General features: G+C 67.3%; 50 protein-coding genes, 3 tRNA genes and 1 riboswitch (1 of these 54 running past the window's edge). Of the genes, 36 read left to right on the top strand and 17 right to left on the bottom strand.

The features are described from left to right. Positions 1–2,155, bottom strand: the 5' portion of a protein-coding gene (locus tag ABD260_RS31075) for an MDR family MFS transporter (protein WP_344239290.1). It extends 701 nt beyond the left edge of the window; the window shows 2,155 of its 2,856 coding nt (coding positions 1–2,155); it begins with the start codon at positions 2,153–2,155; the stop codon falls past the left edge of the window. Positions 2,156–2,449: 294 nt separating this feature from the next. After that, entirely contained in the window at positions 2,450–3,301 is an 852-nt protein-coding gene (locus ABD260_RS31070) for a LysR family transcriptional regulator (protein ID WP_344239288.1), read from the bottom strand. Positions 3,302–3,389: 88 nt separating this feature from the next. On the opposite strand from ABD260_RS31070, the gene ABD260_RS31065 reads away from it, so the two are divergent. Both ABD260_RS31065 and ABD260_RS31060 read left to right on the top strand, forming a co-directional pair. Further along, complete coding sequence (locus ABD260_RS31065) at positions 3,390–4,289, top strand: TIGR03564 family F420-dependent LLM class oxidoreductase (RefSeq protein ID WP_344239286.1); 900 nt, start codon at positions 3,390–3,392, stop codon at positions 4,287–4,289. Between the two features lie 87 nt (positions 4,290–4,376). Next, positions 4,377–5,441 carry a serine hydrolase domain-containing protein gene (locus ABD260_RS31060; RefSeq protein WP_344239284.1) on the top strand — a complete coding sequence of 355 codons (1,065 nt, stop codon included), beginning with the start codon at positions 4,377–4,379 and terminating at the stop codon, positions 5,439–5,441. 22 nt (positions 5,442–5,463) lie between these two features. On the opposite strand, the gene ABD260_RS31055 is transcribed toward ABD260_RS31060, so the two are convergent. Continuing rightward, positions 5,464–5,646 carry a hypothetical protein gene (locus ABD260_RS31055; protein ID WP_344239282.1) on the bottom strand — a complete coding sequence of 61 codons (183 nt, stop codon included), beginning with the start codon at positions 5,644–5,646 and terminating at the stop codon, positions 5,464–5,466. 137 nt (positions 5,647–5,783) lie between these two features. Between ABD260_RS31055 and ABD260_RS31050 the strand changes: the two genes are divergently transcribed. The 4 genes from ABD260_RS31050 (at position 5,784) to ABD260_RS31035 (ending at position 13,805) form a co-directional block, all read left to right on the top strand. Beyond that, on the top strand, positions 5,784–6,278 hold the full coding sequence (locus ABD260_RS31050; protein WP_344239280.1) for a DNA polymerase ligase N-terminal domain-containing protein: 495 nt from the start codon (positions 5,784–5,786) through the stop codon (positions 6,276–6,278). A gap of 126 nt (positions 6,279–6,404) precedes the next feature. Beyond that, a complete protein-coding gene (locus ABD260_RS31045) occupies positions 6,405–9,566 on the top strand; it encodes a discoidin domain-containing protein (protein ID WP_344239278.1) in 3,162 nt (1,053 codons plus the stop codon). 61 nt (positions 9,567–9,627) lie between these two features. Next, positions 9,628–10,656, top strand: coding sequence for a cellulase family glycosylhydrolase (locus ABD260_RS31040; protein ID WP_344239276.1), 1,029 nt, complete (start codon positions 9,628–9,630; stop codon positions 10,654–10,656). Positions 10,657–10,679: 23 nt separating this feature from the next. Continuing rightward, positions 10,680–13,805: a discoidin domain-containing protein gene (locus ABD260_RS31035; protein ID WP_344239274.1), complete on the top strand. Its 3,126-nt coding sequence runs from the start codon at positions 10,680–10,682 to the stop codon at positions 13,803–13,805. Between the two features lie 4 nt (positions 13,806–13,809). Here ABD260_RS31035 and ABD260_RS31030 read toward each other — a convergent pair whose 3' ends face one another. Then, on the bottom strand, positions 13,810–14,457 hold the full coding sequence (locus tag ABD260_RS31030; protein WP_344239272.1) for a nitroreductase family protein: 648 nt from the start codon (positions 14,455–14,457) through the stop codon (positions 13,810–13,812). A 35-nt stretch (positions 14,458–14,492) separates the two neighbouring features. Next, a complete protein-coding gene (locus tag ABD260_RS31025; RefSeq protein WP_184837622.1) occupies positions 14,493–15,110 on the bottom strand; it encodes an L-threonylcarbamoyladenylate synthase in 618 nt (205 codons plus the stop codon). A 353-nt stretch (positions 15,111–15,463) separates the two neighbouring features. On the opposite strand from ABD260_RS31025, the gene ABD260_RS31020 reads away from it, so the two are divergent. Together ABD260_RS31020 and ABD260_RS31015 are read left to right on the top strand one after the other, a co-directional pair. Then, a complete protein-coding gene (locus tag ABD260_RS31020) occupies positions 15,464–16,939 on the top strand; it encodes a DHA2 family efflux MFS transporter permease subunit (RefSeq protein ID WP_344239269.1) in 1,476 nt (491 codons plus the stop codon). A 38-nt stretch (positions 16,940–16,977) separates the two neighbouring features. Further along, positions 16,978–17,874, top strand: a complete 897-nt coding sequence (locus ABD260_RS31015) for a CPBP family glutamic-type intramembrane protease (protein ID WP_344239267.1) — start codon at positions 16,978–16,980, stop codon at positions 17,872–17,874. On the opposite strand, the gene ABD260_RS31010 is transcribed toward ABD260_RS31015, so the two are convergent. Together ABD260_RS31010 and ABD260_RS31005 are read right to left on the bottom strand one after the other, a co-directional pair. Then, positions 17,820–18,545 (bottom strand): DNA alkylation repair protein, encoded by a 726-nt coding sequence (locus tag ABD260_RS31010; protein WP_344239265.1) that lies wholly within the window; start codon positions 18,543–18,545, stop codon positions 17,820–17,822. The two genes, ABD260_RS31015 and ABD260_RS31010, sit on opposite strands and share 55 nt — an antisense overlap. Beyond that, positions 18,542–18,787, bottom strand: a complete 246-nt coding sequence (locus ABD260_RS31005; protein WP_344239263.1) for an SDR family oxidoreductase — start codon at positions 18,785–18,787, stop codon at positions 18,542–18,544. The genes ABD260_RS31010 and ABD260_RS31005 overlap by 4 nt, the downstream gene beginning before the upstream one ends. 158 nt (positions 18,788–18,945) lie before the next feature. Here ABD260_RS31005 and ABD260_RS31000 point away from each other — a divergent pair, with 158 nt between their 5' ends. From ABD260_RS31000 to ABD260_RS30945, 12 genes are all read left to right on the top strand, one after another. After that, on the top strand, positions 18,946–19,296 hold the full coding sequence (locus ABD260_RS31000; protein ID WP_202887506.1) for an STAS domain-containing protein: 351 nt from the start codon (positions 18,946–18,948) through the stop codon (positions 19,294–19,296). Positions 19,297–19,344: 48 nt separating this feature from the next. Then, the gene (locus ABD260_RS30995) at positions 19,345–21,075 is read left to right on the top strand and encodes an MBL fold metallo-hydrolase (protein WP_344239259.1); all 1,731 of its coding nucleotides are present in this window, start codon (positions 19,345–19,347) and stop codon (positions 21,073–21,075) included. Between the two features lie 10 nt (positions 21,076–21,085). After that, entirely contained in the window at positions 21,086–22,747 is a 1,662-nt protein-coding gene (locus ABD260_RS30990; protein WP_344239257.1) for an alpha-amylase family protein, read from the top strand. Between the two features lie 10 nt (positions 22,748–22,757). Further along, entirely contained in the window at positions 22,758–23,816 is a 1,059-nt protein-coding gene (locus ABD260_RS30985; protein WP_344239255.1) for a LacI family DNA-binding transcriptional regulator, read from the top strand. Between the two features lie 211 nt (positions 23,817–24,027). After that, a complete protein-coding gene (locus ABD260_RS30980; protein WP_344239253.1) occupies positions 24,028–25,389 on the top strand; it encodes an extracellular solute-binding protein in 1,362 nt (453 codons plus the stop codon). Positions 25,390–25,391: 2 nt separating this feature from the next. Then, a complete protein-coding gene (locus ABD260_RS30975) occupies positions 25,392–26,408 on the top strand; it encodes a carbohydrate ABC transporter permease (RefSeq protein WP_344239251.1) in 1,017 nt (338 codons plus the stop codon). Continuing rightward, the gene (locus tag ABD260_RS30970) at positions 26,408–27,238 is read left to right on the top strand and encodes a carbohydrate ABC transporter permease (RefSeq protein ID WP_344239249.1); all 831 of its coding nucleotides are present in this window, start codon (positions 26,408–26,410) and stop codon (positions 27,236–27,238) included. Before ABD260_RS30975 ends, ABD260_RS30970 begins: the two co-directional genes overlap by 1 nt. Positions 27,239–27,240: 2 nt before the next feature. Continuing rightward, the gene (locus ABD260_RS30965; protein ID WP_344239247.1) at positions 27,241–28,191 is read left to right on the top strand and encodes an ROK family protein; all 951 of its coding nucleotides are present in this window, start codon (positions 27,241–27,243) and stop codon (positions 28,189–28,191) included. After that, positions 28,188–28,781 carry a D-sedoheptulose-7-phosphate isomerase gene (locus ABD260_RS30960; RefSeq protein WP_344239245.1) on the top strand — a complete coding sequence of 198 codons (594 nt, stop codon included), beginning with the start codon at positions 28,188–28,190 and terminating at the stop codon, positions 28,779–28,781. Before ABD260_RS30965 ends, ABD260_RS30960 begins: the two co-directional genes overlap by 4 nt. Then, positions 28,778–31,234, top strand: coding sequence for an alpha-mannosidase (locus ABD260_RS30955; RefSeq protein WP_344239243.1), 2,457 nt, complete (start codon positions 28,778–28,780; stop codon positions 31,232–31,234). Before ABD260_RS30960 ends, ABD260_RS30955 begins: the two co-directional genes overlap by 4 nt. A 1-nt stretch (position 31,235) precedes the next feature. After that, the gene (locus ABD260_RS30950; RefSeq protein ID WP_344239241.1) at positions 31,236–33,104 is read left to right on the top strand and encodes a hypothetical protein; all 1,869 of its coding nucleotides are present in this window, start codon (positions 31,236–31,238) and stop codon (positions 33,102–33,104) included. A gap of 111 nt (positions 33,105–33,215) precedes the next feature. Next, positions 33,216–33,944: a polyprenol monophosphomannose synthase gene (locus ABD260_RS30945; RefSeq protein WP_344239239.1), complete on the top strand. Its 729-nt coding sequence runs from the start codon at positions 33,216–33,218 to the stop codon at positions 33,942–33,944. 1,067 nt (positions 33,945–35,011) lie between these two features. On the opposite strand, the gene ABD260_RS30940 is transcribed toward ABD260_RS30945, so the two are convergent. Continuing rightward, on the bottom strand, positions 35,012–35,362 hold the full coding sequence (locus ABD260_RS30940) for a metallopeptidase family protein (RefSeq protein WP_425553437.1): 351 nt from the start codon (positions 35,360–35,362) through the stop codon (positions 35,012–35,014). Between the two features lie 84 nt (positions 35,363–35,446). Between ABD260_RS30940 and ABD260_RS30935 the strand changes: the two genes are divergently transcribed. The 7 genes from ABD260_RS30935 (at position 35,447) to ABD260_RS30905 (ending at position 40,415) form a co-directional block, all read left to right on the top strand. Next, positions 35,447–35,519 (top strand) — tRNA-Glu (locus ABD260_RS30935). Positions 35,520–35,578: 59 nt separating this feature from the next. Next, positions 35,579–35,652 (top strand) — tRNA-Asp (locus ABD260_RS30930). Positions 35,653–35,701: 49 nt separating this feature from the next. Beyond that, positions 35,702–35,774, top strand: a tRNA-Phe gene (locus ABD260_RS30925). Between the two features lie 357 nt (positions 35,775–36,131). After that, entirely contained in the window at positions 36,132–36,407 is a 276-nt protein-coding gene (locus ABD260_RS30920) for a DUF7660 family protein (protein WP_344239237.1), read from the top strand. A 651-nt stretch (positions 36,408–37,058) separates the two neighbouring features. Continuing rightward, a complete protein-coding gene (locus ABD260_RS30915) occupies positions 37,059–37,769 on the top strand; it encodes a hypothetical protein (protein ID WP_344239235.1) in 711 nt (236 codons plus the stop codon). 349 nt (positions 37,770–38,118) lie between these two features. Next, the gene (locus tag ABD260_RS30910) at positions 38,119–39,216 is read left to right on the top strand and encodes a helix-turn-helix transcriptional regulator (protein WP_344239233.1); all 1,098 of its coding nucleotides are present in this window, start codon (positions 38,119–38,121) and stop codon (positions 39,214–39,216) included. Next, positions 39,213–40,415, top strand: a complete 1,203-nt coding sequence (locus ABD260_RS30905) for a hypothetical protein (RefSeq protein ID WP_344239231.1) — start codon at positions 39,213–39,215, stop codon at positions 40,413–40,415. The genes ABD260_RS30910 and ABD260_RS30905 overlap by 4 nt, the downstream gene beginning before the upstream one ends. Here ABD260_RS30905 and ABD260_RS30900 read toward each other — a convergent pair. The 3 genes from ABD260_RS30900 to ABD260_RS30890 form a co-directional block, all read right to left on the bottom strand. After that, the gene (locus tag ABD260_RS30900) at positions 40,356–40,865 is read right to left on the bottom strand and encodes a GNAT family N-acetyltransferase (protein WP_344239229.1); all 510 of its coding nucleotides are present in this window, start codon (positions 40,863–40,865) and stop codon (positions 40,356–40,358) included. The two genes, ABD260_RS30905 and ABD260_RS30900, sit on opposite strands and share 60 nt — an antisense overlap. 128 nt (positions 40,866–40,993) lie before the next feature. Further along, the gene (locus tag ABD260_RS30895) at positions 40,994–42,067 is read right to left on the bottom strand and encodes a serine hydrolase domain-containing protein (protein ID WP_344239227.1); all 1,074 of its coding nucleotides are present in this window, start codon (positions 42,065–42,067) and stop codon (positions 40,994–40,996) included. Positions 42,068–42,202: 135 nt separating this feature from the next. Next, positions 42,203–43,627, bottom strand: coding sequence for an MFS transporter (locus ABD260_RS30890; protein ID WP_344239225.1), 1,425 nt, complete (start codon positions 43,625–43,627; stop codon positions 42,203–42,205). Between the two features lie 93 nt (positions 43,628–43,720). On the opposite strand from ABD260_RS30890, the gene ABD260_RS30885 reads away from it, so the two are divergent. Beyond that, a complete protein-coding gene (locus tag ABD260_RS30885; protein WP_344239223.1) occupies positions 43,721–44,380 on the top strand; it encodes a TetR/AcrR family transcriptional regulator in 660 nt (219 codons plus the stop codon). Positions 44,381–44,550: 170 nt separating this feature from the next. After that, positions 44,551–44,736, top strand: a complete 186-nt coding sequence (locus ABD260_RS30880; RefSeq protein WP_184837657.1) for a YegP family protein — start codon at positions 44,551–44,553, stop codon at positions 44,734–44,736. A gap of 54 nt (positions 44,737–44,790) precedes the next feature. Here the strand turns inward: ABD260_RS30880 and ABD260_RS30875 are convergent, their stop codons facing one another. Further along, entirely contained in the window at positions 44,791–45,153 is a 363-nt protein-coding gene (locus ABD260_RS30875) for a YciI family protein (RefSeq protein ID WP_344239219.1), read from the bottom strand. Positions 45,154–45,255: 102 nt separating this feature from the next. Here ABD260_RS30875 and ABD260_RS30870 point away from each other — a divergent pair, with 102 nt between their 5' ends. Together ABD260_RS30870 and ABD260_RS30865 are read left to right on the top strand one after the other, a co-directional pair. Beyond that, positions 45,256–46,218: a pyridoxal-phosphate dependent enzyme gene (locus ABD260_RS30870; protein ID WP_344239217.1), complete on the top strand. Its 963-nt coding sequence runs from the start codon at positions 45,256–45,258 to the stop codon at positions 46,216–46,218. Positions 46,219–46,514: 296 nt separating this feature from the next. After that, a riboswitch (cyclic di-AMP (ydaO/yuaA leader) is annotated at positions 46,515–46,683 on the top strand. Continuing rightward, on the top strand, positions 46,683–47,543 hold the full coding sequence (locus ABD260_RS30865; protein ID WP_344239215.1) for a C40 family peptidase: 861 nt from the start codon (positions 46,683–46,685) through the stop codon (positions 47,541–47,543). It overlaps the preceding riboswitch by 1 nt. A gap of 179 nt (positions 47,544–47,722) precedes the next feature. On the opposite strand, the gene ABD260_RS30860 is transcribed toward ABD260_RS30865, so the two are convergent. Both ABD260_RS30860 and ABD260_RS30855 read right to left on the bottom strand, forming a co-directional pair. Continuing rightward, positions 47,723–48,379: a response regulator gene (locus ABD260_RS30860; protein WP_344239213.1), complete on the bottom strand. Its 657-nt coding sequence runs from the start codon at positions 48,377–48,379 to the stop codon at positions 47,723–47,725. After that, positions 48,376–49,689, bottom strand: a complete 1,314-nt coding sequence (locus ABD260_RS30855) for a sensor histidine kinase (protein ID WP_344239211.1) — start codon at positions 49,687–49,689, stop codon at positions 48,376–48,378. The genes ABD260_RS30860 and ABD260_RS30855 overlap by 4 nt, the downstream gene beginning before the upstream one ends. 142 nt (positions 49,690–49,831) lie before the next feature. On the opposite strand from ABD260_RS30855, the gene ABD260_RS30850 reads away from it, so the two are divergent. From ABD260_RS30850 to ABD260_RS30840, 3 genes are all read left to right on the top strand, one after another. Next, positions 49,832–50,722 (top strand): ABC transporter ATP-binding protein, encoded by an 891-nt coding sequence (locus ABD260_RS30850; RefSeq protein ID WP_344239209.1) that lies wholly within the window; start codon positions 49,832–49,834, stop codon positions 50,720–50,722. 28 nt (positions 50,723–50,750) lie between these two features. Then, entirely contained in the window at positions 50,751–51,566 is an 816-nt protein-coding gene (locus ABD260_RS30845) for an ABC transporter permease (protein ID WP_344239207.1), read from the top strand. A gap of 216 nt (positions 51,567–51,782) precedes the next feature. Then, positions 51,783–51,968, top strand: a complete 186-nt coding sequence (locus tag ABD260_RS30840) for a DUF3073 domain-containing protein (protein ID WP_131293116.1) — start codon at positions 51,783–51,785, stop codon at positions 51,966–51,968. A gap of 245 nt (positions 51,969–52,213) precedes the next feature. Here the strand turns inward: ABD260_RS30840 and purM are convergent, their stop codons facing one another. From purM to ABD260_RS30825, 3 genes are all read right to left on the bottom strand, one after another. Next, positions 52,214–53,287 (bottom strand): phosphoribosylformylglycinamidine cyclo-ligase, encoded by a 1,074-nt coding sequence (gene purM / locus ABD260_RS30835; RefSeq protein WP_344239205.1) that lies wholly within the window; start codon positions 53,285–53,287, stop codon positions 52,214–52,216. Positions 53,288–53,362: 75 nt separating this feature from the next. Next, positions 53,363–54,925: an amidophosphoribosyltransferase gene (gene purF, locus ABD260_RS30830; RefSeq protein ID WP_344239203.1), complete on the bottom strand. Its 1,563-nt coding sequence runs from the start codon at positions 54,923–54,925 to the stop codon at positions 53,363–53,365. 43 nt (positions 54,926–54,968) lie between these two features. After that, positions 54,969–55,091 carry a hypothetical protein gene (locus tag ABD260_RS30825; RefSeq protein WP_344239201.1) on the bottom strand — a complete coding sequence of 41 codons (123 nt, stop codon included), beginning with the start codon at positions 55,089–55,091 and terminating at the stop codon, positions 54,969–54,971. A gap of 101 nt (positions 55,092–55,192) precedes the next feature. On the opposite strand from ABD260_RS30825, the gene ABD260_RS30820 reads away from it, so the two are divergent. Then, positions 55,193–56,173 (top strand): helix-turn-helix transcriptional regulator, encoded by a 981-nt coding sequence (locus ABD260_RS30820; RefSeq protein ID WP_344239199.1) that lies wholly within the window; start codon positions 55,193–55,195, stop codon positions 56,171–56,173. Positions 56,174–56,472: 299 nt separating this feature from the next. Continuing rightward, the gene (locus ABD260_RS30815) at positions 56,473–57,177 is read left to right on the top strand and encodes a helix-turn-helix transcriptional regulator (RefSeq protein WP_344239197.1); all 705 of its coding nucleotides are present in this window, start codon (positions 56,473–56,475) and stop codon (positions 57,175–57,177) included. The last annotated feature ends 494 nt before the right edge of the window (positions 57,178–57,671 follow it).

Here is a 57,671-nt window from a genome sequence, read left to right as displayed (position 1 = left end):
TGCCTTCCAGGTCGGCGATCTGCTGGTCCACCCGGGTGAACAGATCGGCTACATCCGTACGCATCTGGCGGATGGTGTCGGCGGCAGCTTGTACGTGCTCGTTGGCCTGACGTTCGCGCTCGCGAGCAGTACGTTCCGCCGAGGTGATCACATCCAGAGCAACCACCGCAGCACGCGCCGCGGGATCATCCACCACCTCATCAGAAGAACCACCAGCACCGGGTACGGCGTACTCCGCGGATGCCCCGCCGACCCCGGTCGACGCTCCGGACTCGGCCGCACCAGCGGGCGCACCGAGGGCAGCGGAGGCACCAGCTGCCCCGACCGCTGCGGGTGCGGTGGTCGAGGCACCGCGGCCGTCGAAGGTGCCGCCGGGCCCACCGCTGACTGCGAAGTCGGCGGACGTGGCGGGGCCGGCGGATGCGCCGCTTGTTGCAGAGGTGGCGTTCGCGGAGGAGGCCGAGTCAGCGGATGTGTTTGTTGGGGTGGGGGTTTTGGCTACGGTTTGGCGGAGGGGGACTTCTTTGATGAAGAGGACTGCCAGCAGGCTTACTACCGCGGCGCCGGCGGCGATGATGAAGATTCGGCCGGTGGCGTCGCCGTAGGCGTGGCGGACGATCTCGGCGACAGGCGCGGGAAGAGCGTTGACGTCCAGAACACTCCCCGATCCACCCTTGGCAGCAGCCTCGGCACCAGGGCCCAGCGCTCGTAGATGCTCGGCGATCAGATCAGTCACCCGGGTCGCCAGGATCGCGCCCAGCACCGACACCCCGACCGCCCCGCCAAGACTCCGGAAGAACGTGACGGTAGCGCTGGCCGCCCCGACCTCGCTCACATCCACAGTGTTCTGCACAGCGAGGACGAGGTTCTGCATCGTCATCCCCATGCCGATGCCCATCCCGAGCATCCCCAGCCCGACGTACCAGTACGGCGACGTGTGGTCGATCGTCCCCAGCACCCCAAGCCCGGCGGTAAGGAACAACCCACCGATCACCAAGTACCGCTTCCACTTCCCGTACCGCGTGATCAGCTGCCCAGACCCGACCGACCCAAGGAACGAGCCGAACATCATCGGAATGGTCAGCAACCCGGCTTCGGTCGCGCTGTACCCGCGCGCCACCTGGAAGTACTGCCCGAGGAACACCGCGCTGCCGAACATCGCGATCCCCACCGAGAGGCTCGCGAGGATCGCAAGCGCGGTCGTCCGTTCCCGCACCACTCGCACCGGTACGAGTGGCTCGCGGGCGTGCGTTTCGACGACGACGGCCAGTACGCCGAGGAGTGCGGTACCGCCGAGGTACGCGCCGGTCTGCCAGGACCACCACGCGAAGTGCTGCCCCGCGAACGACACCCAGATCAACGGCAGGCTCGCCGCGCCGGCGATCAGGATTGCGCCGAGATAGTCCATCCGTACGCGACGCTTCACCACCGGCAGGTGCAGGAATTTCTGCAGCACGATCAGCGAAACCACAGCAAGCGGTACGCAGACGTAGAAGCACCAGCGCCAGCCGAGCCATGACGTATCCACGATGACGCCGCCGACGAGCGGACCGGACACGGTCGCGAGCGCCATCACGGCGCCCATGTACCCGGAGTACCGGCCGCGGTTCCGGGGTGGGATCGCGGCGCCGATGATCGCCTGCGCGAGCGCCATCAACCCGCCCATCGCGATGCCCTGCAGGACGCGGGCGCCGATCAGGAACGGTACGTTCTGGGACGCGCCGGCCAGCACCGAACCGACGACGAACGCGACGATCGCGACCTGGACCAGCAGCTTCTTGCTGAGCAGGTCGGACAGCTTGCCCCACACCGGCGTGGACACGGTCATCGCGAGCAGGCTGGCGGTGACCACCCAGGTGTACTGGGTCTGCGAACCCTCGAGGTCCGCGATGATCGTCGGCAGCGCGTTGCTGACGATCGTCGAGCTGAGCACCGCGGTGAACAACGCCGCGAGCAGCCCGGCGAGGATCTCCAGGATCTCCCGGTGCGACAGCTCCGGATCGCCGGGCGGCCCCGAAGCGCCCGGGGGCGGGCCGGCGGGGGCCGGTTCCGGGGTCAGGTCCGGGTTGCCGCCGTCCGCGTACCGGGACCGGTAGCGGGTCGGCTTGGTGGGGCCGGCGGGTGGTTTCGCCGGCGAGGTCTGGGTGGCAGACATCGGCTTCCGTTTCGTACAGCGGGGTCGCTACGACCGGGGCAGTGGCGGGCACTGTCCCGGGGCGGAAACGGCTGTCTTGTCCTCACGCAGCCCGATATTTGGTTGCAACTCCCAACAATAATCCCGCGCTGTCAGCGACCGCTCACCGGGCGCCACCAACCAGCCGGCGGGCCCACGCCGCGCGAATTATGAGACGGGCCCTTCTCGGAACGCGATTTCCCCCGTACGATCCGGTGCTTGTTGAGTAATCAACACCGACCCTCGGCGGTGCTGTCAGGGCCCGCCGAGGGTCCTTCACATGAACGCGCGAACCAGCAGTTCGACACATTCCGCGGTCGGGCTCGTACCAACGACCAACTGCCCTGGCGCGCTCAGCGGCGGCGCGAACGGACCCATCCACAGCGCCCCCTCGGCCGCCCCACACGCCGTCCCGTACACGACGGTCCAGGCCTCCGCACCGCTCGCCATCTCCACAATCGCGGCCTCGAGATCCTCCACCGCCCGCCCGATCACCGGCTCGAACCCAGCCGCCCGGCACTCGCCGACCAGGTGGTCATGCAGCCACGCATCGGCAGGCAGCCGCAGCGGAAGCCCCGCCAGGTCGATCAGCTTGACCCCGTCATCCGCCCGGTACGACGCGGGCACCAGCACCGAAAGCGGATCGCGCCAAAGCTCGACCACCCGCAGCCCCGCGACCGCGACCTCACCACGGACAAACGCGAAATCAAGTTCACCGGCCCGAAGCGCGGCCAGGTACTCACCGGTGGTGCCAGAGGTCAGTCGGACCTCAAGATCGGGCGTACTCGCGCGAAGCACGGCCAAACCACGCTCCAGCCGATCGCGAAGCCCCGGCGCGGTACCGATCCGCAGTACGCCGGAACGCCCCGACGCCAGCTCCGCGGCGACCTCAGCAGCATGATCCGCGGCCGTCAGCACCGCACGCGCCTCGGCCAGCATCCGTTCGCCGTCGCCGGTCAGTCGCACATGCCGCGACGAGCGATCGAGCAGCCGCAACCCGAGCTCGCGTTCGAGCCGCGCCACCTGCTGACTGACGGCGGGCTGGACGATGTTCAGCCGCTCGGCGGCCCGGCCGAAGTGCAGTTCCTCGGCAACTGTGACGAAGTACCGCAGCTGTCGCAGCTCCATCGAGCACCTCCGGCGATCACGATCCCTTATCGCTGCACAGCGTAACTGCGTCTGGGTCGGCGGCCGCCGGGCTCGTTGACTGGTGGACATGAGGATCGGACTGTGGATCGAAGAAGAGGGCAAGAGCATCGCCGAGCTCGGCGCCGTCGCGAAGGCCGCCGAGGACGCCGGGATCGACCGGATCTGGTTCAGTCAGCGGCTCGGCTGGGACGCGCTGACGTTGATCGCCGGCGTCGCGCCGTACACGTCGACGATCGGGTACGCGGTCGGCGTGGTGCCGGTCTATCCGCGGCACCCGATCGCCCTGGCGTCGCAGGCACTCAGCGTGCAGGCGCTGACCGGGAACCGGTTGACGCTCGGCGTCGGCTCGAGTCACCCGCACATGATGGAAGGGATGTTCGGTCTGTCGATGGAGCGTCCGGCCGCGTACGTTCGCGAGTACGTCGAGGCGCTTGGGCCGCTACTCACAGGTGAGCCCACCAGCTACGAGGGCGAGCGCGTCATCGCCCGCGGCCAGGTGCAGATCGCGGGCGCCGAGGCGCCGGAGCTGATCGTGGCGGCGCTCGGGCCGCGGATGCTGAAGATCGCCGGCGAGCTGACTGCCGGTACGACGACCAGCTGGGCCGGCCCCGAGGTGATCGAAAACTTCATCCGGCCGACCATCGACCGCGCCGCGACCGCGGCGGGCCGCCCCGAACCGCAGGTGATCGCGGGCGCCTGTGTCGCGATCACGGACGATCCGGATACGACACGGGCGTGGATCAAGTCGCGGTTCGGCATGGCAGGCGAGATGCCGGCGTACCGGGCGGTGCTGGACCGCGGTGGCAAGGCCGGGCCCGAGGACACTGCCGTACTGGGCGACGAGGAGACAGTCGCCAAGGAGCTCAAGCGGTACGCGGAGGCCGGCACCACCGAGTTCCTGTTCTGCCCGGTCGGAACGGACGCGGAGGTCGAGCGCACGACGCGGTTCGCCCTCGACTACGCCTGAAGCGCGTTCGAACCTGAAGCGCGTACAAACGCCCAGCCCAGCTCCGACGTCCCCACACAAGGACCGCTGCGGAGACAGGATGGGTTGATGGACCTTCAGGACGTGGTGCAACGCCGGATCGACGAGCTGGCCGAGACCGAACTCGGGCTGCAGGTCGCCGCGTACAAGAATGGTGAGCTGGTGGTGGACGCGGTCGCCGGCGTACGGCGGGACGCGCTGTACTTCGCCGCGTCCACCGGCAAAGGCGCGTCCGCGACGGTGGCGAACGTCCTCGTGGATCGTGGCGTACTCGACTACGACGCCCCGATCGCGACCATCTGGCCCGAATTCGCCGCGCACGGAAAGGACCAGGCGACGCTCCGGCACGTATTGACCCACTCGGTCGGCCTGCCCGCGCTGCCGCCGGACGGGACCCGGGCCTCGCTCGCGGACAAGGACGCCCTGGCCGAGTACTTCGCGAACGCCGAGCCGTGGTGGGAGCCGGGTACGAAGCTGACGTACCACGCGGAGACGTTCGGCGTACTGGTCGGCGAACTCGTCCGCCGCGCGACCGGCCGGACGATCTCCGCCGTACTGAAAGAAATCCTGACCCCACTCGGCATCGAGAACGACGTGTACTTCGCTCTTCCGGCCGACCAGGCCCACCGGCTGGTGCCCTTGGTCGAACCGGACGGCGCCGAAGCGACCTTCGCGATGCTGGCCGAGATGTTCAACCGCACCATCCCGCCCGCCGTCCAGCCGCGCGCCGCCGTAGTCAACCGCCCGGAAGTACTGGCCACCGAGGACCCGTCCTGCGGGATCCTCAACGCGTACGGGATCGCCACCCTCTACGCCGGACTGATCGGCCCGGTGAACGGCGTCCAGCTGGTCCGCCCCGAGTCCGTACCGGTGATCACCGGCCCCGCGCTGGTCGCGCCGGACGAGCTACTCGGCAACCCGGCGACGATGGCGCTGGGCTATCCGATCGGCCGGTTCGGCTCGAGTGCGGAGGAGAGCCCGGCGTCGTTCGGGATTCCGGGCATGGGTGGCAGCGCCGCCTGGGCGGACACGCGCTCGGGCGTCGCGTTCGCGTTGACGCGGACGCTGTTCGACCCGACCGGGTCGGGCTCGGCGATCGAGATCGGCAACCTGGTTGCGAAAGCTCTTTGCTGAAAGGCCTTTCAGGTAAGGGCTTTCAGCTGTTGAGCTCCCGCACAGCGTGCTGGTCGATCCAGACGAGATGGCCGTGGTGGCTGACGAGAACTTCGTCGGCACCGGCCGTCCCGGTCCGGCGACCCAGTTCTTGGCCTGCGATCCAGCGTCCCGCGATCAGGATCTGGACGGCGATCGGCCGAGCCGGGGAAGGGGCTACGGGCATGGCACCTGCTTCTGGACAGGGGCGGATGATGGAGAGGAGGTTTGGGGACTGGTTTCCCAGCCAGAGCAAAGCCTACAACCGCCGCGCGACGAACCGTTAGCCGTAACTCGAACTGACCGCCCGCCGAAGGGAACCCGATGCCGTCCCAGCCCATCTTCGTGGTCCAGTTGCACGACGCCCGGCGCCGGCACTACGACGTTCGGCTCGAGGTGGACGGGGTGCTCAAGTCCTGGGCGGTGCCGCGCGGCCCGTCGCTGGACCCGGTGGTCAAGCGGCTCGCGGTGTTCACCACCGACCACGATCTCGAGTACGCGTCGTACGAGGGCGTGCACCGGGACGCGCAGTACGGCAGCGGTGCCGTGATCGTCTGGGACGCCGGCGTCTACACGAACCTGACCCGCGACGACCGCCGGCAACTGGTCGACCCGGCCGAGGCGATCGAACGCGGACACTTGAAGGTGCAACTGCACGGCCTGAAACTCAACGGCGCCTGGGCTTTCACCCGGACCAGCGCCGACTGGCTGCTGGTCAAGGTGAAGGACGCGGACGCCGATCCGATGCTCGATCTGACCGTTGCCGAGCCCCGATCGGTGCTGAGTGGTCTAACCATCGACGAGCTGGCCGCCGGCTGAACCGGTTCGCCGGTGGACCTGCCCGGAACCGGCCACGCGTTCCGGGGCCGGCCTGTTGACCGGCTTCTGAGCCGGTGCCAACACTGGTGCGTATTCCTGCTCCTTCCAACCGCCCGGAGGACAATAATGCGCAAATCTGCGGCGCTGCTGTCCGGCGTACTCCTGGCAGCCCTGCTGCCGCTGCCGGCCGACGCCGAACCGCCCCCGATCTGGACCCGCGACTCGTCCGACCGCCTGTTCCCGTACGAGACCCGCCCGGCCGGAGCGTCGTCGACCCTCGACCTCTACGCGGCCCGGAACGAGACCGAGGCTGCCCAGATCGCGGTCCGCCCGGCCGCCGACGTGCAGAACGTCTCGGTCGCGACCACGCCGCTCACCGGTCCGGACGGCGCGACGCTGACCGACATCAGCGTCCGGCGCGAGTACCTGCATCCGAACGTCGTCGACGCGTACGGCGGCATCGAAACCGACGGCACCGGCTCGAAGTACTACGACGCACTGGTCGAGAACACCCCGCGGACGCTGGCCGCCAACGTGACGCAGCCGTACTTCTACAGCGTGCACGTACCGGCCGGCGCCAAGCCCGGCGTCTACACCGGATCGGCGACCGTGAAGAGCGACGCGGGCAACACGACCGTACCGGTCCGGGTCACCGTCTACCCGGCGACGCTGCCGCCGACCGACCAGTCGCACTTCAAGATGGACAACTGGACTACCTCGGCCGGGTGGGACTACGACGGCACGATCAAGGCGATCCCGTTGCAGTACGGCGTGCGGATGTACGACGCGAACTGGTGGCGCGTGATCGAGGCGATGGCGCGGAACCATGCCCGGCACCGGAACAACGTGGTCTTCGCGGACTTCCAGGCGCTGCTGATTCCGAATACCACGATCGATGCGGCCGGGAACTACACCTTCGGCTGGCAAACGTTCGACAAATTCCTGAAGATCTACCAGGACGCCGGTGCGCTGCAGTGGATTCACACGCCGCACCTGCTGAACGGCAGCACGGACTCGCGCGGTTCGGAGGTCGAGACGCTGCAGCGCGCCGCGGACGGTTCCACCCACATGGTCACGCTGCCGAGTGGTTCGGCGGAAGCGACCGCGTACCTGAACAAGGTCTTTCCCGCACTCAAGCAGCACCTGGACCAGCTCGGCCTGACCGACAGGTTCTACATGAGCGCGAACGACGAGACGATGAAGTCCGTCGACACGGACGCGGCCAACTGGCTGTACGCGATCTACCGCAAGTACTTCCCGAAGCCGCTGCTCAACGAGGCCACGTACAAGATCATGGACCCGCCGGCCACCGTCACCGCGGACACACCGATCGTCGATCTGTACGAGAACAACGTCGGGTACTTCCAGACCCGGAAGCAGAACGGCACCGAACTCTGGCTGTACAACTCGGGTCAGCCGGGTGGCACGTACCTGAACCGGCTGATCAAGATGTACCTCAACAAGACCAGGCTGATCCCGTTGCTGGCGTGGAAGGCCGGTGCGGCCGGCTACCTGCACTGGGGCTGGAACTACTGGTACAACGGCACCAACACCCCGATTGACACCTTCGACGACGCCCAGACCGGTGACTACTTCCTGATCCGGCCGAACAAGGCGGCGTACGACATCTACGACAGCCTCCGGAGCGAAGCCCAGACGGACGGCATCGAGGACTACGAACTGTTCACTCAGCTGGCCGCTACGAAGCCCGTACTCGCGAAGGCGCTGGCGAACTCGTTGCTGATGAACTCGTTCACCGTCGACAAGTCGGGTGTCGCGTCGGACACGGTGCACCGCCAGGTCCTGGACGCATTGGCCGCGGGCGGCGACGATCAGGCCTACCCGTACGCCGACGACTTCTCCGGCGGATCGCAGGCCTGGACGCCGAAGGGTGGCAGCTGGTCGGTCTCCGGCGGTGCGCTGACCCAGACCGACACGTCCCGCTGGGACATCGTCAGCGGCCTGAAGGGACGGGCATACGGCGATCTGGCTGCCTCCGTCGACCTGCAGATCCGCGGGGTCAACGCCTCCGGCGGCGACACCAACTGGGCCGGGATCGTGATCCGCAACCTGAACCCGACCGACTTCGACAGCGGCTATCTGATTGCCCAGCGCAACAATGGTGAGGTCTTCGTCTATCGCAACGGAACGACGCTCGGCAAGACGCAGAACCCGGGCTACACCGCCGGCCAGGTCACCCGGCTGCGGGTGGTCGCGCGTGGCACCAAGCTCACTGTGTACGCCGGAACGAAGCAGCTCCTCACCGTCAGCGACCCGAACTACACCGCCGGCGGCATCGGTCTGGCCAGCGGCGGGGTGAACGTTGCCTTTGACAACGTACGGATCAACCCGGAGGTCAACCCGGCCGAAGGCACCAACGTGACCACGTCGTCGTCGTACGACCAAGACGGCTGGAGTGCTCAGGCAGCCGTCGACGGGCAGCGTACGTCCGACGCGGCGTCGATGGGGTGGACCAGCGACGTCGGCACCACCGCCCAGTTCGACCTGGACCTCGGCAAAGTGCGGTCGATCGGCCGGGTCGATCTGTACCCACGGACCGACGGCAACAACACCGGCGCCGGCTTCCCGATCGACTACAAGGTCGAGGTGTCGACGAACGGCTCCGCCTGGACAACGGTCGCGTCCAGAACGGGTCAGCCACGGCCGAGCGGCGTCCAGACGGTGCCGTTCGCGACGCGGGACGTCCGGTACGTACGCGTGACCGGGACGAAGTTGAGTCCGGATCCGGCCGGCGCCACGCGGATGCAGTTCGCCGAGGTCGAGGTCGCGGGCGGCAACCTCGCGGCCGGACGTCCGGTCACGGCGTCGACCTCCTCGGAGTACCCGAATGAAGGCTGGCTGCGGTCCAATCTGACTGATGGCTCACGACAGTCGCGGCTGTGGAACTCCATGGGCTGGACCAGCGAGTCGGTCCCCGCCGGCTCGCCGCAGTCCGTACGAGTCGACCTTGGCGGTCCGAGCCTGGTGAACCGGATCGACCTGTACGGGCGGACCGATGGTGCAAGTACTGGCCAGGGCTTCCCGATCGACTACACCGTGGAGACGTCCACGGACGGTACGACCTGGACGCCGGTCACCTCTGTCACCGGTGCGCCGCAGCCGGGAGCCGGTCGGGTGACGTACACCTTCGCGGATCGCACCGCGCGGTACGTGCAGGTACGCGGGACCCAGCTCCGCCCTGACGGGGAAGGTGGCTACCGCATGCAACTCGCTGAAGTGGAGGTACGGCAACAGCCCGCCAATTGGCGCCGCCACCGACGGCACTGAAGTATGGCCCCGGCCGCAGCCCGCGGCCGGGACTTCCTCCTAACGCCCCTCCGGAGGGAACATGTCCACTATCCGATTTCGCGGCCGACGGGCGTTGCTCGTCGTTGCCGCACTACTTTCCAGCGCTTTACTCGCAGCACCTCAAGCATCCGCAGCTACCAACCAGTTCGCCGGTGTGAACTGGGCTGATCCCCGCGACAACTACGCCGACGACGCAGTCGTACCCAGTGGGCTGTCGACCTCGGACAGCTACAACACCACGTACGCCAAGGCGGATGCGATCATCCGCGGGTTCCACACCCAGCTGGCCGCCAACACGGTCCGGCTGCCGATCAACCCGTACACGGTCAACGGCTCGTACTGGAACTCGTACACCGGCGCGATCGACGCCGCTGTCGCCGACGGGTTCAAGGTGATCCTCAGCTACTGGGAGGGCGCCGCGCACAAGGACGGCCTGGTCGACGACGCCGACGCGTACTGGACGATGTGGAACACCGTCACCAGCAAGTACGCGAACAACAGCGCGGTGTACTTCGAGCCGATGAACGAACCGTTCGGCTACAGCCTCAGCGCCTGGTCGGATCTCGTCGCGAAGTGGATCAGCAACTACTCGACCGTGCCCAAGAACCGCATCTTCGTCAGCGGCACCGGGTACAACGACAACGTCACCGGTGTCTGCGCGGACAGCCGGTTCGACGGTACGTACCTGTCACTGCACCACTACGGGTTCTGGGCCTCCAGTCAGACCAGCTACTCGTGGTGGGTCAACGACTTGAAGAGCCGGATCGGGTCCTGCGCCTCTCGTACCGTGCTGGACGAGTGGGGCGCGCCGATGACAACAGGTGTGAACTACAACGGCGCGATCAACGGGGACGCCTACATCGCTTACATGCAAGCTGATTCCGACACCTTGCGATCGCTGGGCATGGGATCGGTGTACTGGCCCGGCCTACGCAACGGTGACAGCTACAGCATGACCACGCTCGGCGGCAGCGGTACCAACTTGTCGCTGACCCTCAACAACGTCACCGGCATGGGCAGGTTGCGGTGGTCATGGGGCATGGACAACCAGCAGTGGACCCGTAGCTAGACCCTAGTCCCGGAGGCCCTTCTATGCGTACCCCCGCAGCTCTACTGTCCGGCGTACTACTGGCCGCGCTGCTCCCCCTTCCGGCCAGCGCCGCACCACCCTCGGTCTGGACGCACAACTCGTCCGACCGGCTGTTCCCCTACGACACCCTCCCGGCACGGGCATCGTCCACGATCGACCTGTACGCGGCCCGCAACGAGACGGAGGCTGCCCAGATCGCGATCCGCCCCGCGGCCGACGTACAGAACGTGTCGATCACCACGACCCCGCTGACCGGACCGGGCGGCGCCACACTGACCGACATCACAGTCCGGCGCGAGTACCTGCATCCGAACGTGGTCCCGATCGGCGCAGGCGTCGAGATCGAAGGCACTGGCTCGAAGTACTACGACGCCCTGGTAGAGAACACCCCGCGTACGTTGGCCGCCAACGTCACGCAGCCGTACCACTACAGCGTCCACGTTCCGACCGGTGCGACACCTGGTGTGTACACCGGATCGGCAACGGTCAAGAGCAGCGCCGGCGATACGCCCGTACCGATCCGGATCACTGTCTATCCCTCCACACTGCCACCCACGAACCAGTCGACGTTCCGGATGAACAACTGGACCACCTCCGCCGGCTGGGACTACGACGGCACGATCAAGGCGATCCCCCTGCAGTACGGCGTGCAGATGTTCGACGCGAACTGGTGGCGCGTGATCGAAGCAATGGCCCGCAACCACGCCAAGCACCGGAACAACGTGGTGTTCGCCGACTTCCAGGCACTACTGATCCCGAACACCACGATCGACACGGCAGGCAACTACACGTTCGGCTGGCAGAGCTTCGACCGGTTCCTCAAGATCTACAAGGACGCCGGGGCGCTGCAGTGGATTCACACGCCACACCTGCTGAACGGCACTACCGATACCCACGGCCCACAGCTCGAGATGCTGCAGCGTGCTGCTGACGGTTCGACCCAGATGGTCCCCGTGCAGACAGGTACGCCGGAAGCGACCGCGTACTTGAACAAGGTGTTCGCCGCACTGAAGCAGCACCTGGACCAGCTTGGTCTCACCGACGTCTTCTACATGAGCGCGAACGACGAGACCTGGGCCGGCCCGGACCGCGACGCGGCGAACTGGATGTACGCGATCTACCGCAAGTACTTCCCGAAGCCGCTGCTCAACGAGGCCGAGACGAACCTCATGGACCCACCCGCGACCGTCACCGCCGACACACCACGGCTGGACGTGTACGAGGACAACGTCGGCTACTTCCAGACCCGCAAACAGAACGGCTACGAGCTCTGGCTGTACAACTGCACGGTACCGCGCGCCACGTACCTGAACCGGTTCCTGATGTCGTACCTGGCCAAGACCCGGCTGACTCCGCTGCTGGCCTGGAAGACCGGTGCGGTCGGCTACCTGCACTGGGGCTGGAACTACTGGTACGACGGCACCAATACCCCGATCGACACCTTCGACGGCGCCCAGACCGGTGACAGCTTCCTCGTCCGGCCGAACAAGGCTGCCTACGACCTCTACGACAGCATCCGGAGCGAGGCACAACTGGACGGCATCGAGGACTTCGAGCTGTTCACCCAACTGGCCGCGACCAAACCCCTACTGGCGAAGGCATTGGCCAACTCGCTGCTGACCAACTCCTTCACCGCAGACAAGTCCGGTGACGCGGTGGACGCCGTACATCGGCAGGTCCTGGACGCACTGGCCGCCGGCGGTGCGGACCAGGTCTACCCGTTCGCCGACGACTTCTCCGGCGGGTCACAGTCCTGGGAACCGAAGGGCGGAAGCTGGTCGGCGTCGGGCGGTGCCCTGACTCAGACCGACACGTCCCACTGGGACATTGTCAGCGGCCTGAAGGGTCGCGCGTACGGCGATCTGGTTGCCTCCGTCGACCTGCAGATCCGCGGGGTAAACGCGTCCGGCGGCGACACCAACTGGGCCGGGCTGGTGATCCGCAACCTCAACCAGACTGATTTCGCCAGCGGTTACCTGATCGCCCAGCGCAACAACGGGGAGGTCTTCGTCTACCGCAACGGCACCACCCTCGGCAAAGCCCAGAACCCGAGCTATGTAAAAGGTCAGTTCAATCGGCTGCGGGTGGTCGCGCGCGGTAGCAAGATCAGTGTGTACGCGGGCCCGGCGCCGGTGCTGACCGTGACCGACCCGACGTTCACCGCCGGTGGTATCGGTCTCGCCAGCGGTGGCGTCAACGTTGCCTTCGACAACCTCCGGATCAACCCGGATGTCAACCCCGCCGAAGGAACGGCGGTGACCCCCTCTTCGTCGTACAACGGCGACGGCTGGAGCGCACAGGCGGCGGTAGACGGGCAGCGTACGTCGAGCGCCGCGTCGATGGGGTGGACCAGTGACGTCGGCGCTACTGCCCAGTTCGATCTCGACCTCGGCAAGGTGCGGTCGATCGGCCGGGTCGACCTGTACCCACGGACCGACGGCAACAACACGGGCGCCGGCTTCCCGGTCGACTACAAGGTGGAGGTGTCGGCGGACGGTACGGCGTGGACGACGATCGCGTCCCGGGTGAACCAGCCAAAGCCGACTGGCGTACAGACAGTGCCCTTCGCGGCGCGGGACGTCCGCTACGTACGCGTGACCGGGACGAAGTTGAGTCCGGATCCGCTCGGTGCGTCGCGGATGCAGTTCGCTGAGGTGGAGGTGGCGGGCGGCAACCTCGCGGCGGGGCGGCCGGTCTCGGCGTCGACCTCCTCGGAGTACGCCAATGAAGGGTGGCTGCGGGCGAACCTGACCGACGGCTCGCGACAGTCGCGGCTGTGGAACTCGATGGGCTGGACCAGCGAGTCAGTGCCTGCCGGATCAGCACAGTCCGTACGGGTCGACCTCGGCGGGCCCAGTGTGGTGAGCAAGATCGACCTGTACGGCCGGACCGATGGTGCGAGCACCGGTCAGGGGTTCCCACTCGACTACACGGTCGAGACCTCTACGGACGGAGTGAACTGGACAGCCGTCGCCACAGTCACCGGTGCACCACAGCCGGGAGCCGGTCCGGTCTCGTACAGCTTCCCGGCGCGTACGGCGCAGTACGCGCAGGTACGCGGTACCCAGCTGCGTCCTGACGGGGAAGGTGGCTACCGGATGCAGCTGTCCGAGCTGGAGGTGCGGTGAGGTCTCACCAGCCGTTGACGTGCAGCACGTCGTCCAGCGGCTGACGCGGTGCAGGCTTGAAGCTGGTCCCGACCGTGTGCGCGGTCGGGATCAGCACTGACTGCCGCACTTCCTCCGGCAGACCCAGTAGGTCGCTGATCTCCTGCTCGTACGTCATGTGCAGTGTGGTCCACGCCGTACCGAGCCCACGGGCGCGGGCAGCGAGCATGTAGCTCCACGCTGCCGGGAGGATCGAGCCCCACAGACCGGACTGGTTCCCGGCAGGAAGTGTGCGTGCAACGAGGCATGGAATGACCAGCACGGGCACCTGGCCCATCCGCTCCCCCAGATAGGCCACGCTGTCTCCCACGCGCCGCTGCACCGGCCCACGCTCCGGGTCGTCCGCATGCAGCTTCCCAGCCGCACCCGGACCGGCCAGGTACTGCTCGACCGCACGCCGGTAGTACTCGCCGATGGCCGCCCGCTGCTCCGCGTCTGTGATCACCAGCCAGTGCCACGTCTGCCGGTTACTCCCCGACGGTGCCTGCAGAGCGATCTCCAGACACTCCCGGATCAGCTCCATCGGCACGGGGCGCTCGAGATCCAGGCGCTTCCGCACCGTACGCGTCGTGGTCAGCAGCTCGTCAGGATTCAGATCGAGGGTGTAGGTCACGCCACTCAGTCTGTCAGCTGACCGTGGCCTCGGGCTTATTCGAACGGTGCGGGGTCGCCTGAGCCGACGCGAACGACCTCGGGCACGTCGTCGGAGAAGTCGACGACGGTGGTCGGCTCGGTGCCGGCCTCGCCCTCGATCACCGCGTCGATCTGGTTGTCGAGCTCTTCCTTGATCTCCCAGCCCTGGGTCATCGGCTCCTCGTGACCGGGCAGCAGCAGGGTGCTGGAGACCAGCGGCTCGCCGAGCTCCGCGACCAGCGCCTGGGTGACCACATGGTCGGGAATACGCACGCCGACGGTTTTCTTCTTCGGGTGCAGCAACCGGCGCGGTACCTCTTTGGTGGCCGGCAGAATGAACGTATAACTGCCCGGAGTTGCAGCTTTTATCGATCGAAATACCGCATTACTGATATGCACGAACTGACCGAGCTGCGCGAAGTTCTCGCAGACCAGAGTGAAGTGGTGCCGGTCGTCCAGCTGCCGGATCGTCCGGATCCGGTCGATGCCGTCCCGGTTCCCGAGCTGGCAGCCGAGCGCGTAGCAGGAGTCCGTCGGGTACGCGATCAGGCCGTCGTCGCGGAGCAGATCCACCACCTGCCCGATCGCCCGCCGCTGCGGATTGTCGGGATGGACGTCGAAGTACCTGGCCATGACCGTCGAGCTTAGCCCTTCGGCCCGGCGCCGCGCGCACGCACCGGCGGCCGGCCGGCGCCCGGCAATTCGCGGAATCATTACCAGACCTCGGCCGGAATTGCGCCGGCACCGGGCGTTTCCTGAATTTCCTTCAGTACCGGAAAACCGCCGGAAGAATTGCTGTCGATTCGCGAATTCTGGCGTATTGTTATTGCCGTTCTCCCCGGCCGGAGAGACAACACCCGGGGTTCCTCCCTTTATCGGGGGTGGAGGAACCCAGGTGTGGCACGGCCACCCAGGTTTCCGCCCTGCCGGCAACCCGGGCGGCCGGGCGCTCGTGGTCCTGATTTTGATCTGCGACCCTGACCTTCATGAGCGATGAACGGATCGCCCTGGGCACCGCCCGGGGCCGGTGGGTGCTGGCGGCGACCGCGCTGGGCTCGGGGATGGCGTTCCTGGACGGCACGGTCGTGAATGTCGCACTGCCGGCGATGGGCTCCGATCTGAACGCGGACATGGCCGGCCTGCAGTGGATCGTGAACGGCTACATGCTGATGCTCGCCTCGCTGGTGCTGCTCAGCGGCTCGCTCGGCGACCGGCTCGGCCGGCGGCGTACGTTCGTGGCCGGGGTGATCTGGTTCGCGGCCGCCTCGGTGGTGTGCGCGATCGCGCCGAACCTGGAGGTGATGATCGCCGGCCGGGTCCTGCAGGGCATCGGCGGCGCGCTGCTGACGCCGGGCAGCTTAGCCATCCTGCAGACGACGTTCCAGCACTCTGATCGCGGCAAAGCGGTCGGCACTTGGTCCGGCCTCACTTCGGTCGCGGCGGCCGTCGGCCCGTTCGTCGGTGGCACCTTGGTCGACATCGGGTACTGGCAGCTGATCTTCTTGATCAACGTACCGCTGGCGCTGGCGACTGTTCTCGTGACGCTTCGGCACGTGCCCGAGACCCGCGACGAATCCGCCGCCGGCAAGCTCGACCTCACCGGCGCGGTCCTTGCCACCGTCGGGCTGGCCGGACTGACGTACGGACTGATCAGCGCCGGCGACCACGGCTTCGGCGACGCACCCGTACTGATCAGCCTGGCCGTCGGTGTGGTCGCGTTCGTCGCGTTCATCGAGGTCGAGCGGCGCAGTTCGCACCCGATGCTGCCACCGAGCATCTTCGCCAACACCCGCTTCACCGGCGCCAACCTGGTCACGGTCGTCGTCTACGGCGCGCTCGGTACGGCAACGTTCCTCGTCGTCGTGTACCTGCAAACCGTGCTGCACTACTCGGCTCTGTGGGCAGGTGCGTCGCTGCTGCCGATGACCATCCTGATGTTCACCCTCTCCGGGTACGCGGGTGGTCTTGCGGATCGCATCGGCGCCCGGATCCCGATGACCGTCGGGCCCTTGCTGATGGCCGGCGGCTTCCTGCTGATGCTGCGGATCAACAGCGGATCGAGCTACTACAGCACAGTGCTGCCCGCCGTCGTACTGCTCGGGCTCGGCCTGGTGTCAACGGTCGCGCCGCTGACCGCGACCGTACTGTCGTCGGTCGACGACCATCACGCGGGCATCGCCTCCGGCGTGAACAATGCGGTCGCCCGGTCGGCACAGCTGATGGCGGTCGCCGCGATCCCGATGGCGGCCGGGATCACCGGTGACACGTACCGCAACGCCCTTGCCTTCCACCAAGGGTTCGGTCGCGCGCTGTGGATCGCTGCCGTACTCGCGGCGGCCGGCGGCGTGATCGCGTGGGTGACCCTCGGCGAGCGCGGGGTGCCGCGGCGGCAGCTCGTACGCCACCACCGGCACTGTGCGCTGGAGGCGCCACCGCTGGCGGATCATCAGACCGCCAGGTGATTTGTCGACATTGACCCCCGGCTGGTTAAGATACGCTCGTGTTAAAACAAGTGACGCGAGCGTGGGGCAAGGCGGCGTACGGTGCCGCGGCGATGGGGATCGCGCTGGGGTGCGCCGGCGTGGTGTCGGAGCTGGTCGGCAACCGGTACGTCCCGGCGGCGGTGTGCACGCTGGTTGCGATCCTGCTGATCCGCCCGTTCCGCCGGTCGCGGGAGCTCGGCCTGACGTCGCCCTCCGAGGCCGGCTTGCGCGGCTCTGGGCTCCGGGTCGGCTTGCGCGGCTCTGGGCTTGGGAGCGGCTTGCGTGGTTTTGGGTTTGGGGTGTTGGTGACCGGTGGTTGCGCGGCCGCGGTGCTTGGCGCGGGGACGCTCGCGGGCTGGATCTCCTGGGGACGCTTCCACCCCGGTGACGTGCTCGTCTTCCTGATCACCAACGCCGTCGTCGCCATCCTGCTGGAAGCGTTCCCGGAGGAGATCGCGCTCCGCGGTCACACCTGGACCGCCCTACGATCACAGCACCGCGGCGTGATCGCGGCGCTCGGTACGACCTTCCTTTTCTTACTCGTACCAGGCTTCTCGACTGTCGTACAGCTCACGCTCAGCCGCATCATCGGCGTCGACAGTCCAGGCCTGCACCTCGCACCACCCGGCCAGGACCCGGTCTCCTACTTCATCCTGCTGATCGTCTTCGGCTTCACCCTGATCGCCGCCCGGCAAGCCACCGGATCACTGTGGACAAGCATCGGCACCCACCTGACGTTCCTCACCGTCAACCGCGTGACCATCGACGGCGCCAAGCGCAACACCGGCTGGTCCGCCGACCTCGTCAGCCCGGACGTCCTGCTGCTGATCCCGCTCTATTTGTTGCTCGCAGCAATCATCTACCGGCGCATGTACGCCGCGCGCACGTCCGGAGCGAGCCGTTCGATCGCGTAGCGCAGCATCGTCCGCGGCATCCGCGTCGCGTACTCGTCGAGAAACTTGAGCAGCTCGGGCTCCGACACCCGCTTGCCGGCCTCCCGCAGCATCCAGCCGGACGCCTTGTGGATCAGGTCCTCCCGATCGTCGAGGACCAGCGCGGACAGCTTGTACGTGTCGGTGGTCTGCCCTTGGCCGATCAGGAACTGCGTCGCCACCAGCGCGATCCGGCGTTCCCAGAGCGAGCTGGAGCGGACCAGCGTGTACAACTCGTCGCGCGACTTGTCGAGTAGATAGCCGCCGACGATCTGCGGTGCGCTGCAGTCCACCAGATCCCAGTTGTTGATGTACGCCGTACTGCGCAGGTACAGGTCGTGGATCGCGGTCAGCTCCTCCGGGTTCGCCGTTCGCGGCTTGAGGCTGCGGGTGGCGCGGTCGGCGAGCAGGCAGAGAATGGCGAGCCGATGCTCGTGCACCGGGCTGGTCAGAGCCTTCTCCAGCTCGGCCAGTGGAAGATCGGCGCGCAAGTACGGCTTGAGGAGGCCGCGGATCGTCGACAGTTTCACGCCGATCATCCGGTCACCATGCCCGTACCCGCCCGGCTGCAGCTGGAAGTAGCGCGCCAGCACCTCGGCCACCGCGGGATCCCCCGCCGCGTCGACCTCGGCCAGCAGCTCGTCGGTACTCACACCAGCATCCCTCCACTCGCCCGCAGGTTCTGTCCGGTCATCCACCGGCCATCCGGTCCGGCCAGGAACGCCACCACGTCGGCCACCTCAGCCGGCGTACCCATCCTGCCGAGCGCGGTGATGCCGCCCAGCAGCTGCTGGGCCTCCGGCGGATTGTGCCCAACCGCGCGACCCTCCGGTGACGAGTGCCGCCTTGCCGTCCAGAACGCCCATGGGAGCTTGTCTATCACCTCGGAGGTCACGCTCCGGTGGCCAACGCCGGAACACCCGTTGTGACGGCTGCTCGTTCGGGCATACGGTGAGACCAGGGCAGTTCCACTCCGCCAGGACTTCGCGTTCGTGGCGCTACCCGGGGGAGACAACACGCGTGACAGGCAACCCAGAGCCGCGGGACGGCGACATGATCAGAACCACCTTCGACGCTGTGACCGAGGAACTGGAACCGGGCGTACTGCTGGTCCGGTTGTCCGGTGAGATCGACATCGCCAGCACCGACTTCGCGGCCGAGGCGATCCGCGCCGCGGTGGCACCACCGGCCCGGCTGGTCCTGATCGACGTGTCCGCCGTGACCTTCTGCAGCTCGGCCGGCCTCGGCAATCTGGTCGAGGCCCGCAACCTGGCCGGCGAACACAACATCACCCTCGCCCTGGTTGGCGTCGGCCGCCCGGTGGACCGCCCGCTGACTGTCACCGGTCTCGGCAACCAGTTCCGCATCTACGCGAGCGCCGAACAGGCCCTGTCCGAGCTGTGAGCACCCAAGGGCCTGGGATCGATTCCAGGTCTGCCTTAGGGTGCTGCTGTGATCATCCACGCCATCGAGGACACCTGTGTGGTGTACCTACTCGTCGACCCGTCGACGCGGTCGGCAGTGGCGATCGACGCCGGGAGCGGACGCTGGCTGGAGCAGCTGGCGTCGTACGGCGTGGACGCGGTGACCGACGTACTGGTCACCCATCACCACCGTGACCAGGTCGAAGGACTGCCGTTGCTGGCGGCCACCGGTACGCGGATCTGGGTGCCGGAGCACGAGGCCGAGCTGATCGCGGACGTCGACCATCACTGGCAGCGACGAAACCTGGCCAACAACTACGATCTGCACACAGACCGGTTCTCCCTACTGGAGTCTGTGCCGGTGGCCGGCGTGATGAGGGACTACAGCACTGCACAGATCGGTCCGCTGTCCGTCCAGACTGTTCCGACCCCAGGGCATACGCCGGGCAGTGTCACGTACCTGATCGACGGCTACGCGTTCACCGGTGACCTCATCCACAGTCCCGGCAAGGTGTGGTCGGCAGCCGCGCTGCAGTGGTCGTACGTCGGGTTGGAAGGCGCTGCGATGACTATGGCTTCTCTGACTCAACTGCTTGACCACTCTCCCCGCGCGCTGCTTCCTAGTCATGGCTCCCGGATGGATGACCCTGCTAGTGCGGTCAGGGAGACCTGTACTGCTCTGGACGATCTCCTCCGGGTGCGGCTCGGTGCGTCGACCGGACTGCTCGACAAGCTCGCCGATCCGTTCGTTTCCTTGAGTCCACATCTGCTGATGAACCGGAGCAGCGAGTCGCGCAGCTACGCACTGCTGAGTGATTCCGGTACGGCGCTGCTGATCGACTACGGCTACGACCTGACAACCAACATCCCCACCGGCGGGCCACGGCACCTCGTACGCCCGTGGCTGCCCAGTGTGCGTGCACTGCAGCGTGACTACGGCATCGAACGGGTGGAGGTCGCGATCCCGACGCACTACCACGACGACCACGTTGCCGCGTTCAACCTGATGCGCGAGGTGCACGGTACGGAGGTGTGGGCGTCCAGTCCGGTAGCGCATGTACTGGAGAACCCGAAGCACTACGACCTGCCCTGCCTCTGGTACGAGCCCATCCCCTGCGCTCAGCACATCCCCAATGGCGGTGCGATCCGCTGGCGGGAGTACGAGCTGTCCATGTACGCGCTGCCTGGTCACACGCTCTACGCCTCGGCCATCGGCTTCGAGGTGGACGGTCGGCGCGTACTGGCGACTGGTGACCAACAGACCGGTTCGTGGTCCGCGGATGGAGCTGCGGAGATCCCGAACTTCCAGTACGCGAACGGGTTCGCGGCGGAGGACTACGTTGCATCCGCGGCGCTCTACCAGCAGTTGCAGCCGGAGTTGATGATCTCCGGTCACTGGGATCCGCGTTCGGTCACACCGGCGTACCTGGACGAGCTCACCCGGTTGGGCGATGAGGTGGCTCGTACGCATCGTGCACTGCTCCCGCCGACGGACCCAGTCTTCACGGGCGGCGTACGGATCTCGCCGTACCAGGTGGATGCGGTGAACGGGCAGCCGTTCACTGTACGGGTGAGTGTGCCTGCCGAGCTGGTAGTACCCGCGGGCTGGGAGTGCCAGCGGGTGGACGCTAGCGAGTTCGTGGTGATCCCCCGTGTCACCGCACCGGTACGGCGGGCGCGGATTGCCGCTGGGATCACCCGGGACGGGATCTACCTCGGCCAGCTCGCCGAGGCTCTTGTCGACGTACGCCTTTCCTGAGAGGACACCTGTGAACTGCTCCGTGGACGTGAATGCCGGCAAGGCGTACGCGACGGTCAGCCGGGACGGCCAGACCTTGTTCAGCCTGCGGCTGTTCGCGTCGCTCGACACCGTGAGCGGCTTCGACGAGAGCTCCTCGTTGGAGGTCGAGTCGCCGGAGGACGGCGTGTACACGGTGACGGCACGCAGTTCGGTCTGGGCGAGCCGGGTGACGACGACCCGGTTCCTGGCGGACCGGATCGAAGTACAGACCACGGTCACCGGGCAGGGGCGGCTGACGAACGTGCATCTACTGGGAGGTCGCCGGACACCGCTTGGGTTCCTGCCGAGTGGGTCTGGGCTGCGGCAGGTGTACTCGCCGAACCCGGATCACCCCACGCGAGTCCTGCGAGAGGCTGGTGAGGCTGCCACGATCAGCGTGTGCGGTGAAGGTGGTGAGCCCGGCATCGAGCGCTGGCTCTTCACTCCGGCGCCGTGGTGCTTCGCCGCTGCTACCTGGTCGGACTCTTGGGTCGGCTTCAGCCTGGTGGCTCCGATCGCCTCGCAGAACTTCACCAGCTATCACTATCTGCCGGTGACAGGTGGGTTCAGTCTGCAGGTGGACTACGAAGGGCAGACCGCTGTCGACGGTACCTTCACGACGCCGCTGCTCGTCGTACACCTTGGCGCTGACTCTCCGGAGCAGGTGCTGGTGCAGCATCGTGCACTGCTTGATTCTGCCGGTGTGGTGCCGGCGCGGACGGCCGAGCGACCGGACTGGTGGTCGGGCACGATCTTCTGCGGCTGGGGCGCGCAGTGTGCGCTGGGCGTCCGGGCCGATCAGCCACCGCAACCGCTAGCCACGCAGGCGAACTACGACGCCTTCTTGTCGACTCTGGCCGGTCAGGGCATCGTGCCGGACACAGTGGTGATCGACGACAAGTGGCAGGAGTCGTACGCAACCTGCCGTCCCCACCCGGAACGGTGGTCCGACCTGGCGGGCTGGATCGCCAAGCGGCACGCTGCTGGGCAGCGGGTCCTGCTGTGGTGGAAGGCCTGGGACTACGAGGGTGCTCCGGTCGACGCGTGCATCACCGATGCCGAGGGCAATCCCGTAGGGCTGGATCCGGAGTCATCCGCCTGCATCGACCTGATCACCGATGCGGTGCGCTACATGTTGTCGGTCGACGGTCTGGACGCGGACGGCTTCAAGATCGACTTCACCGCGCGTACGCCGTCCGGATCGTCGCTGCGGCACAGTGGGAGCCGGTGGGGTACGGCGCTCTTGCACGAGCAGCTGCGACTTGTCTATGACACTGCCAAGCAGGTCAAACGGGATGCACTGGTCGTCACGCACACGCCCAACCCGGCGTTCCTCGACGTCACGGACATGATCCGGCTGAACGACGTACTGCACGACCAGTCAGCAGCAGAGGGCTATGTCGCTCGCCACATGAGCTACCGGGCCGGAGTGGTGCGGTCGGTGCTGCCGGAGCTCGGCATCGACACCGACGGCTGGATGATGCCCAACCACGCCGAGTGGCGCGGTTACCTGCAGGTTCAGGACTCGCTGGGCGTACCTGCGCTGTACTACGTCGACGGCACCGATACGGACCGCTACGACTTCGGTAGCGCGGACTTCGACGCGGTCAAGGACACATGGGGTCGGTACAGGTCCCAGCGGAGCACTTAGACTGCACTGCATGAGTCCCCGGGGGCAGGCGGCACGTGCGGCGGCACAACCGGTACAACAGCCGGTGCGGCGTCCCACTGTGCAGGACGTGGCGCGGGAGGCCGGTGTCTCGCCTTCGACGGTGTCACGGGCGCTGCACACCCGCGGGTACGCGTCACCTGCGGTCCGGGCGCGGGTACAGGCGGCGGCCGAGCGGATCGGGTACGTGACCGACCACAACGCCCGGAACCTCCGTAGCCGTACGTCCACCTCGATCGGCGTGCTCATCTCGGACCTGCGCAACCCGTTCTACGCCGACCTCGCGGCGGGTATCGAGGAGGAGCTGCGCGCGGCGGAGTACCAGATGGTGCTGGTCAACGACAACGGCGATCCGGCCGAGGAGATGCAGGCCGCCGAAACACTGCTGGCGATGCGAGTGCCGGGCGTGATCGTCACTCCGGTGACGGCGAAGTGCCCACAGGTGCTGCAGGACAACGGCGTACACGTCGTCTGCGCGGACCGCGAGTTCGGCCGCGCCACCAGCGACCTGGTGCTCAGCGACAACAAGGCCGGTGCGCGGGAGCTCACCGAGCACCTGATCGCCTTGGGGCACACGCGGATCGGGATGCTGATCGACGAGACCAAGTGGTCGACCGGCGCCGGGCGGCTGGCCGGTTTCCGGGCCGCGCATGTGGACAACGCGCTCGAGATCGACGAGGACCTGATCGCGTACACCAGTTTCGACGCGGACGCGGCGCGGCAGACCACCCGCCGGTTGCTGAACGACCACGAGGTCACGGCGATCATCTCCGCGAACAACGTGCTCGCCCAGGGCGCGCTGGCCGAGCTGAAGGACCGCCGGCTGAAGATCCCACGGCAGATCAGTCTGGCCGCGTACGACGACGTGCCGTGGATGTCTCTGGTCCAGCCGGCGCTGACGACCGTCGATCAGAGCACGGTCGAGATGGGGCGGAGCTGCGCGCGGTTGCTGCTGGCCCGGATTCGCGGCGAGCTGCCGCCGCGGCGCCGGCTGGTCAAGGTCCCGGCCCGGCTGATCGTCCGCGGCTCGACCGGTCCCGCTCCGCGCTGACTCGTCCCGCGCCGGTCCGCTGGGGCCGGTCCGCCAGCGCTGGTCCGCTGGGGTTGGTTCGGGTCGAGCCGGTTCCGTCCGGTTGTCCACAAGGACACGCCCGACGTCTTGACGAGGGGTGAATCACACCCGTACGGTTCCTGCCATCCCGGAAATGTGGCATCGATGCCACATTTTGGCGCTCGTCCCCTGTCGATGTGAGGAGCAACCCATGAAGCACCTGCGCGTTCCCGTGGTGCTCGCGGCCGGTGCGCTGGCCCTGACCGCCTGCGCCGGCGTCGGCAAGAAGGACGCCGGCAGCACTCCGGCCAGTGCCGGGTCCACCCCGTCCGGAGCCCTGAACGTGATGGGTTTCAGCGGCGAGGACGAGGTCGCCCAATCCCGGATCACCGCGTTCAAGACCGCTTTCCCCGGCGTCACGGTGAAGAACAACAAGGGCGACTTCGACGCCCAGCAGTTCCTCACCGCGATCTCCAGCGGCAATCCACCCGATGTCGTCTACATGGACCGCAAGCTGGTCGGCACGTATGCGGCCAAGGGCGCGATCCAGCCGCTGGACGACTGCATCAAGAACAGTGGAATCGATACCACACAGTATCGCGACGCGGCGATGAACGAGGTCAAGCTGAAGGACAAGACCTACGGCATCCCGGAGTTCTACGGCGTCTCGACCAACCTGATCAGCGTCCCCGCGCTGAAGTCCGCCGGGGTTCAGGTCAGCGACATCCAGACCGCCGACTGGGACAAGCTCGAGCAGACGGTGAAGAAGCTCTACAAGGCGAGCAACGGCCGACCGGCCCGGATCGGTTTCGATCCGAAGATGCCCGAGTTCTTCCCGCTCTGGGCGATGGCCAACGGCGCCGAGCTGGTCAAGCCGGGCGGCGGGCCGAACCTGAACGACCCGAAGGCGGTCGAGGCCCTGCAGTACACGATCAAGCTGATCAACGACCAGGGCGGCTGGTCCAACTTCAAGACCTTCCGGGACACGTTCGACCTGTTCGGCGCGAAGAACCAGTTCACCAAGGACCAGCTGGCCGCGTTCCCGATCGAGAACTGGTACCTGAACGTTCTGCTGGATGCCCGGGCGAACGGGTTGCAGCTGCAGTCGACCCCGTTCACCGACCGGGAGGGCAAGCCGATCAGCATGCTCGGCGGCTCGGCCTGGGTGCTGCCGAAGGGCTCGAAGAACCCGGAAGCCGCGTGTGCGTGGGCGAAGACGATGACCTCGACCGAGACCTGGCACAAGGCCGCCGAGGCCCGGATGCAGACGGTCGCCAAGAACAAGAGCTTCTTCACCGGCCTGTTCACCGGCAACAAGTTGGCCGACGAGGAGATCAAAGCGCAGTACCTGAAGCCGACTGGTGACGCCGGGTTCGACGCCGCGATCAAGAACTACTACGACGTCCTGGACACGGCCAAGCCGCTGAACCCGTCACCGGCCGGCGCCGAGATCGACGCTGCCTGGCAGAGCGCGGTCGCCAAGGCCCTGGCCGGGTCCGCCACGCCGAAGGCGGCGCTCGACCAGGCGCAATCCGACGCCAAAGCGGCGTACGACAAGGTCAGCCAGGGCTGACGATGACCTCCACCAGTGCGTCGGGTTCGGCGCCGGCCACCGCACAGCAGCAGCGGGTGGACCCGGCGCCGGGCCGGTCGGCGGGCGGCACGTCCGGCGCGAAGCGCGGCCGTCCGAAGCGGAGCCCGCTGGCCCGGCGCGAGGGCCGCGCCGGGTGGCTGTTCATCTCGCCCTGGGTGATCGGATTCCTGATCTTCACCGCGGGCCCGATGATCGCCAGCCTGGTGCTGTCGTTCACCGACTACCAGATGATCCAGGCGCCACACTCGGTCGGGGTGGACAACTACCGTGAGCTGTTCGACGACCCGCGAGTGATGAAGTCCCTGAGCAACACCTTCGTGTACGCGGCGATGTTCGTCCCACTCGGCACGATCTTCGCGCTCGTGCTGGCGATGATGCTGCAACGGGTCGGCAAGGCCGGCGGGTTCTTCCGGACCGCGTTCTACCTGCCGGAGATGACGCCGGCGGTCGCGGCGGCGGCGATGTTCCTCCTGCTGCTCAACGGTCAGCAGGGTCTGCTCAACAAAGTGCTCGGCTGGTTCGGCATCAACGGGCCGAACTGGACAGCCGATCCGAACTGGCTGAAGCCGTCGCTCGCGATCGTCAGCCTGTGGACGGTCGGCGGCACCGTGATCATCTACCTCGCGGCGCTGAACGGCGTGCCCAAACAGCTATACGAAGCGGCCGAGCTGGACGGCGCCGGCCCGGTGACAAGGTTCTTCCGGATCACCGTGCCGATGATCTCCGGAGCGCTGTTCTTCACCGTGATCACGCACACGATCGCGGCCATGCAGATGTTCGACCAGGCCTACACGATGTTCTACGGCCCACAGCAGAAGGCGACCGCGTCCGACGAATCGCTGGTGTACATGGTGTATCTGTTCCAGAACGCGTTCCAGTTCTTCAAGATGGGCTTCGCGTCGGCAATGGCCTGGCTGCTGTTCGTGATCATCATGCTGATCACGTTCATCCAGGTCCGGGTCGGCAACCGCTACGTGTACTACCACGGGGAGCGCTGATGACCGTTCCCTGGCGGCGGCTGCCGTTCTTCGCCTTCCTCACGCTGGCCACATTCGCCTTCGTGTACCCACTGGTGTGGCTGGTGTCCGCATCGTTCAAACCCCGGTCGCAGGTGTTCGACAACCGGCTGATCCCGGAGATCTTCCAGCCGTCGAACTACGTACAGGTCTGGGACGCGGCGCCGGTGCTGCGCTGGCTGACGAACTCACTGACCGTCGGGTTCATGGCCGCCGCGACCGTGACCCTGTCCAGCGCGGTGGTCGCCTTCGGGTTCGCATACTTCCGGTTCCGCGGGCGGAACATCCTGTTCGGCGTGCTGCTCTCGACGATGATGCTGCCGGGCGCGGTGACGATGATCCCGGTCTACCTGATCTGGAACAAGCTGGGCATGATCGACACCCAGATCCCGCTCTGGGCGCAGAACCTGTTCGGTTCCGCGTTCTACGTCTTCCTGCTCCGCCAGTTCTTCCTCGGCATCCCGCGCGAGTTGTTCGAAGCGGCCCGGGTCGACGGCTGCAGCTACGTCGGCATGTTCCGCCGGATCGCACTGCCACTGTGCAAACCCGCGCTGGTGATCGTGTTCGTCTTCGAGTTCAAGGCGAGCTGGTCGGATCTGCTGAAACCACTGATCTACCTGCAAACCCCTGAGTACTTCACGATGCCGCGCGGCCTGAAACAGATCATCGACGCGTTCGCGCTCTCCGGCCACTACGAGTGGGAGATCGCGGTCGCCGCCAGCGTGATCGCCGTGGTGCCGATGATCATCCTGTTCGCCTTCGGCCAGCGGTACATCCTCGACGGCGTGGCCACGACCGCGCAGAAAGGCTGAGCGTGTTCCAGGACCAGCCTGTCCTCGCCCTCGACGTCGGCGGGACCAAGCTCGCCGCCGGCGTCGTCAGTCCGGACGGCACCGTGCTGTCGTTCTGCCAGATCGAGACCACGGTGAGCGAAGGACCGACCGCGGTCGTCAAGCGCCTGCTCGAGCTCGGCGAACAAGCCACCGCCGAAGCCCGCCTGGCCGAACCGTTGGCGGCGGTCGGCGTTGGATGTGGTGGCCCGCTCGACCCAGGGACCGGTGTGATTCTCGGACCACCAGGGCTGCCCGGCTGGGATTCGGTCCCGCTCGGGCGGCTGGTCGCCGAACGATTCGGCCTCCCGGCGTACGTGGAGAACGATGCGACCGCGGCCGCGCTCGGCGAGTACCGCTGGGGTGGGTGGAACGTCGACAACCTCGTCTATCTGACCGTGTCCACCGGTTTCGGCGGCGGGATAGTTGCTTCTGGCAAGTTGTTCCACGGTGCCGCTAACCAGGGCGGCGAGCTGGGCCACGTGGTAGTCGACTGGCAGGGCCGTCCGTGCGGCTGCGGCGCCCGCGGCTGCGCGGAAGCGTACGTCTCCGGCACCTCGATAGCGCGCCGGGCCACCGAGGCCGCGGCCGGTACCGACTCGCCCCTTGCGCGGCTGGGCGTGACCGCGAAGGACGTTGCCGAGTACGCGCGAGCCGGTGACCCGGTCGCGTCTGCCGTCTGGGACGAGACGACCGCGATGCTCGGCCGGATGGTCGCCGTGCTCATCAATGTCTGTGAACCGCAACTCGTCGTCCTCGGCGGCGGCGTCACCCGGGCCGGCGCACAGCTCCTCGACCCGGTCCGCGAAGCAGCTTTGCGGCAAGCGATGCCACCGGCGGCGCGGGCGTGCGACGTCGTGCTCAGCAAGCATGGCGCCGCGGTCGGCGTGCTCGGTGCGGCGGCCATCGCGTACGAGCGGTTGGAGGAATCGTGATCACGCACCTGGACGGCCTCCTTGACGAACAGCTCGACCGGCACTCGGAAGTTGCGACCGCGATGCGTGCGCAACTCCCCCAGATCCAGGCCGTCGCCGACGAGCTGATCCGTCGGCTCGCTGCGGGCGGCGTGCTGTACACCTTCGGCAACGGCGGATCGGCGGCCGACGCCCAACACCTCGCCGGTGAGCTGATCGGTCGCTACCTGCGCGAGCGCAGGCCGCTGCCCGCGGTCGCGCTGATCGGGGACGCGGCCGTCGTCAGCTGCATCGCGAACGACTACGGGTATGACGACGTGTTCGCGCGGCAGGTGACCGCACTGGTCAGACCGCAGGACCTCGTGGTCGGATTCAGCACCTCGGGCACCTCGCCGACGGTGGTGAAAGGTCTCGCGGCGGCTCGGGCGAACGGCGCCTGTTCGGTCGCGTTCACCTCACAGCGCGGCAAGGACCTCGCCGCGCAAGCCGACCTGGCAGTTGTCGTGCCGGCCGACGAGACCGCCCGGATTCAGGAGATGCACGTCCTCGCCCTGCACCTGGTCAGTGAGCTGGTCGACCACTGGGCCCTAGACACCCAGGAGAACGGATGACGAAGCGCGGTCCGCTGCACATGATCGGCAACGCGCACATCGACGCGGTCTGGCTGTGGCAATGGCAGGAGGGGTACCAGGAAGTGCGCGCCACGTTCCGGTCGGCGCTGGACCGGATGGAGGAGTATCCGGACTACGTCTTCACCGCCGACTCGGTCGCATACCTGAGCTGGATCGCCGAGCACGATCCTGGCCTGTTCGAGCGGATTCGCAAGCGCGTTGCCGAAGGGCGCTTCGAGATCGTCGGCGGCTGGTGGGTCGAGCCGGACTGCAATCTTCCGGGCGGTGAGGCCTTCGTCCGGCACGCGCTCTACTCGCAGCGCTGGCTGGCCGAGCAGCTCGGCGTGATCGCGACCGTCGGCTGCAACGTCGACCCGTTCGGCCACAACGCGATGCTTCCGCAGCTGCTCAGCAAAGCACGATTGGACTCGTACGCCTTCCTCCGTCCGCAGGCGCACGAGCGGGAGCTGCCGGGCCAGAAGTTCTGGTGGGAGTCCGCGGACGGTTCGCGCGTGCTCGCGTACCGGATTCCGCACGAGTACTGCTCACCCGGCGGCGAGATCTCCGGTCATGTCGCGAAGGCCCTGCAGCAGTTGCCGGCGACCACCGAGCCTTTGATGGTGTTTTACGGCGTCGGTAACCACGGCGGCGGTCCGACGATCGAGAACATCGAGTCGATCAAGCAGCTGGCCGGCCGCGATCTGTACCCGGAGATGTTCCCGTCGACGATGCGCCGCTTCTTCGACGAAGCGCGGACCTTCGACGGATTGCCGGTGCATCCGACCGAGCTGCAGCCGCACGCGATCGGCTGTTATGCGGCGCATTCCGGCATCAAGCGGCAGAATCGCCTCGCCGAGCAGAGCCTGCTCGCCGCCGAGAAGTGGTCGACGATCGCCGCCTCGGTCAGCGGCATGCCGTCCGCGACCGCCGAGCTCGGCCACGCCTGGAAGCAGGTGTTGTTCAACCAGTTCCACGACATCGCCGCCGGGACCGCGATCGAGCCGGCGTACGAGGACGCACGCGATCAGCTCGGTGAGGCGAAAGCGATCGCGGCCCGGCTGGCGAACCATTCGATCCAGTCGATCGCACGGCAGATCGACATCCCGGCGGAGTCGTCGATGGTCCCGGTCGTGGTGTTCAACCCGCATGCCTGGCCGACGACCGCGACGGTCGAGCTCGAGTTCGGCTATCCGGCGCCGTTGCGGGATGCGATCGAGCTCCGCGAGGGTCTCGACGGCCGGGTGATCAACGTGCAGGAGGTCCGTTCGGCCGCGACGGCGAACGGCCGGCGCCGGATCGCGTTCAAGGCCTCGCTGCCCCCGCTCGGATACCAGTTGTTCACGATGCGGCCGGGCGACACATCCTCGTATCACCTGGGTGAGCCGTCGCGGGACAGTTTCGTACTGGACAACGGCGTCGTACGCGCCGAAGTCGACCCGAAGACCGGCTGGCTGAAGTGCCTGGGCACTGCGGACGGGCGAAACCTGCTTGCGTCCGGGGTCGCCCACGCACAGGTCATCGACGATGACACCGACACCTGGAGCCACGGCGTGCGGTCGTTGTGGAAGACCGCCGACGCCTTCCGGGTCAAGCGGGTCCGGCGCCTCGCGGACGGGCCGGTGCGTCAGCTGATCCGGGTCGAGTCCGCGTACGGCGAATCGCGGCTGATCGAGGAGTTCGTGCTCGACGCCGAGTCGGATGCGGTGGAAGTACGCGTGACGGTGGACTGGCGAGAGCAATTGAAGGCGCTCAAGTTGTGCGTCCCGATCGCGGTGCCGGATTCGGTCGCGACGCACGAGATCCCGTACGGGCACCTGGTCCGCGAACAGAACCGTGAAGAGGTGCCATCGCACGCGTGGGTGGACATATCCGGTCCGTCGGGCGGAGTCGCATTGCTGAACGACGGCAAGTACTCGTTCGCCGTCGACGGCACGACGGACGGGTTGTCGGTGCTGGCGATGACAGCGGTTCGTTCACCCGCGTACGCGTGGCATGACCCGCGACAGCTCGATGACGATGGCGTGTACGAGTACTTGGACCAGGGCATTCAGCGCTTTACGTACCGCTTGCAACCGCATGACGCAGACTGGCGTACGAGCCACGTGGTACGGCGCGCGGCTGAGCTCAATCAGCCGGTTACTCCGCTCATCGAGTGCTTCCACGCCGGGCCGCTCGCGCCCTCGCAGTCGTATCTGGCTGTCGCCGGCGATGTCGTTGTCTCGGTGCTCAAACAGGCGGAGGACAACGACGGCGCCGTGATCCTGCGGGCCCACGAGATCGCGGGGCGCTCCGCCGACGTGACCATCGACGTACCGTTCCTCGATCGATCTTTCCAGGCCGGCTTCCGGCCGCAGGAGATCAAGACCTTCCGGCTCGCTGCCGACACGGACGCCACGGAGGTCGACCTGATCGAGTGGAACGCGGACCAACCACCCGTGATCGCGAGCGAATGACATGCGCCCGCCAGATCGAGCTCGCGACCTGGATCTTCGAGCACCGACTGTCTCATTCGAGGCCACCGACGGAAGTCCGCTGGACCCTGCCTCCTGGCAGATCGAGCTCGCGACCGACCAGTCACGCCCTGAGCTCCAGGTCCAGTACCTCGGCACTGCCCCGATCGACGCGCGCCTCCGGCTGGAAGTACTCTTGCCGGCCGCCGTTGGTGAACCGCATTGGCTGATCCCCGGTCTCTTTTACGGGGCCAACCGAGACCCCGGCTGCGTCCGCATCTACCCGCGGTACGCGCCGGGTCCGCCCGACAGCGCGAGCCTGACCTCCGACCATTGGGCGTTCCGCGCCGACCGCGCCGCAACGCCTGTCGTGTTCGGGTGGACCTCGAGCGGCGGCGTGGCATTGGAGGTCGACGCAACGACCTCACTCGGCTTGAGCGGTCTCGGCTTCGGCGCCGGTCGCGTGTGGGTCTCGTTGCCTTATCGCGAAGAACCGTTCAGTTATGTCGGCCGGCCGCACGGTGTGGAGCCGCTCGCCGAAGTACATCGCTGGCAACCGGGCGAGCGGCACGACGTACGCCTCGGGTTATGGCAGTTGGCCGCCGATCATTCCTACGATCACGTGCTCCGGGAGATCCGCGCACGGACCGCACCACCACCTGTCGAGCCATGGGTCGACTTGGAAGAAGCTGCCGAGCTCACGGCGTACGGGCTGTGGAAATGGCACTACCGGGCCGATCCTCCGGTGCTGATCGAGACAGCGCTCTTCGATCGGGAGCTGGTCGGTGATCTCGGGCAGCACGGCGATCGGCTCGCGATGCACGTCGCGTGGGTGAGCGGCATCCCGTACGCGTACGCGCTGCTGAGACACGGACGGCGGGTCGCGAACCAGGAGTACGTCGACGCCGGTACGGCGGTCATCGATCACATTACGGCGAACCTCGCCCCGATCGGTACATTCTGGGGCGTCTGGTACGCGGAGCATGGCTGGCGTCAGTCCTGGTCACCGGTGGACGGCGGGCTGCACGCGCGGACGCTTGCCGAAGCGACCCTTTTCACAGTCCGGGCGCTGGCCGCCGAGCCGGATCACCCAGCCTGGCGGAACGCGGTCGTCAGCAACCTCGAGTTCGTGCTTTCCGTACAAGATGCCGAGGGCAACTTCGGCAGCCTCTACCACCAGGATTCCGGCAAGGTCTTGTCCTGGTCGGGCGCGGCCGGTCTCACGTGGGTCGCCACGCTCGCCGAGGCGTACCAGCTGCTCGGCGACGATCGCTACCTCACCGCAGCCCGCCGCGGCGCGACGTACTACGCCGGCTTCGTCAACGACGGCACACTGTGCGGCGCGCCCGAGGACGTGGATCTTGCTCCTACTTCTGAAGACGGTTACGCCGCCGTCATCTCGTACATCGCCTTGCATCGCGTCGATCCGGATCCTCGCTGGCTGGCGCTCGCTCGTACGGCAGCTGATTGGATGCTCACTTTCCGATATACGTACGACATTCAGTTCGAGCCGCACACGCTGCTGGCCAAGTACGACTTCCGTACGCTGGGCGGTGACACGGCCAGCCCGTCCAATCAGCATCTCCACAATTACGGGCTGATCTGCACCACCGAGCTCACCGAGCTGGCGAAGCTCACCGGGGATGACACGTACGCCACGGCGGCGGTGCGGCATCTGCGCTTCGGCCGCCAGTTCGTCGCCCGGCACGACGGCGACTTCAACGCACGCCGCGGCATGGTCACCGAACGCTACTTCCACACCGAGTGTTTCGGCCCGCCCGGCAGCATCCTGACCCTCTCGCACTCCTGGTGCGTCGGCATGCTCCTGCTCGCCGCCGAGGACGCGCTCCAACTGCCGACCGTCGACTGGTGATTCGGGCCTACGGATACCATCGTTGTGCCGGCCTCGACACCGAGAGCTGTCGCTTGCACGACCCTCAACCGGAGATGCGATAGCGTCCGGGGTCTCCGACAAAGGAAAGTCATGGGTGAGCTGAGCAAGATCGTGGTCGTGGTGCCGACCTACAACGAGCGGGAGAACCTTCCCGTCCTGGCCGGACTGCTGGCCGACCTGAACCTGCCCGGGCTGGAGCTTCTCGTTGTCGACGACAACTCCCCCGACGGCACCGGTGACGTCGCCGACGAGCTGGCGAAGGAGTCGCCGGAGAAGGTCGGCGTCCTGCACCGAACCGTCAAGGACGGGCTGGGCCGCGCGTACATCGCCGGGATCACCCGCGCGCTGGACGAGGGTGCCGACATCGTGATCCAGATGGACGCGGACCTGTCGCACCCCGCCTCCGTCGTCCCGATCATGGTCGAGACACTGCGGACCACCGACGCCGGTGTAGTGATCGGCTCCCGGTACGTCCCGGGTGGCTCCGCCGCGGCCGAGTGGGGCTGGCACCGCCGGGCCCTGTCCGCCTGGGCGAACTTCTACGTGAACGCGATCCTGCGTCTGCACGTGAAGGACGCCACCGCCGGCTTCAAGGCCTGGAAGGCCGACACACTGCGCTGGATCGACGTCGCCTCCATCGAGAGCAACGGATACTCGTTCCAGGTCGAAATGAACTACCGGACGGTCAAGCGCGGCCTGAAGATCGCCGAGGTCCCAATCCGCTTCGAGGAACGCACCGAAGGCGTCTCCAAAATGAGCCTCAAGGTCCAACTAGAGTCGGCCCTAATGCCCTGGAAACTCCTCTTCAACCGCAAGTAACCACCCCCTGAACCCGCCGTACGCCCCCACCCGTACGGCGGCTTCAACCTGCCCCACCCACCCCGCCCCACCCAATCTGCCCCCACCCAGCACACTCCGAACCAGCACCCTCCGACCCAGCGCACTCCCACGCGGCGTTCTTCCCTGCACTCCCCCACCGGGCCTGCACCAGCCCCACCCAGTGTTCGCTGCCCCACCCAGCCCGCCCCTCGCGGCCTGTTCCAGCACCGCCCTACCCGGTGCGCGCGCCCAGCCTGCTCCCGCGCAGCGAACTCCTGCGCCGCGTTCTCGTGCACCGCCCCACCCAGCCCGCTCCCGCACCGCCCACTCGGTCCCACACCGCCCCGCCCGGCGCACCCCACCCGGCCTGCTCCCGCACTGCCCATCCGGCATCTACTGCCCGCACTGCCCCACTCGCCCCGCTCCCGCACCGCCCACTCGACATGCCCACCCTGTCTTCTCCCGCACGGCGTTCTCCTGCGTGGCGTTCTCCTCAGCCGCCCCACCCGGACCGCTTCTGCGCCGCCCATCCAACGCACACTGCCCAATCCATCCGGCGCCCGCGCAGCGCGCTCGGGCACCACGTTCTCCTGCGCCGCGGGCTCCTGCGTTCTCGTGCGCTGCCCCCACTCAGCCCCGTTCCCGCACCGCCCTACCCGGTGCGCGCGCCCAGTCTGCTCCTGCGCGGCGTTCTCGTGCACTGCCCCACCCACCCAGCCCGCTCCCGCACCGCCGCACCAGGCATGCGCACCCAGCCTGCTCCCGCGCAGCGAGCTCCTGCGTAGCGCTCTCCTGCACTGCCCCACCCGGTTCCACACTGGCCGATCGGCGCGCGTTGCCCCGTCCGGCCTGCTCCAGGACGGCCCACCCGGCATGCACTGCCCCAGTCGGCCAGCTCCCGCACCGCCCGGTGCGCACTGCCCACCCGGCGTGCACTGCCCGACCCGGCGCCTGTTCCCCCACCCGGTCTGCTCCCCGCAGTGCGCCGCCCGGCGTGCTGCCGCGCCGGCGCCGGTGGGCGGCCGACGGGCTCCGGCCAGTACCCATCTGATGTCCAGGCCGAAGGCTCACCCGTACCCGAGTTCGTGCAGCCGGGCGTCGTCGATCCCGAAGTGGTGCGCGATCTCGTGCACGACCGTGATGTTCACCTCATCCACGACATCCTCGACCGTCGTACAGATCGCCAGCGTCGGGTTCCGGTAGATCGTGATCCGGTCAGGCAGCACCCCGCCGTAGTAGTGCCCGCGTTCGGTCAGCGGAATCCCCTCGTAGATCCCGAGCAGCCCACGCTCACCAGCGGGCGGCTCGTCCTCCACGAACACCGCCACGTTGTCGATCAGCGCCGCCAGCTCCGCCGGTACCTCGTCCAGCGCCTGCGAAACCAGCACTTCGAAGTCCGCCCGGCTCATCTCGATCACCCGTCCAGTATCTCGTTTTGGAAGCTGGCCCGGTCTCCTCTATGCTTACGGCTGTCCCTGGAGCTTCGGCTCCCGCGGGTCCGAGTCCCCATCGTCTAGTGGCCTAGGACGCTGCCCTTTCAAGGCGGTAACGCGGGTTCGAATCCCGTTGGGGATACGGTCGAAAGACCGGTGCAAGAAGTAGCTCGAAGATGCTGTAAGATCATCGAGTCATCTGGCCCAGTGGCGCAGTTGGTTAGCGTGCCGCCCTGTCACGGCGGAGGTCGCGGGTTCGAGTCCCGTCTGGGTCGCAGGAGAAGAGGCGGCGGTGTGAAAACACCGCCGCCAACCTTTCTCCCCGGTCAGGTAGCTCAGCTGGTAGAGCGTCCGCCTGAAAAGCGGAAGGTCGGCGGTTCGAGACCGCCCCTGACCACGACCAAACCCCTCTCCAGGCAAGCCGGGGAGGGGTTTTTCTTTCCGACGTACGGTCCGCGGATGCTGCGTTCGTCGCTTCGCTCCTCATCCGTGTGCTCAGTGAGCTCCCCGCCATGTGTTCAGTTGCGTGCGAATGCCCGCCGCCTGCGGGTACCGCCCACCTCGTACACGAACGGCAGCTTGAGGCAGAGCGCAAGTCGCGCTCAGCGCGCGAGTGACCGCAGGGTCTGCCAAGGGCCCTTCGCCGGTGACTCCAATCACAGGTGGCCATCCGGCGCGTTGCGTCATCCAGCGCGGCGTCGTCATTGCTACGTATGCAGAACAAAGGCGTGGGGGATCAGGCAGGCTGGATGTCGTGACCGATCAATGGCAGAGCGGGCGGTCGGCGGATGTCGGCGAGCTGCTCGATCGGGTGGGCGATCACCGTGACCTGGCGCGTGTACTGGAAGTCATGCGAGCCGATCACCTGCACGAGTGGGAGAACCAGACGCTCGAGCGGTACCTCGGCGCGCTGGCCGCGATCGTCGGTAGTCTCGACGGTCTGCTCGCGAACCGTGGTGAGGATCTGCCTGAGCAGCCCTCGTGGGCATTGGTCGCTGAGCTCCTTGTCGCCGCCTCCGGATACGAATGACGAAAGTCGACCACGAAGAGCTCCAACCACCGGACACCCAGCCCTCGAACGCATCGGGCATCGGGCATCGGGCATCGGGCATCGGGCATCGGGCATCGGGCAAGCGTTAGCTGCGGGTGGGGTGCACTCCGAACTTTTCGGTCATGAATCGCCAGAAGAGTGGGATTGCGTCGGTCGTTGGTTTGTCGATGGTGTCGTTGTGGCCTGTTGTGGAGAGGTGTTCGATGCGTACGAGGCCCTTGGGTGGCTGGTGTATTGAGCCGGGGGCGCGTACTGCGACTACGTCGTAAGGCGGTTGGGGGATTGGCGTTGGGACGACGATCAGGTCGTGCATTGAGGTGCATCCTGCCAAGGCGTGCGGGTGGGCCGAGGCGAGGATGCTTTTGACGACGGCTGGCATGTGCCGGAACTCCGCGTGGCGATCTGCGATGTCTGTGAGGAAAGCGTCGATCTCGTCCCATGGTTGCCGGCGAAAGGGGTGCGGCCAGCCGTGGGTCCTCATGGGCTTGATGATGGCAGGGGTTAGGGGCGACTTCGTCGGTAGGGTGAAGCGTGACTGTTGAGGGGCGGGATTCTGGGCTGGTGTGGGAGCCGCGGTGGGTTGGGCGGCCTGTTGATACGCATTTCTCGGCTGGTGATACCAGTCCGTTGGTGCGGGCTGATGACACGAATCGGCTTGTGGCACATGCGGCTCTGGGTGATCGGGTCGAGGAGGACGATGACGACGATGTGCTCAAGGTGGCTGCGGGGATCGCGCTGGGAGTGTTGATGACTGTCGGCGCTTACAAGGCGGCGCCGCAGGTCAAGGCCTGGTGGAAGGAACGTCGGGCGAAGAAGGGCACTGCGCCAGATACCTCGGAAACGTCAGAAGCCTCAGAACCCACGGACCTCGCCCGGTCCGCGGAACTCGCCGGGCTCGCGGAACTTGCCGGGGTCGCGGGACTCTATGACGGGGCTGACACTCCGGAGAAGGCAGCGTTGGGCGTTGGTGCGTTCGCGGCTGGGGTGGAGGTGGCGCTTGAGGCGCAGCGGACGGAGATGAGTAGTGCGGAAGCGCAGCGGCGGCTTCTTGAGGTCATGGTTGCCGCGGCCGTCATCGCCGGCAATATGCGAGCACTGGGGACGGCCGAACTCGAGCACGGTGCCTCGCCGGAACTGCGGAGTGCGATGGACAAGCTCACGGTTCCTCAGGTCACGGACAGCCTCAACCGGATGCTCGCGGCGGATTCCAGCCTGCTTGGCGAGCAGGCGTCGGCTGACCTGATGCAGATCTTTGGCGGTGGTGGCGTGATCGACGGGCGGTACGTGCCCCTGCGCGACGACCTGATCCAGGAAGCGCTGCGCCTGCCCCGGACTGCCTGACAAGCGCGACCACCTCGAGTACTGGTACGTCGCGGGGATTGGCTGTTCAGGGGTTCAGGTGGATTCGGGTGGATTGGGTGTCGCGGTAGAGGGAGGTGTACTCCGGGGGTTTCGGGAGTATCGTTTGCGGGGCGACGTGTGGGCGTGGTTGCGGTTGGTGGTTGGGGTAATGCAAGGAGTTGATGGATTTAGGGGTCGGCGGGTGCTCCGAGAAGCAGGCCGGTGAGGGGTTCAGTGCGGTGGGGTAGAGTTCGGTAGATCAGGGTGTACGATCAGCGAATGCGTGATTACCGCATTTGGCTGAGCTCGTTGGGGAGTGACGGTGGCACCCTCGCCTGAGGCTGTTCGGTTGGCTCGGAGACTGCGCGAGCTTCGGGAGTCGCAGCGGCTGACTCAGAAGCAGTTGTCGCGTGCGCTCAGCGCTGATGTGCGGGTCGCGGTGGCGACGATCAGTTCGTGGGAGTCGCAGTCCAACCCGAAGCTGCCGCCGGAAGAGCGGCTGCGGTCGTATGCGTTGTTTTTCGCGAAACCGGCGGCGCCGGAGCGGTTGCCGCGGGAGCAGGATCTGTCCACGGCCGAGCGGGAGCGGTTCAACGCCCTGCACCGGGAGCTGGTGAACCTGCGGGACGAGGTCCGGCATCAGCAGGCCGACTCACCGTCCGGCGGCGGCTCGTACACGTTCGACTTCGAGTCGGGCCGGGTCACCATCATCTGCCCGGAGGCACCAGCGGAGGGGCGTTCGCCGCTCGCGGACGAGGACAACCCGAACCACACCCGTTTGTACAAGTACGCCGATCTCGACGCACTGATCGAGATGTGGGGTCACGTCCGCGCCTCCAACCCGGAGCTCCGCGTCCGTCACCGGCTGCCGTCGGAGGTGAGCGCGGATCACCTGTCCGGCCACCTGATCGTGCTCGGCGGCACCGCCTGGAACCAGCTCACCGGCCGGCTGCTGCGAGTTCTGAACGAACTCCCGATCAAGCAGCTGTCGGTGGCGGACTTCGCCGATGGCGAGATCTTCCGGTCGCGCGACACCCGTGAGTACCGCCCGGTCTGGGAAGAGCGCAAGGACGTCGAGGTCGACGAGGCTCCCACCAAGGCGGAGCTCGAGGTCGAGCAGGCGCAGGACGCCTGGAAGGGTACGACGCCCCGCGAGCTGGTCGAAGACGTTGCACTACTCGCCCGTTTGCGTAACCCGTTCAACCGCAGTCGCACCATCACCATCTGCAGCGGCGTCTACAGCCGCGGTGTACTGGGTGCTGTCCGGTCGCTGACCGATGACGCGGTGCGGGAGCGCAACGAGGCTTACCTGGCCAGCCGCTTCCCTCATGGCACCTTCGGGCTGTTGCTCCGGGTGCCGGTGGTGAACGGCGAGGCCATCACTCCTGACATGGAAATCTCGGAGAACCGGCTCTATGAGTGGTCGCCCGAGGAGGAGGACGAATGAGCCGGCCGATCAAGCACGGCACATCCCACGCAAGTCTGCTGCACGACGTCTCCGCGATCACCACCACTCCCAAGGCCCGCAGCCGCCTGGACGCGATCGTGGTCCCGGCCGCGCGGCCGGCGTCGGCGTTGCAGGACGTCATCACGTTGTCGATCGAGTTGTCCGTACCGCTCGTGATCCTGTGCAGCCGGCAGGCCCAGCTCGAGCAGGTCGTCGCGCGAGTCGAGAATGTCGAGAAGAACTTCGGCGCGAAAGCAGTTGTCGTCGAAGTACCCGAGAACTACCGGCCGCCGTGCGATCCGCCGCTGACTTCCGGGCCGGAGTTCCGCGAGGTCTCGGCCGGCCGGTCCAGTGATCTCAGTGCGAAGCGCAACATCGGCCTGCTGCTCGGCCGGATGCGCGGCTGGAACAAGATCCTCTTCGTCGACGACGACATCAGCCGGTTCAATCGCCGTGACGTCGATCGCCTGACCGGGTACCTGGATCGTCATCCGGTCGCGTCGATGGTCAGCCGCGAGTACCCGGACAACTCGGTGGTGTGTCACGCGCGCCGGCTGGCCGGATTCAAGCAGGACGTGTTCGTCAGCGGCGCCGCGCTCGGCGTGAACCTGAAGCACCCCGAGCTGTCGTTCTTCGCCGATGTCTACAACGAGGACTGGTTCTTCTTCGCCCGGCAGGCGGCGAACCGTTCACTGCCGAAGATCGGCGAGGTACGCCAACTCGCGTACGAACCGTTCGCGGATCAGGGCCGCGCGGATCGGGAGGAGTTCGGCGATCTACTCGCCGAGGGGCTGTACGGCCTGTTCGAAACCACGCCGCACTGGAGCTTCAAGGACCAGCTCGCCGCCGCGACCGTGAAGTCCCACTGGCGGAACTTCGCGACCGACCGCCTCGAGTTCATCCAGCAGACCCTCGACGCGCTCGACCGGGCCCAGATGTCGGCCAGCCCGGCCAACTACCTGGACATGCTGAACGCGCAGGCCTCGCTGCTGATCGCGGCGAAGCGCGCCTCCAGCATCACGCCGGACCTGTGCGTCGACTTCATCGAGAAGTGGCAGGAGGACGAGGTGCGCTGGCGGCAGATGCTGCGCCGCTTCCCGTCCTCGATGACCGAGCGGGACGCGCTGGCCGAGCTGCAGCTACCGACCTGGGCGCTGTGTGGGTACGGCCAGCTCGCCGGGGTCGCGGGGACTGCCTGACCGCAGCCGGATCTCCCGCCGGCCCGAGCCGTCCGGCAGCAGCTGGCGCTCACCGGTGGGGCAGAACCCGAGCCGGTCGTACACCTGCTGGGCGAGCGTGTTCGTGTCCAGCACCCAGACCCGCCATTCGGTGACGCCCGGATCGATCGCGGCCAGGTACGCCAGGATCTCCCGCAACACGCCGGTACGCCGGTGCCGCGGATCGACCCAGACCGACTCGATGTGGCGCTCGTACGGTGGCCGGTCCGCGACCCGGACCGAGCTCGCCAGCCCGACGATCCGCGCCTCGTGCCGCGCGACCACCCACCGCATCCGGGTGAACCGCTCCCGCCAGCCCTCCTCGCCGACGGCCACCTCGTCCTCGTACACGGAGAGGTACGCCGACGGCGAGTCCTTCAGCGCCCGGAGACGTACCTCCCGGGCGATCGGCCAGTCGTCGCTTCCGAGCATCGCGAATTCCAAAGTCCCGGACCCCTTCGGGAGATGGCAAGCATCCATCCCAGTGTCGCCGTTTCGCCCGATGGCCAAACAAGAGGACGAACAATCTCACACTCGCCACGCCCGGAGCGACCGGGGTGTCACCCGCAGATCGCGCGGTTCACGAACGCGTCGACGGAAGCGTCCGGGTTGGTCGTGAAGTTCGGGGTGACAGCGACCGTGACCTGCCGGCGGGTGTCCTCGGTCGCGAAGGAGTACGCCTGGTACGCGAGCGCGTCGCCGTCGTTGCCATAGACCCGTACTCCGCATGAGGTGTCGTGCCAGGACAGTCCGAGGCCGTACGAGCCGTCCTTCGTACCCGGCGTCTTCATCTCGGCCAGCAGTCGTGCCGGGAGCAGGTGTCCGCCGAGCAGTGCGGAGAAGAACCGGTTCAGGTCATGCGTGGTCGAGATCAACTCACCGCCCGCACCGAACAGGGACGGGTTCAGCTCGGTGAAGTCGATCAGGCCGCCGTCCTTGGGTACGTACCCGTGTGGGTGCGGTCCACGCAAGTACGGGGACGTACCGGGCATCGACGTACCGGACAGGTGGAGCGGGCGGATCAACCGGCGTTCCACCTGGTCGCCGTACGTGCGGCCGGTCGCCTTGTAGATGATCTCGCCTAGTACCAGGTAGTTGGTGTTCGAGTAGTTGTACTGCGTACCTGGTGTGTCGAACACCGGTGGATGCGCTACGGCGCGCTTGATCTGTTCGGCCGCGGTCCACGTCCGGTACCGGTTGGCGTAGAACTCTTCGTTGGGCGGCAGTGGGAGGGTCTTCTTGTAGTCGTACAGACCGCTGGTGTGGTTGAGCAGCTCCCGTACAGTGATGTTCTTCCCGTTCGGGACAACACCAGGCAGCCAGCGCTCCACAGTGTCATCGAGGCGCAGTACCTTCTCGTCGACCAGTTGCAGTACGACGGTGGCAACGAATGTCTTCGTAATGCTCCCCGCCCGGAACCGCCCCGCCACAGGTACCTTCCGCGTGCTGCCCAACTCCGAGACCCCGCTGCTCCCCCGCCACACGGCACCACCGCTCCGCACTTCAGCAAGCGCCCCGATCCCCTGCACTTCATTCAGTTGCCCCTGCAACCCACCGGTCGAAGCAACAGCCACCCCCGGCACCACACCAGCCGCCGCAACCGTCACCAACGCCACCAAGCTCCGACCCAACATCCCAAGCTCCTCACGAAGTCCGAGCTCCAACCCTGTCCTCCCCAGCGTCGGCAAACATCCGGGACACCCCGCCCCTGCCCCCGAACAGCGTTGGTGGCTTCCCCGGCAAACTCGCCGGCAGTTGCCAGGGGCAACTTATGCGGCAGCGGTGGCTTCGGTGAGCTGGGACTGCGTCGGCTGGAGCTGGGGACTGGCGAGAGTCAGGAGAACGTTGGCGGCGGCAAAGACCGCTGCGGCCAGGAGTCCGCGCTCATAGCCGGACTGGAGGGCCTGCAGCTGGGTTGCGCCATGGGTCAGCTCGTGGGTGGTGTGGGTGATCGACAGCGTGGTGACGATCGCCAGACCAAGCGCTCCCCCCACCTGATACATCGCGTTCACAACCCCCGATGCCGCGCCGGCCTCGTGCGGACGCACCTCCGAGACCGCGGTGATCTGGCCGGCGACGCCGACGCCCATGATGCCGAACCCGAAGATGAGCAGACCCGGCAGGAGTTGCGATGCGTAGCTGCCGGTCGCGTTGGCCTGGGAGAGCCACAAGAGACCGACGACGCTGAGGATCGCCCCCGAGGTCTGGACGGTACGCGTGCCGACTCGCTGAACCAGCTGAGACGCGAGCATGGCGCCGACGATCGCCGAACCACCCATCGGCAGGAAGTGAACGCCCGCCTGCAATGCATTGTCGCCGCGGACCTGCTGCAAATAGATCGCGGTCAGGAAGAACATCGACAGGAAGCCCGCGCCGTTCAGTGCCAACGAAGCACCGGAGACGCTGAGCGCACGCGACCGGAACAACCGCAGTGGGACAAGCGGTGCGGCGGAGCGCGATTCGACGACAACGAAGGCGGTCAGCAGAAGTACGCCGGCAGTCAGTACGCCGATGACCTCGAACGATCCCCATCCGGACGGCTCGGAGCGCACGACGCCGTACACGACCGCCATCAACCCGGCCGTACCGAGCACCGCGCCGAGCGTGTCGAACGTACGCCGGCCAGTCGTGTGCCGCAGGTCGCGTACGAATACGGGCACCAATGCGACCAGCGCGATCACGATCGGTACATTGACGAAGAACACCCACTGCCAGCTGAGCGAGTCGACGAGTACGCCGCCCGCGACCACGCCGAGCGTGCCACCGAGACCGGCCAGCCCGCCCCAGACGCCCATCGCGATGTTCCGCTCGCGACCATGCGCGAACGTCGTCGTCAGAATCGCCAGCGCCGCCGGCGACAGCAGCGCACCGCCGAGCCCTTGCACCGCCCGCGCCCCGATCAGGAACTCGGGGGAGTTGGACAGGCCCGCCACCAGCGAGGTCGCGCCGAACAGCAGCAGGCCCGCGGTGAACACCCGGCGCGGCCCGAGCAGGTCGGCCATCCGCCCGCCGAGCAGCAGGAAGCCGCCGAAGAGCAGCGTGTACGCGTTGATCACCCATTGCAGGGAATCGGCGGAGAAGTGCAGATCCGCCTGGATGTGGGGCAGCGCGACGTTCACGATCGTCACGTCGAGCACCACGATGAACTGCGCGAGAGCCAGCACCGCGAGGGTGGCCCAAGGACTGCGTCGCATCGCCGTACCTCATTCGGAAGTCATGTCTACGCCGTATATATACGGCGTAAGCTTACACAGTAGACGTTAGGTCTACGGTGTAAACTTGTCAACATGGCCACCCAGACTGCCCGCCGCCTCGACCCGGAGAAGGTCGTCGCCAGCGCGCTCGCGATCGCCGACGACGAAGGCCCGGCCGCGGTCTCGTTCCGGAAGCTGGCCGCGCAGCACGACGTCACCCCGATGGCGATGTACCGGCACTTCAAGGACAAGGACGACCTGCTCGCCGCGCTCGGCGACCGGATCCTGGCCGACGTCGTGCTCCCGGAGCCGACCGGCGAGCCGTGGGATGTGCAGCTGCACAACGTGCTGGCCGCGTTCGTGACCGCGCTCCGCGGCCACCCGCGGCTGGCCGATCTGACCCTGCCCCGGATCCTGGTGGCCGAGTCCGGCCTGGCGCTCGCCGAGCGGGCGCTGGAGCTGCTGGTCGAGGGCGGTTTCGAGATCGACGACGCGGCCGAGATCGGGCGGCAGTCGATCTGCTCACTGATCGCGCTGGTGACGACCGACCCGATCGCCCGCGAGGTGAACGATCCGGAGGCCCGGGAGGCTTCGCTGCGACGGAAGCGGGCCTCGCTCGGCGCACTGTCGCCGCAGCGGTACCCGATGGTCACCTCGGCCTCGAGCGCATTGGTCTGCCCGTCGTCGGCGGAGCGGTATTACGCCATCGGCCTGGAATTGGTCGTCGCGGGCATTCGCGGCGTACAAAACTGAGCGGTTCAGAACTGGCGGTTCAGAACTGGCCGTTCAGAACTGGCCGTTCAGAACTGGCCGTTCAGAACCAGGTCGAGAAACAACCGTTGGCGTGGAGATGCGGCGCGAATGCCCGGAGAGGACTACGCTCCGAAACGGAGCGATTCCATTCTCTCGACGGAGGTACACCAATGGCGGGGAAGTTCGAGCTGTACAAGGACAAGTCCGGGGAATTCCGGTTCCGCTTGAAGGCCGGCAACGGTGAAATCATCGCGACCAGCAGCGAGAGCTACGGCACGAAGGCCTCGGCGCTGAACGGGATCGACTCGATCAAGCGCAACGCGGCCGAGGCGAAGGTCGACGACCAGACCGACTGAAACCGCAAGTGAACAAGGGGGTTTCTCCGGTACGCCCGAAGAAACCCCCTCCGCTCAGATTCCTTCCGAGTACACCAGGCCCCGGACCTCGACGCCGAGGCCCTCGATGCCCGCGTCCGGGATCATCGCGGCCAGCTCGCAGGCGCGCTCCTTGGACGCCACGTCGACCAGGTAGAAGCCGCCGAGGAACTCCTTCGACTCGACGAACGGCCCGTCGGTGACGGCCGGCAGCCCGTCCCGGACCCGGACCAGCGCCGTCTGGTCCGGCTGCTCCAGGGCGACCGTGCTGCTGAACTCGCCGGACGCCTTGATGGTGTCCATGAACTTCTGGTGCCCGGCACCGATCGCCTGCTGCTGCGCCTCCGGCAGCGCGGCCAGTACGTCCGGGTTGATGTTCAGGACCAGTAGGTACTTCACGGTGTCTCCTTTTGCCCGCGGCGCCCGGTGGTGGGTGCCTCTCATCCATCAGTACGGAGCGGTCCGGCGCATCTTGACATCAGTCCCGCTACCGTTCCGCGCATGGCCGGTTTGAGTCTCACAGATGTCCAGTCCGCGGCGGAACGCCTCGCCGGGGTGGCCCGGCGGACGCCGGTGCTGACCTCGCGGACACTGGACGAGCGGGTCGGTGCCCAGGTCTTCCTGAAGGCAGAGAACTTCCAGCGGGTCGGGGCGTTCAAGTTCCGCGGCGCGTACAACGCGATCAGCCGGCTGTCCGCGGAGCAGTTGCGGGCGGGCGTCGCCGCGTACTCGTCCGGGAATCACGCGCAGGCGGTCGCCCTGGCGGCACGGATCGCGGGTACGAGCGCGGTGATCCTGATGCCCGCGGATGCTCCGCCGACGAAGCTGGCCGCCACCCGCGGGTACGGCGCGGAGGTCGTCACGTACGACCGGTACACGCAGGACCGGACCGCGCTTGCCCATGAGCTGGCGACCGAACGCGGCCGGACGCTGATCCCGCCGTACGACCATTACGACGTGATGGCCGGTCAGGGGACGGTGGCACTCGAACTGATCGAAGAGGCCGGCCACCTGGGCGCACTGCTGGTCCCGGTCGGCGGCGGTGGGCTGATGGCCGGATGTGCGACCGCGGCGTCGATGCTGTCGCCGGGAATCCGGATGATCGGCGTCGAACCGGCGGCGGGCGACGACCATGCGCGCTCGCTGGCGGCCGGCGAGCGGGTCGAGATCGACGTACCGCGGACGATCGCGGACGGGCAGGCGATCTCGACGCCCGGCGAGCTGACCTTCGCGCTGAACCGGCGGCTGGTCGAGTCGTTCGAGCTGGTCAGCGACGCTGAGATCGTGGCCGCAATGGCGTTCGCGTTCGAGCGGCTGAAGATCGTGCTGGAGCCGAGCGGCGCGAGCGCGCTGGCGGCGCTGCTCGCCGGGCGCGTGCACGGCCTGCCGGAGCGGGTCGGAGTGGTGCTGTCAGGCGGAAACGTGGGCCTGGAGCGGTTCCGCGAGCTGCTCGGAAATAGCTGAGCGCGCAAGGACTTTTAGTGTGCCCTGGCCACCCTCTGTGCTCGTCGTCACAGAAAGCCACTTGCGTGATGTGACCGAGGTCACATCGATGCCCTCATTTGCCCTCTCTGCCCCGCTCAGACGCGCTCAGGACACCTGATGTTCACCCCGCGGCGCCGATCCGTCAGAAGGCCACTGAAAGGCATTCAGGAGGGTCTGTTCCGATTTGAGGGTTTGCGCCGTGATCGTTCTGTTATACAGTCGTCGGCGGTTCGGTAAACAGCACGAACCGCACGCGGGTCAACGCCGAGCTCTGCCAGGCCCGAGTGCTCCCCTCGAACAACCATGGCAGAGGTGGGGGACCCAGGAAGTTGGGTTGAGGCTGTGAGTGGCCGAAACCCTGGGGTGAAGTCCGCGGGAGCGGACCGGGCTATGAATCCCAGCCCGAACCCGACAGCTAACTTCACAGGCGTCGGGAGACAACCATGCCCGTCACTGCCCGACGGACGACGCTTACGCGCGCCGTCAGCTCAACCGTCAGTACCGACCGGCCCACCGGCCGGACCCTGGCGAAGCACCGCAGGACCAGCAAGCCAGGCACCCCGCGTGCCGCCGCGGCCGTCCTTTCGGTCGGCCTCGCTGTCGGCGGTGGGGCCGCCCTCAGCCTGAGCACCACCCCGGCGACCGCCTCGGCGGCCACCATGACCGCTGCCCAGCAGCGCGGTCACACCAGCGTGCCGAGCCGGCCGCTGCTGCGGTTCCGTGACTCCGGGCCGACGGTGAAGTACGTCCAGCGCGCCCTGCACCTCGGACCGGACGGATACTTCGGCTCCAGCACCGTGCGGGTGCTGAAGAAGTTCCAGGCGTCCTGGGGCCTGAAGGCCACCGGTTACATGGACAAGAAGACCTGGGGCCGGCTGACCTGGGCCGCGAAGCACAAGGTGCTCTACGGCAAGTACGGCACGACCAGCAGCAGCGCCACCAAGGGCACCACCGCGTTCCGGACGAAGGTGCTCCGCGAGGCGGCGGCGCTCAAGGGCACCCCGTACCGCTACGGCGGCACCAGCAGGAGCGGTTTCGACTGCTCCGGCTACACCGGGTTCGTGTACAAGGTGGCCGGCCACAAGCTGCCGCGGACGGCCCGCCAGCAGTACGGCGCGACCAAGCACATCAGCCGCTCGGCCGCCAAGCCCGGTGACCTGGTGTTCTTCCGGAACAGTGGCGGCGGTGTGTACCACGTCGGCATCTACGCCGGTGGGAACACGCTGTGGCACGCCTCGAAGCCGGGCCGCCCGGTCGCCAAGGCGAAGATCTGGACCAGCAGCGTGGCCTTCGGCCGCGTCTGAGTCCTGACCGGTCGGCGCCCTTCCCCCCATTGGGCGCACCCGGTCGTCAGCGTCTGCTCCCCCCGGCACGCTGACCCCGGAACCGGCCCGAACCGTCGATCCCCCCACCCCTCCGACGGATCGGGCCGGTTTCCTATTTCCCGGTGCTTCGGTCAGTCGTCGAGCACGGATTGCTCCGATCAGTCGTCGAGCAGGCCGGCCTCGTACGCGGTGATCGCGACCTGGACGCGGTTCGTCGCGTTCAGCTTCACCAGCGAGCGGGAGACGTGCGCCTTCACGGTCGCCTCGCTCATGAACAGCTTCCGGCCGATGTCGGAGTTCTGCAGGCCGCGGCCGACTTCGATCAGTACCTCGCGCTCACGTTCGGTGAGTTTGCTGATCCGCTCCTGCGCGGCGCGCCGCCGGTCCGCGCGCGGGTCGGCGGCGAAGTGGCCGATCAGCCGCCGGGTGACCGCCGGCGACAGCATCGCCTCACCGGCCGCGACCACCTTGATCGCCTGCACCAGCTCGCGCGGCGGGGTGTCCTTGAGCAGGAACCCACTGGCGCCCGCCTGCAACGCCCGGAACACGTAGTCGTCCAGGTCGAACGTGGTCAGCACGACGATCTTCGGTGGATCGGGCAGGGCCTGCACCTCCCGAGTCGCGGCCAGACCGTCCAGCCGGGGCATCCGGATGTCCATCAGCACCACGTCCGGATGATGCTCGCGGACCATCGCCGCCGCGTCCGCGCCGTCCTCCGCCTCGGCCACCACCTCGAGGTCGTCGTCCGACTCGAGGATCATCTTCAGCCCGGCCCGGACCAGCGCCTCGTCGTCCACGATCAGCAGCCGTGTCATCGTTCCCCTTCGGTACGGTTCGCCGGGTCACCGTTCAACGCCGACTCATGACCCAGCGAAGTATCCCGGTTCACGCCGGCACCGCGGTTCGATGCAGTGCCGTGGTTGGGTGCGGTGTCGGGGCGCAGGGTGGTTTCGGCCAGTACTGCCTCGGTGTCCTGGCGGTGGGTGTCCCACGGCAGCCAGGCCTCGACCTGCCAGCCGCCGTCCGCGGTCGGCCCAGTGGCGATCCGGCCGCCGACCAGCTGCACCCGCTCACGCAGCCCGACCAGCCCGGCCCCGGCTCCAGGCAGCAGCGAGCCGGCCGCCACCGGCCGGACATTCGTCACCCGCACCGTCACCCCCTCACCACGGGCACCCGAGACGCGTACGTCGGTCGCCGCGCCGCGGGCGTGCTTGTGGACATTGGTCAGCGACTCCTGGATCACCCGGTACACAGTGCGTCCCACCGACACCGGCACATCATCGGGCAGCGCGAACTCGTACCCCACCATCACCCCGGCGGCCCGCGAAGCCTCGATCAGCCGCTCCAGATCGGACGCCCGCGGCACCGGCGCCAGGTCCGCGCCGTCGACGCTGACATCCGTCCGCAGCACGCCGAGCACCTCGCGGAGGTCCTCCATCGCCTGCCGCGCGGTCTCGCGGATCAGCCGGGCGGAGCCCTCCACCTTGTCCGGACCGACCGTCGGGTTCACCTCCAGGCCGCCGGCGTGCAGCGCGATCAGCGACACCTTGTGCGCCAGCACGTCGTGCATCTCCTGCGCGATCCGGGACCGCTCGCCGAGCCGCGCCTGCTCACTGCGCAGCTCTCGCTCGGCCTCGGCCCGCTCGGCCCGGTCCCGCAGCGACGCCATCAGATCGCGGCGGGCACCCACGTACGCCCCGACCGCGATCCAGGTGCCGACCAGGAACGGGCCGGTGAACACCGACACCCAGATCTGGCCGCGACCACCCCAGCTGTTCAGTACGTAGGCCGCATACGCCGCGAGGCCGAGGATCGCCAGCACGAGATCCCGGCGCCGGATCGACAGCGTCAGCAGGGCCAGGCCCATCGGCACGAAGATCGACGCGGTCAGCATCGCGACGATGGTGACCGCGGTGACCGTGACCGGGAAGCGCCGGCGCCAGATCAACGCGAGCGACGCGACTATGCCGGCGCCCAGCACATACCAGTCCTTGACCGTCCAGCCGCCGCCACCGGACGCCGCCTGCGCGACGATGGTCAGCAGGCTGAACCCGGCGTACAGGATGTCGCGCAGGCGCGCGGCATGCCTGAGCCACCAGGCGTACCACCGGCGCAACCGTCGCATTCCGTCACTGTAGTTCGCCGCGCGACGCGATCACGTCCCCCATCCGGGTGGGAATCGCGGCCGTTCGGACGACTTTCGTAGGGGGTCGGTCCAGCCGGTCGTCCGATGTGCGAGCAGGGGTCCGGACGGTTGACTCGATGCCATGATCACCGTCGAGAACCTGACCAAGCGCTACGGCAGCACCACCGCCGTCCAGGACGTGTCGTTCACCGTCCAGCCAGGCAGCATCACCGGCTTTCTCGGCCCGAACGGCGCCGGCAAGTCGACCACGCTGCGGATGCTGACCGGGCTGACGCCGCCGACCTCCGGCACCGCCACGATCACCGGCAAGCGGTACGCCGACCTGCCGAACCCGGGCCGCGTGGTCGGCGTGATGCTGGACGCCGCCGCGCAGCACCCGGGCCGGACCGGCCGCGAGACGCTGCTGCTGGGCGCCAGCCTGCTCGGCGTACCGAAGGGCCGCGCCGACGAGATGCTGGTAGCGGTCGGGCTCGAGCACGCCGCCAAGCGTCGCGTCGGTCAGTACTCGCTCGGCATGCGCCAGCGACTCGGTATCGCCGCCGCGCTGCTCGGTGATCCCGCCGTACTCATCCTCGACGAGCCGGCCAACGGGATGGACCCGGAGGGCATCCGGTGGATGCGGGGCCTGCTGCAGGACTTCGCGTACCGCGGCGGCACGGTGATCCTGTCCAGCCACCTGCTCGGTGAGGTCCAGGCGACCGTCGACCGGCTGGTCGTCATCGGCGGCGGCCGGATCGTCGCCAACGGCTCGCTGGACGAGCTGCTGGCCGGGTCCGGCACGCTGGTCCGCGGTCTCGACCCGATCGGGCTGAACCAGGCGCTGACCGCGGCCGGGCTGCGGCTCGAGCCACTGACTGACGGCGCGCTCCGCGTCGACGCCACCGCCGAGCAGGTCGGGCGGGCCGCCGCGGCCGCCGGCCAGATCCTGCTGGAGCTCCGCCAGAGCGACGGCGCCGGCCTGGAGGACCTGTTCTTCCAGCTCACCAGCGCGCCTGCCGCCGCGGCCGCCTGATCACCCCGACTTCTTCCTGGAGACCCTGATGACCACCGTGACCACTGAGGACACCCTCGCGCCTGTGGAGCCCGCCAAGCACCGGGCCGACGTGGCGACCAGCCTGCCGCCCGCGCGCGGCCAGTCGTTCCTGAAGCTCGTGACGATCGAGCTGCGCAAGTCCGTGAACACCCGCAGCGGCCGGGTACTGATCGCCGCCATCCTGCTGATCGCCGTCGCCGCACTGGCCTGGCAGATGACCCACCTGCCGGCCGGGAACGTCACGCTCGAGTACATGCTCAGCGCCGCGGTCACCGGCGTGATGCTGCTGATGCCGGTCATCGGCGTGATGACGATGACCTCGGAGTGGACCCAGCGGACCGCACTGACCACGTTCACGCTGTCGCCCCGCCGGGTGCGCGTCCAGCTGGCGAAGTTCACCTCGGCGATCGTGCTGAGTGTCCTCGTCCTGAGCGTGGTCGTGGTGCTGAGCCTGGTGAGTACCGTCCTGACCGGTGCGGTCACCGATCATGCGGCCTCGTACGCCGGGCTGGGCGGGCTGTTCGCCGGGGCGTACCTGACGGTTGCGCTGAATGTGGTGATGGGTGCCGCGTTCGGTGCGGTGATCCCGCAGACCGCGGTCGGCATCCTGGCGTACTTCATCGCGCCGACCGTCTGGTCGATGGCCGGGCCGGCGCTGTTCAAGGACAACGCGAAGTGGCTGGACGTGTTCGGCGCACTCGGCCGGATCGCGGAGCGCGACCTGCACGGGGCGGTGCCGGAGACGCTCACCGCGGTCGGCGTCTGGATCGTCCTGCCGACCATCGTCGGACTGTGGGCAAGCTCACGTCGCGAGGTCAAGTAACGGGGGAAAGACGCGGCGGGGTGGGCTGGTTTGAGGGGACCGGCCCGCTCCGCCGATGCTGTCCCCGGAGCTCCACGGGGGCTTCGGGACCTGGCCCAGGGGGCCGGTGCGTGTGTCGATCCGCCGCTCCGGGTATCCTTGAACCACGATTACTGACGACTGATCCGTGGGCGCCACGCAGCGTACCCGGTTGACTTGTGCGAGGGGGTCGACGCTATGGGGCGCGGCCGTGCAAAGGCCAAGCAGACGAAGGTCGCACGCGACCTGAAGTACCGCACCTGGGACACCGACTTGGACCAGCTCAAGCGAGAGCTGTCCGGTGACCAGGGTGGCGACCGTTCTGCGAACGGTGACAACGACGGCGACGGAGACGACGCCGACGACTACCACCCCCGTCGGTAAGCATTAGCCCGGCTGAGCTGCTCAGGCGCCCCACTCGGGGTGACTGAGCAGTTCACCGTGCGCCCGACGAGTACACCGCATCAGCACCACCTGCGGCGGTTCAGTGATTCCAGTCGCCCGAGGCGTCGGACGGCTCGATGACGAACCGTGCTCAGGTGGTGCTGTGCAGCCGCCAGTTGATCCTGTGCAGCCGCCAATTGGTGCTCCGCACCCGCCGACGATGACGGGTGCGGCAGCCGGATCGCCTACTTGGCGTACGCGCCTTCCAGCGTGACCGTTCCGCCCGGCGTCGCGGTCACTTCACCGCAGACCCAGGCGGGGATGTCGCGGGCGGCCAGTGCCTGGATCGCCGCATCCGCGGCGGACGGGTCCAGTACGGCGACCATGCCCGCGCCCATGTTCAGCGTCTTCTCGAGCTCGGGCAGCGCCACGTCGCCGAGCAACCCGACCAGCCCGAAGATCGGTGCCGGCGTCCAGGTCGAGCGGTCGATCCGTACCGACAGCTCGGCCGGGATCACCCGGGCCAGGTTCGCCGCGAAACCACCGCCGGTGATGTGCGACATCGCGTGCAACGGGCGCTCGTCCGCGTCGTTGAGCTCCTGGATCAGCTCGAGGCAGTGCTTGGCGTACACGCGGGTCGGCGTCAGCAGCACCTCGCCGAGCGTCGTCCCGAGCTCCGGCACCACCCGGTCGAGGGTCCACTTGGCGCGGTCGAAGAACACGTGCCGGACCAGGCTGTACCCGTTGGAGTGCAGTCCGGACGACGCCATCGCCAGTACGACGTCACCCGCCCGTACCCGCTCCGCACCGAGCACCTCGTCGGCCTCGACCACCCCGGTCGCCGCGCCCGCCACGTCGTACTCGTCCGCCTTCAGCAGGCCCGGGTGCTCCGCGGTCTCGCCGCCGACCAGCGCCGTACCCGCCTCCACGCACGCCTCGGCGATGCCCTTCACGATCTGCGCGATCGTCTCCGGCACCACCTTGCCGGTGCAGATGTAGTCGGTCATGAACAACGGCTCGGCACCGCAGACGACCAGGTCGTCGACGACCATCCCGACCAGGTCGAACCCGATCGTGTCGTGCTTGTCCAGCTTCTGCGCGATCGCGACCTTGGTCCCGATCCCGTCGGTCGAGGTCGCCAGCAACGGCCGGCGGTACGAGGTCAGGGCGGTCGCGTCGAAAAGCCCGGCGAACCCGCCGAGCCCGCCGACCACCTCGGGGCGGGTCGCCTTCGCCACCCACTCCTTCATCAGCTCGACGGCCCGGTCACCGGCCTCGATGTCGACCCCGGCGGCGGCGTAGCTCGCCCCTTCGCTCACGTTTCTCTCCCTGTCACGGCTGGGTAAGTCGATGCCCAGTCTGACCGACTGGCGCGCACGGCTGGGAAGGCGTGGCTACGGCCGGCTCAGCGCGTCGGCGGCGCCGGCGCCACCGGCCACCGTCGCCAGCCCGTCCGCGTCCGTGCGCAGCGGATCCTCCAGCAGGTGCTTCCCGAGCTGTTCCGGATCGGGCAGCGCCACCGGGTACACGCCGTCGAAGCAGGCCCGGCAGAGCCGGTCCATCGGCACCGTGGTTGCCTCGACCAGCCCGTCCAGGCTGATGTACCCGAGCGAGTCGGCGCCGAGCGAACGGCAGATCTCCTCGGTGTTCAGCCCGTTCGCGATCAGCTCGGCGCGGCTGGCGAAGTCGATGCCGTAGAAACAAGGCCATTTCACCGGCGGCGCGGTGATCCGTACATGGATCTCCTTGGCGCCGGCCTCGCGCAGCATCCGGATCACCGCACGCTGGGTGTTGCCGCGGACGATCGTGTCGTCGACGACGACCAGGCGCTTGCCCTCGATCACCTCACGCAGCGGGTTCAGCTTCAGGCGGATACCGAGCTGGCGGATGGTTTGGCTGGGCTGGATGAAAGTACGGCCGACGTACGCGTTCTTGACCAGGCCGGAACCGTACGGGATGCCGGATTCCTCGGCGTAGCCGATCGCGCCTGGCGTACCCGACTCCGGGGTCGCGATCACCAGGTCCGCCTCGGCCGGATGCTCCTTCGCCAGCTTGCGGCCGATCTCGACGCGGGTCGAGTAGATCCGCTGACCGGAGATCTGGGTGTCCGGGCGGGCCAGGTACACGAACTCGAACAGGCAGCCCTTCGGGTCCGCCTCGGCGAACCGGGTCGAGCGCAGGCCGTCGGCGTCGACCGCGACCATCTCACCCGGCTCGATCTCGCGGATGAAGGAGGCGCCGACGATGTCCAGGGCGGCGGTCTCGCTGGCGATCACCCAGCCGCGCTCCAGCCGGCCCAGTACGAGCGGGCGGATGCCCTGCGGGTCGCGCGCCGCGTACAGGGTGTTCTCGTCCATGAAGATCAGGCTGAAGGCACCCTGCACCTTCGGCAGCACCTTGGCGGCGGCCTGCTCGATGGTCAGATCCGGGTACCCGGCGAGCATCGAGGTGAGGATGTCGGTGTCCGACGAGGCACCGTGCTTCGCGTTCGCCTTGGCGTGGTCCACCTCGGTGTCCAGGCCGAGATCCAGGTCGCCCTCACCGTTCAGGCTGGCGGCGAGCTCGCTGGTGTTCGTCAGGTTCCCGTTGTGACCGAGCGCGATCGACCCGGTCGCCGTCGACCGGAAGGTCGGCTGCGCGTTCGCCCAGACACTGGACCCGGTCGTCGAGTACCGGCAGTGACCGATCGCGATGTGCCCCTTCAAGGACGCCAGCGTCGCCTCGTCGAAGGCCTGACTGACCAGCCCCATGTCCTTGTACACGAGAATCTGGTTCCCGTTGCCAACCGCGATCCCCGCCGACTCCTGCCCCCGATGCTGCAAGGCATAGAGCCCGAAATACGTCAGTTTGGCAACCTCTTCCCCCGGCGCCCAAACCCCAAAGACGCCACAAGCGTCCTGCGGTCCCAGATCCTGAGGGTCAAGTCCATCAGTGAGCCGACCATCGCCACGAGCCACACCAGCAGTCTACGTGACCCAACTGCCGCCTTGGACCGAGCGTCTACCAGCAGGCGTTCATCGCACCGCAGGCAGGCTCCTGGCCGGCGAAAGCCGACGCCGTGATGGGCGAGGAGATTGAGAGAACCAGCGCAGCGCCGACCACAATCAGCAACTTCTTGATCACAACCAGTCCTTTCGAATAGCTTCGAAACCGCCGTCGGGGTGCTCTTTGTCGACGCTGCCTGTATATGGTCGGTTCCGACAAGTTTCTGGAGGAGAGGTACCGTGCTCGAGCCGCTGGGGGTGGACGAAGCCACTTTCTCGGTCTATCACGCCCTTCTCAGCCACCCAGACAGTACGCCGGAGCAGATTGCCGCGCTAGTAGATCGCCCGCTGGCCGAGGTTAACGAGCTGATGGACAAGCTCCGCAAGCTCGAATTGCTCGTCCCGACCTGGACCAGGCCTGAGGCTGAGCATGCAGTCCACCCCAGAGTCGGACTGACCGGACTCGCCGAACGACGCCGCACCGAGCTGAACCAATTACTCGGCGAGTTGAAGGAGGCCGAGGCCTCGGCCGATGTCGTGGCCGAGCAGTACAACGAGCTCCTGACAGCCCGCAGCAGCGGCGACGTCGAGGTTCTCAAGGGCCGTGCGAATGCATCGCGGCGGATCGAGGAACTCGCCCTGAAGGCCCGGGAGACCTTCTGGTGCCTCGTGCCCTCACACCTCGACGACACCGTTCACCCGACCGAGAAGTCACCTGACTTCTCACTGCTTGAGCGCGGTGTGAAGTTGCGAACGGTCTACCTGCAAAGCATGTCCGCTTCGAAGCACGCCGTCGACTATGCCGCGACGATCCATCGCCTGGGTGGCGAAGTACGGGCCACCCCGACCCTCCCCATGCGCCTGCTGATCTTCGATCAGGAGCTCGCAATCATGCCGATGGACCCGGAGAGCCCAACCGCCGGTGCCGTCATTCATCGCACCCCCGCCGTGGTCGCCGTGGCACTCGCCCTCTTCGACGCCTATTGGGCCCGCGCCACCGAGATGTTCAACCCAGAAGACCGGGAAGAAACCGCCCTGACCCCGCACGAATCCGAGGTCCTTCGGCTGCTGGCTGGTGGTGCCAAGGATGAGCAGGTGGCTCGGTTGCTGGGCATCTCCCTCCGTACCGCCCGTCGCATCACCGCCAACCTCTCCGAACGCCTCGACGCCGCCAGCCGCTTCGAACTCGGAGTAGCCGCCGCCAAACGCGGCTGGGTGTGAGACAGGCCGACGACCAGTGTTCGAGCCCCTCGGGTTGACCGATACGACTCTCGCGGTCTACCGGACCTTGCTTCAGCAACCGCACCTGGTACGCCGAACCGGAACGGCCGAGCTCGCTAGCCAATTGAACTTGGCCGAGGATGCCGTTCAAATCGAGGTCGAGCGTCTCCGTGAACTAGGACTTCTGGTTCGGCGTTGGACAGCGACCGACGAGGATTATCCGCTGCATCCGGCCCTCGGGTTCGAGCGATTGACGGCGAAGCGGCAACAACAGATCGACGAGCTGACCGAATCCCTTCGTGTCGACCAGCAGACCGCCGGGCAGTTCATCGCCGACTACAGCGACTTCCTCCAACAAACGTCATCTCACGATCGAAGTTCATCGCGGACGCGATCGCGCATACCAGCGGATGCAGCATTTTCAGCCGACCAGATCCGTTTGGGGATTGCTTACCGATCCCGAGCCGAGCACCCACGACCCGAGCGATTCGCCAGACATCCCGCTACTGGAGCGCGGCGTCGAACTTCGATCCATCTTTCCCGAATCGGCCCTTCGACATCAGTCGACCCGGGACTACAGCGAGTACATGATGGCGTTGGGCGCCAAGGTCCGGGTCACGCCGTCGTTGCCGATGAAGCTGATCATCTTCGATGGCGAGTCGGCTGTGATGGGGATCGATCCCGATGACACGGCCGTCGGGGCCGTTGTGCACCACAGTCAGGCAGTTGTGCGGTTGGCCGAGGAACTCTTTCTGAGCTACTGGAACGATGCTGTCGACCCGTTCGAGCCGCGCCGAGGCGTCACGACGGACGGGATCACCGCACAGGAAGCAGAGTTTCTTCGACTGCTGGTCCGTGGTGCGACTGATGAGCAGGTAGCTCGGCGGCTTGGGGTTTCTATGCGGACTGTGCGGCGGATTGCGGCGAAGTTGGGGGAGCAGGTGGGGGCTTCGGGGCGGTTTGAGTTGGGGGTTCGGGCGGCGCAGCGGGGGTGGGTGGATTAGCCCCAGTCCCAGGCTTGGGAGTGGGGCGGGGGTAGGGAGGGCACGGCTGTCTCCTGTGGGGCGAGGGTGGGAGAGAGCGGTGGGTGCGCCGCCCGGGGCTCGTGGGGAGAGTCAAACAGAGCGGGCGGGAGCGGACAACGCATGGTGGTGGCCGGGAGAGGTCGTTGGCCGGGGGCGGCCAAGCCCTCGACACGTTCGGTGCGTGGGAGGGCGAGTGGGCGTTGGTCCGTCGACAGGGCGAGGCCAAGCCGGGCGGCCGATCGGGGGGTCGGCGGGGCGACAGTACGTATGTGGCCACTGGCTGCTGGTCCGGCGGGTGTGCCGCGGGCGGGGTGGTGCAGTGGGGTTATACGTACTGTCGTGCTGCTGGTGTCGGCTGGGCTCGTCGGGGTTGAGAGGTTCACTGCCGGAGTGGTTGGTTCACCTCAGGCACGCGGGGGGGTGTCCCTATGGGTTTCGTCAAGCGGCTGATGGGGTTGGGTGTTGGTAGAGGG

The organism is Kribbella hippodromi, assembly GCF_039531045.1.
Lineage (GTDB): Bacteria > Actinomycetota > Actinomycetes > Propionibacteriales > Kribbellaceae > Kribbella > Kribbella hippodromi.
The sequence above is the reverse complement of the archived record's forward strand: the minus strand, read 5'-3'. Positions and strand labels throughout refer to the sequence as shown.

What these genes read in the sequence shown, in the direction of transcription:
- ABD260_RS30845 (WP_344239207.1), top strand. Translation starts at nt 50,751, where the DNA reads ATGACCACCGTGACCACTGAGGACACCCTCGCGCCTGTGGAGCCCGCC.
- ABD260_RS30880 (WP_184837657.1), top strand. Translation starts at nt 44,551, where the DNA reads ATGGCGGGGAAGTTCGAGCTGTACAAGGACAAGTCCGGGGAATTCCGG.
- ABD260_RS30865 (WP_344239215.1), top strand. Translation starts at nt 46,683, where the DNA reads ATGCCCGTCACTGCCCGACGGACGACGCTTACGCGCGCCGTCAGCTCA.
- ABD260_RS31045 (WP_344239278.1), top strand. Translation starts at nt 6,405, where the DNA reads ATGCGCAAATCTGCGGCGCTGCTGTCCGGCGTACTCCTGGCAGCCCTG.
- ABD260_RS31000 (WP_202887506.1), top strand. Translation starts at nt 18,946, where the DNA reads ATGATCAGAACCACCTTCGACGCTGTGACCGAGGAACTGGAACCGGGC.
- ABD260_RS30885 (WP_344239223.1), top strand. Translation starts at nt 43,721, where the DNA reads ATGGCCACCCAGACTGCCCGCCGCCTCGACCCGGAGAAGGTCGTCGCC.
- ABD260_RS30985 (WP_344239255.1), top strand. Translation starts at nt 22,758, where the DNA reads ATGAGTCCCCGGGGGCAGGCGGCACGTGCGGCGGCACAACCGGTACAA.
- ABD260_RS30950 (WP_344239241.1), top strand. Translation starts at nt 31,236, where the DNA reads ATGCGCCCGCCAGATCGAGCTCGCGACCTGGATCTTCGAGCACCGACT.
- ABD260_RS30905 (WP_344239231.1), top strand. Translation starts at nt 39,213, where the DNA reads ATGAGCCGGCCGATCAAGCACGGCACATCCCACGCAAGTCTGCTGCAC.
- ABD260_RS30980 (WP_344239253.1), top strand. Translation starts at nt 24,028, where the DNA reads ATGAAGCACCTGCGCGTTCCCGTGGTGCTCGCGGCCGGTGCGCTGGCC.
- ABD260_RS31065 (WP_344239286.1), top strand. Translation starts at nt 3,390, where the DNA reads ATGAGGATCGGACTGTGGATCGAAGAAGAGGGCAAGAGCATCGCCGAG.
- ABD260_RS30870 (WP_344239217.1), top strand. Translation starts at nt 45,256, where the DNA reads ATGGCCGGTTTGAGTCTCACAGATGTCCAGTCCGCGGCGGAACGCCTC.
- ABD260_RS31040 (WP_344239276.1), top strand. Translation starts at nt 9,628, where the DNA reads ATGTCCACTATCCGATTTCGCGGCCGACGGGCGTTGCTCGTCGTTGCC.
- ABD260_RS30945 (WP_344239239.1), top strand. Translation starts at nt 33,216, where the DNA reads ATGGGTGAGCTGAGCAAGATCGTGGTCGTGGTGCCGACCTACAACGAG.
- ABD260_RS31060 (WP_344239284.1), top strand. Translation starts at nt 4,377, where the DNA reads ATGGACCTTCAGGACGTGGTGCAACGCCGGATCGACGAGCTGGCCGAG.
- ABD260_RS30840 (WP_131293116.1), top strand. Translation starts at nt 51,783, where the DNA reads ATGGGGCGCGGCCGTGCAAAGGCCAAGCAGACGAAGGTCGCACGCGAC.
- ABD260_RS30860 (WP_344239213.1), bottom strand. Translation starts at nt 48,379, where the DNA reads ATGACACGGCTGCTGATCGTGGACGACGAGGCGCTGGTCCGGGCCGGG.
- ABD260_RS30855 (WP_344239211.1), bottom strand. Translation starts at nt 49,689, where the DNA reads ATGCGACGGTTGCGCCGGTGGTACGCCTGGTGGCTCAGGCATGCCGCG.
- ABD260_RS30900 (WP_344239229.1), bottom strand. Translation starts at nt 40,865, where the DNA reads ATGCTCGGAAGCGACGACTGGCCGATCGCCCGGGAGGTACGTCTCCGG.
- ABD260_RS30955 (WP_344239243.1), top strand. Translation starts at nt 28,778, where the DNA reads ATGACGAAGCGCGGTCCGCTGCACATGATCGGCAACGCGCACATCGAC.
- ABD260_RS31020 (WP_344239269.1), top strand. Translation starts at nt 15,464, where the DNA reads ATGAGCGATGAACGGATCGCCCTGGGCACCGCCCGGGGCCGGTGGGTG.
- ABD260_RS31055 (WP_344239282.1), bottom strand. Translation starts at nt 5,646, where the DNA reads ATGCCCGTAGCCCCTTCCCCGGCTCGGCCGATCGCCGTCCAGATCCTG.
- ABD260_RS30970 (WP_344239249.1), top strand. Translation starts at nt 26,408, where the DNA reads ATGACCGTTCCCTGGCGGCGGCTGCCGTTCTTCGCCTTCCTCACGCTG.
- ABD260_RS31035 (WP_344239274.1), top strand. Translation starts at nt 10,680, where the DNA reads ATGCGTACCCCCGCAGCTCTACTGTCCGGCGTACTACTGGCCGCGCTG.
- ABD260_RS30850 (WP_344239209.1), top strand. Translation starts at nt 49,832, where the DNA reads ATGATCACCGTCGAGAACCTGACCAAGCGCTACGGCAGCACCACCGCC.
- ABD260_RS31025 (WP_184837622.1), bottom strand. Translation starts at nt 15,110, where the DNA reads ATGGCCAGGTACTTCGACGTCCATCCCGACAATCCGCAGCGGCGGGCG.
- ABD260_RS30895 (WP_344239227.1), bottom strand. Translation starts at nt 42,067, where the DNA reads ATGTTGGGTCGGAGCTTGGTGGCGTTGGTGACGGTTGCGGCGGCTGGT.
- ABD260_RS30890 (WP_344239225.1), bottom strand. Translation starts at nt 43,627, where the DNA reads ATGCGACGCAGTCCTTGGGCCACCCTCGCGGTGCTGGCTCTCGCGCAG.
- ABD260_RS31070 (WP_344239288.1), bottom strand. Translation starts at nt 3,301, where the DNA reads ATGGAGCTGCGACAGCTGCGGTACTTCGTCACAGTTGCCGAGGAACTG.
- ABD260_RS31050 (WP_344239280.1), top strand. Translation starts at nt 5,784, where the DNA reads ATGCCGTCCCAGCCCATCTTCGTGGTCCAGTTGCACGACGCCCGGCGC.
- ABD260_RS30975 (WP_344239251.1), top strand. Translation starts at nt 25,392, where the DNA reads ATGACCTCCACCAGTGCGTCGGGTTCGGCGCCGGCCACCGCACAGCAG.